At 72.9% G+C, this 55,879-nt stretch carries 58 protein-coding genes and 1 pseudogene (2 of these 59 running past the window's edge); 39 read left to right on the forward strand and 20 right to left on the reverse strand.

Annotated elements, in window-relative coordinates:
• Together IF23_RS0111735 and IF23_RS0111740 are read right to left on the reverse strand one after the other, a co-directional pair.
• Positions 1-509, reverse strand: the 5' end (the start) of a protein-coding gene (locus tag IF23_RS0111735; protein WP_051739509.1) for a tetratricopeptide repeat protein. 1,777 nt of this gene lie to the left of the window's left edge; only the first 509 of its 2,286 coding nucleotides appear in the window; the start codon lies at positions 507-509; the stop codon falls past the left edge of the window.
• Positions 506-928, reverse strand: a complete 423-nt coding sequence (locus tag IF23_RS0111740) for a hypothetical protein (RefSeq protein ID WP_030282647.1) — start codon at positions 926-928, stop codon at positions 506-508. The genes IF23_RS0111735 and IF23_RS0111740 overlap by 4 nt, the downstream gene beginning before the upstream one ends.
• Before the next feature lie 461 nt (positions 929-1,389).
• On the opposite strand from IF23_RS0111740, the gene IF23_RS0111745 reads away from it, so the two are divergent.
• The 7 genes from IF23_RS0111745 to IF23_RS0111775 all read left to right on the forward strand — a co-directional run bounded on the left by IF23_RS0111745 (position 1,390) and on the right by IF23_RS0111775 (position 12,559).
• Positions 1,390-2,229 (forward strand): FAD binding domain-containing protein, encoded by an 840-nt coding sequence (locus IF23_RS0111745; RefSeq protein WP_030282649.1) that lies wholly within the window; start codon positions 1,390-1,392, stop codon positions 2,227-2,229.
• Positions 2,226-4,688, forward strand: a complete 2,463-nt coding sequence (locus tag IF23_RS0111750) for a xanthine dehydrogenase family protein molybdopterin-binding subunit (RefSeq protein WP_078653923.1) — start codon at positions 2,226-2,228, stop codon at positions 4,686-4,688. Before IF23_RS0111745 ends, IF23_RS0111750 begins: the two co-directional genes overlap by 4 nt.
• A 76-nt stretch (positions 4,689-4,764) precedes the next feature.
• A complete protein-coding gene (locus IF23_RS0111755; protein WP_425423832.1) occupies positions 4,765-5,289 on the forward strand; it encodes a (2Fe-2S)-binding protein in 525 nt (174 codons plus the stop codon).
• Positions 5,289-6,044: an SRPBCC family protein gene (locus IF23_RS0111760; protein WP_030282654.1), complete on the forward strand. Its 756-nt coding sequence runs from the start codon at positions 5,289-5,291 to the stop codon at positions 6,042-6,044. The genes IF23_RS0111755 and IF23_RS0111760 overlap by 1 nt, the downstream gene beginning before the upstream one ends.
• Before the next feature lie 139 nt (positions 6,045-6,183).
• On the forward strand, positions 6,184-6,678 hold the full coding sequence (locus IF23_RS0111765; protein WP_030282656.1) for a MarR family winged helix-turn-helix transcriptional regulator: 495 nt from the start codon (positions 6,184-6,186) through the stop codon (positions 6,676-6,678).
• A 178-nt stretch (positions 6,679-6,856) separates the two neighbouring features.
• A complete protein-coding gene (locus tag IF23_RS0111770) occupies positions 6,857-8,032 on the forward strand; it encodes a L,D-transpeptidase (protein WP_245654956.1) in 1,176 nt (391 codons plus the stop codon).
• Between the two features lie 165 nt (positions 8,033-8,197).
• Positions 8,198-12,559, forward strand: coding sequence for a bifunctional nitrate reductase/sulfite reductase flavoprotein subunit alpha (locus tag IF23_RS0111775; protein WP_030282660.1), 4,362 nt, complete (start codon positions 8,198-8,200; stop codon positions 12,557-12,559).
• 27 nt (positions 12,560-12,586) lie between these two features.
• Here the strand turns inward: IF23_RS0111775 and IF23_RS0111780 are convergent, their stop codons facing one another.
• From IF23_RS0111780 to IF23_RS0111790, 3 genes are all read right to left on the reverse strand, one after another.
• On the reverse strand, positions 12,587-13,456 hold the full coding sequence (locus tag IF23_RS0111780) for a GNAT family N-acetyltransferase (RefSeq protein WP_030282661.1): 870 nt from the start codon (positions 13,454-13,456) through the stop codon (positions 12,587-12,589).
• 95 nt (positions 13,457-13,551) lie between these two features.
• Positions 13,552-15,003, reverse strand: a complete 1,452-nt coding sequence (locus IF23_RS0111785; protein WP_030282663.1) for an amino acid permease — start codon at positions 15,001-15,003, stop codon at positions 13,552-13,554.
• Between the two features lie 208 nt (positions 15,004-15,211).
• Entirely contained in the window at positions 15,212-16,168 is a 957-nt protein-coding gene (locus IF23_RS0111790) for a hypothetical protein (protein ID WP_211266150.1), read from the reverse strand.
• 630 nt (positions 16,169-16,798) lie between these two features.
• On the opposite strand from IF23_RS0111790, the gene IF23_RS0111795 reads away from it, so the two are divergent.
• The 6 genes from IF23_RS0111795 to IF23_RS0111820 all read left to right on the forward strand — a co-directional run bounded on the left by IF23_RS0111795 (position 16,799) and on the right by IF23_RS0111820 (position 21,557).
• A complete protein-coding gene (locus tag IF23_RS0111795; protein WP_030282666.1) occupies positions 16,799-16,978 on the forward strand; it encodes a hypothetical protein in 180 nt (59 codons plus the stop codon).
• Positions 16,979-17,070: 92 nt separating this feature from the next.
• The gene (locus IF23_RS0111800; RefSeq protein WP_030282668.1) at positions 17,071-18,309 is read left to right on the forward strand and encodes a phenylacetate--CoA ligase family protein; all 1,239 of its coding nucleotides are present in this window, start codon (positions 17,071-17,073) and stop codon (positions 18,307-18,309) included.
• 23 nt (positions 18,310-18,332) lie between these two features.
• Positions 18,333-18,851, forward strand: coding sequence for a glycine-rich domain-containing protein (locus IF23_RS0111805; protein ID WP_030282669.1), 519 nt, complete (start codon positions 18,333-18,335; stop codon positions 18,849-18,851).
• Positions 18,852-19,030: 179 nt separating this feature from the next.
• Entirely contained in the window at positions 19,031-19,384 is a 354-nt protein-coding gene (locus IF23_RS0111810; RefSeq protein ID WP_157848004.1) for a hypothetical protein, read from the forward strand.
• An 86-nt stretch (positions 19,385-19,470) separates the two neighbouring features.
• Positions 19,471-20,073 (forward strand): carbonic anhydrase, encoded by a 603-nt coding sequence (locus IF23_RS0111815; protein WP_030282672.1) that lies wholly within the window; start codon positions 19,471-19,473, stop codon positions 20,071-20,073.
• A gap of 17 nt (positions 20,074-20,090) precedes the next feature.
• Positions 20,091-21,557, forward strand: coding sequence for a SulP family inorganic anion transporter (locus IF23_RS0111820; RefSeq protein ID WP_169749995.1), 1,467 nt, complete (start codon positions 20,091-20,093; stop codon positions 21,555-21,557).
• 65 nt (positions 21,558-21,622) lie between these two features.
• On the opposite strand, the gene IF23_RS0111825 is transcribed toward IF23_RS0111820, so the two are convergent.
• Positions 21,623-23,086 carry an APC family permease gene (locus IF23_RS0111825; RefSeq protein ID WP_030282675.1) on the reverse strand — a complete coding sequence of 488 codons (1,464 nt, stop codon included), beginning with the start codon at positions 23,084-23,086 and terminating at the stop codon, positions 21,623-21,625.
• A gap of 216 nt (positions 23,087-23,302) precedes the next feature.
• On the opposite strand from IF23_RS0111825, the gene IF23_RS0111830 reads away from it, so the two are divergent.
• A complete protein-coding gene (locus IF23_RS0111830; RefSeq protein WP_425423833.1) occupies positions 23,303-23,908 on the forward strand; it encodes a CatB-related O-acetyltransferase in 606 nt (201 codons plus the stop codon).
• Between the two features lie 18 nt (positions 23,909-23,926).
• On the opposite strand, the gene IF23_RS34390 is transcribed toward IF23_RS0111830, so the two are convergent.
• A complete protein-coding gene (locus IF23_RS34390) occupies positions 23,927-24,715 on the reverse strand; it encodes a hypothetical protein (protein WP_030282678.1) in 789 nt (262 codons plus the stop codon).
• Between the two features lie 201 nt (positions 24,716-24,916).
• On the opposite strand from IF23_RS34390, the gene IF23_RS0111840 reads away from it, so the two are divergent.
• Complete coding sequence (locus tag IF23_RS0111840; protein WP_030282680.1) at positions 24,917-25,363, forward strand: nitroreductase family deazaflavin-dependent oxidoreductase; 447 nt, start codon at positions 24,917-24,919, stop codon at positions 25,361-25,363.
• A 10-nt stretch (positions 25,364-25,373) separates the two neighbouring features.
• Here IF23_RS0111840 and IF23_RS0111845 read toward each other — a convergent pair whose 3' ends face one another.
• The 4 genes from IF23_RS0111845 to IF23_RS0111860 all read right to left on the reverse strand — a co-directional run bounded on the left by IF23_RS0111845 (position 25,374) and on the right by IF23_RS0111860 (position 29,630).
• Positions 25,374-27,329 carry an ABC transporter permease gene (locus IF23_RS0111845; RefSeq protein WP_030282682.1) on the reverse strand — a complete coding sequence of 652 codons (1,956 nt, stop codon included), beginning with the start codon at positions 27,327-27,329 and terminating at the stop codon, positions 25,374-25,376.
• 130 nt (positions 27,330-27,459) lie between these two features.
• Positions 27,460-28,242 (reverse strand): molybdate ABC transporter substrate-binding protein, encoded by a 783-nt coding sequence (gene modA, locus IF23_RS0111850; protein ID WP_030282684.1) that lies wholly within the window; start codon positions 28,240-28,242, stop codon positions 27,460-27,462.
• Between the two features lie 83 nt (positions 28,243-28,325).
• A complete protein-coding gene (locus IF23_RS0111855) occupies positions 28,326-28,718 on the reverse strand; it encodes a TOBE domain-containing protein (protein WP_030282686.1) in 393 nt (130 codons plus the stop codon).
• Between the two features lie 135 nt (positions 28,719-28,853).
• Positions 28,854-29,630 (reverse strand): helix-turn-helix domain-containing protein, encoded by a 777-nt coding sequence (locus IF23_RS0111860; RefSeq protein WP_030282688.1) that lies wholly within the window; start codon positions 29,628-29,630, stop codon positions 28,854-28,856.
• 117 nt (positions 29,631-29,747) lie between these two features.
• Between IF23_RS0111860 and IF23_RS0111865 the strand changes: the two genes are divergently transcribed.
• The 6 genes from IF23_RS0111865 (at position 29,748) to IF23_RS0111890 (ending at position 34,245) form a co-directional block, all read left to right on the forward strand.
• A complete protein-coding gene (locus IF23_RS0111865) occupies positions 29,748-30,098 on the forward strand; it encodes a nuclear transport factor 2 family protein (protein WP_030282690.1) in 351 nt (116 codons plus the stop codon).
• A 326-nt stretch (positions 30,099-30,424) separates the two neighbouring features.
• Positions 30,425-30,610, forward strand: a complete 186-nt coding sequence (locus tag IF23_RS0111870; RefSeq protein WP_030282691.1) for a hypothetical protein — start codon at positions 30,425-30,427, stop codon at positions 30,608-30,610.
• Between the two features lie 143 nt (positions 30,611-30,753).
• Positions 30,754-31,323 carry a hypothetical protein gene (locus IF23_RS0111875; protein WP_245654958.1) on the forward strand — a complete coding sequence of 190 codons (570 nt, stop codon included), beginning with the start codon at positions 30,754-30,756 and terminating at the stop codon, positions 31,321-31,323.
• Positions 31,320-32,303, forward strand: coding sequence for a DUF6895 family protein (locus IF23_RS0111880; RefSeq protein ID WP_211266151.1), 984 nt, complete (start codon positions 31,320-31,322; stop codon positions 32,301-32,303). The genes IF23_RS0111875 and IF23_RS0111880 overlap by 4 nt, the downstream gene beginning before the upstream one ends.
• On the forward strand, positions 32,300-33,223 hold the full coding sequence (locus IF23_RS0111885) for a DUF6895 family protein (protein ID WP_030282698.1): 924 nt from the start codon (positions 32,300-32,302) through the stop codon (positions 33,221-33,223). Before IF23_RS0111880 ends, IF23_RS0111885 begins: the two co-directional genes overlap by 4 nt.
• Before the next feature lie 2 nt (positions 33,224-33,225).
• Positions 33,226-34,245: a serine hydrolase domain-containing protein gene (locus IF23_RS0111890; protein ID WP_245654959.1), complete on the forward strand. Its 1,020-nt coding sequence runs from the start codon at positions 33,226-33,228 to the stop codon at positions 34,243-34,245.
• 7 nt (positions 34,246-34,252) lie between these two features.
• Here the strand turns inward: IF23_RS0111890 and IF23_RS0111895 are convergent, their stop codons facing one another.
• A complete protein-coding gene (locus IF23_RS0111895) occupies positions 34,253-35,305 on the reverse strand; it encodes an enoyl-CoA hydratase/isomerase family protein (protein ID WP_030282702.1) in 1,053 nt (350 codons plus the stop codon).
• A gap of 696 nt (positions 35,306-36,001) precedes the next feature.
• Here IF23_RS0111895 and IF23_RS0111900 point away from each other — a divergent pair.
• Together IF23_RS0111900 and IF23_RS0111905 are read left to right on the forward strand one after the other, a co-directional pair.
• A complete protein-coding gene (locus IF23_RS0111900) occupies positions 36,002-36,487 on the forward strand; it encodes a cation:proton antiporter regulatory subunit (RefSeq protein WP_030282704.1) in 486 nt (161 codons plus the stop codon).
• A 6-nt stretch (positions 36,488-36,493) separates the two neighbouring features.
• Complete coding sequence (locus IF23_RS0111905; protein WP_030282706.1) at positions 36,494-37,756, forward strand: cation:proton antiporter; 1,263 nt, start codon at positions 36,494-36,496, stop codon at positions 37,754-37,756.
• 85 nt (positions 37,757-37,841) lie between these two features.
• Here IF23_RS0111905 and IF23_RS0111910 read toward each other — a convergent pair whose 3' ends face one another.
• The 4 genes from IF23_RS0111910 to IF23_RS0111925 form a co-directional block, all read right to left on the reverse strand.
• A complete protein-coding gene (locus tag IF23_RS0111910; protein WP_030282708.1) occupies positions 37,842-38,288 on the reverse strand; it encodes an SPW repeat protein in 447 nt (148 codons plus the stop codon).
• A gap of 141 nt (positions 38,289-38,429) precedes the next feature.
• Complete coding sequence (locus IF23_RS0111915; RefSeq protein ID WP_051739510.1) at positions 38,430-38,993, reverse strand: GTP cyclohydrolase II; 564 nt, start codon at positions 38,991-38,993, stop codon at positions 38,430-38,432.
• A 260-nt stretch (positions 38,994-39,253) separates the two neighbouring features.
• Positions 39,254-39,685, reverse strand: a complete 432-nt coding sequence (locus IF23_RS0111920; protein ID WP_245654960.1) for a DUF6126 family protein — start codon at positions 39,683-39,685, stop codon at positions 39,254-39,256.
• Between the two features lie 175 nt (positions 39,686-39,860).
• Positions 39,861-40,229: an ArsR/SmtB family transcription factor gene (locus tag IF23_RS0111925; protein WP_030282713.1), complete on the reverse strand. Its 369-nt coding sequence runs from the start codon at positions 40,227-40,229 to the stop codon at positions 39,861-39,863.
• Between the two features lie 623 nt (positions 40,230-40,852).
• On the opposite strand from IF23_RS0111925, the gene IF23_RS0111930 reads away from it, so the two are divergent.
• The gene (locus IF23_RS0111930; RefSeq protein ID WP_030282715.1) at positions 40,853-41,146 is read left to right on the forward strand and encodes a hypothetical protein; all 294 of its coding nucleotides are present in this window, start codon (positions 40,853-40,855) and stop codon (positions 41,144-41,146) included.
• A 72-nt stretch (positions 41,147-41,218) separates the two neighbouring features.
• On the opposite strand, the pseudogene IF23_RS34895 reads toward IF23_RS0111930, so the two are convergent.
• From IF23_RS34895 to IF23_RS34005, 3 genes and pseudogenes are all read right to left on the reverse strand, one after another.
• Positions 41,219-41,329, reverse strand: a pseudogene (locus IF23_RS34895) (glutathione peroxidase); the annotation flags it as partial.
• Positions 41,330-41,350: 21 nt separating this feature from the next.
• Positions 41,351-42,808, reverse strand: a complete 1,458-nt coding sequence (locus IF23_RS31120; RefSeq protein ID WP_281179963.1) for a recombinase family protein — start codon at positions 42,806-42,808, stop codon at positions 41,351-41,353.
• A gap of 203 nt (positions 42,809-43,011) precedes the next feature.
• Positions 43,012-43,296 carry a hypothetical protein gene (locus tag IF23_RS34005; protein ID WP_030282718.1) on the reverse strand — a complete coding sequence of 95 codons (285 nt, stop codon included), beginning with the start codon at positions 43,294-43,296 and terminating at the stop codon, positions 43,012-43,014.
• Positions 43,297-43,613: 317 nt separating this feature from the next.
• Between IF23_RS34005 and IF23_RS0111945 the strand changes: the two genes are divergently transcribed.
• Both IF23_RS0111945 and IF23_RS33510 read left to right on the forward strand, forming a co-directional pair.
• Positions 43,614-43,907: a hypothetical protein gene (locus tag IF23_RS0111945; RefSeq protein ID WP_030282719.1), complete on the forward strand. Its 294-nt coding sequence runs from the start codon at positions 43,614-43,616 to the stop codon at positions 43,905-43,907.
• 247 nt (positions 43,908-44,154) lie between these two features.
• Entirely contained in the window at positions 44,155-44,856 is a 702-nt protein-coding gene (locus tag IF23_RS33510; RefSeq protein WP_051739513.1) for a hypothetical protein, read from the forward strand.
• 247 nt (positions 44,857-45,103) lie between these two features.
• Here the strand turns inward: IF23_RS33510 and IF23_RS32555 are convergent, their stop codons facing one another.
• Complete coding sequence (locus tag IF23_RS32555; RefSeq protein WP_078653924.1) at positions 45,104-45,583, reverse strand: RICIN domain-containing protein; 480 nt, start codon at positions 45,581-45,583, stop codon at positions 45,104-45,106.
• Between the two features lie 375 nt (positions 45,584-45,958).
• Between IF23_RS32555 and clsA the strand changes: the two genes are divergently transcribed.
• From clsA to IF23_RS0112020, 13 genes are all read left to right on the forward strand, one after another.
• Positions 45,959-46,555: a cardiolipin synthase ClsA gene (clsA, locus tag IF23_RS0111955; protein WP_030282720.1), complete on the forward strand. Its 597-nt coding sequence runs from the start codon at positions 45,959-45,961 to the stop codon at positions 46,553-46,555.
• A 210-nt stretch (positions 46,556-46,765) separates the two neighbouring features.
• Positions 46,766-46,948 carry a hypothetical protein gene (locus IF23_RS0111960; RefSeq protein WP_051739514.1) on the forward strand — a complete coding sequence of 61 codons (183 nt, stop codon included), beginning with the start codon at positions 46,766-46,768 and terminating at the stop codon, positions 46,946-46,948.
• 70 nt (positions 46,949-47,018) lie between these two features.
• Positions 47,019-47,549 carry a helix-turn-helix domain-containing protein gene (locus tag IF23_RS32005; protein ID WP_051739515.1) on the forward strand — a complete coding sequence of 177 codons (531 nt, stop codon included), beginning with the start codon at positions 47,019-47,021 and terminating at the stop codon, positions 47,547-47,549.
• A gap of 6 nt (positions 47,550-47,555) precedes the next feature.
• Entirely contained in the window at positions 47,556-48,806 is a 1,251-nt protein-coding gene (locus IF23_RS0111970) for a PBSX family phage terminase large subunit (RefSeq protein ID WP_037677992.1), read from the forward strand.
• The gene (locus IF23_RS0111975; protein WP_030282727.1) at positions 48,803-49,039 is read left to right on the forward strand and encodes a hypothetical protein; all 237 of its coding nucleotides are present in this window, start codon (positions 48,803-48,805) and stop codon (positions 49,037-49,039) included. The genes IF23_RS0111970 and IF23_RS0111975 overlap by 4 nt, the downstream gene beginning before the upstream one ends.
• On the forward strand, positions 49,026-50,498 hold the full coding sequence (locus IF23_RS0111980) for a phage portal protein (protein WP_030282728.1): 1,473 nt from the start codon (positions 49,026-49,028) through the stop codon (positions 50,496-50,498). The genes IF23_RS0111975 and IF23_RS0111980 overlap by 14 nt, the downstream gene beginning before the upstream one ends.
• Positions 50,499-51,036: 538 nt before the next feature.
• Positions 51,037-52,977 carry a phage minor capsid protein gene (locus tag IF23_RS0111990; RefSeq protein ID WP_030282730.1) on the forward strand — a complete coding sequence of 647 codons (1,941 nt, stop codon included), beginning with the start codon at positions 51,037-51,039 and terminating at the stop codon, positions 52,975-52,977.
• A gap of 14 nt (positions 52,978-52,991) precedes the next feature.
• Positions 52,992-53,165 (forward strand): Rmf/CrpP fold protein, encoded by a 174-nt coding sequence (locus IF23_RS34395; RefSeq protein WP_169749996.1) that lies wholly within the window; start codon positions 52,992-52,994, stop codon positions 53,163-53,165.
• Positions 53,166-53,281: 116 nt separating this feature from the next.
• Entirely contained in the window at positions 53,282-53,989 is a 708-nt protein-coding gene (locus tag IF23_RS34010; RefSeq protein WP_157848006.1) for a hypothetical protein, read from the forward strand.
• Between the two features lie 66 nt (positions 53,990-54,055).
• Positions 54,056-54,928, forward strand: coding sequence for a N4-gp56 family major capsid protein (locus tag IF23_RS0112005; protein WP_030282733.1), 873 nt, complete (start codon positions 54,056-54,058; stop codon positions 54,926-54,928).
• A gap of 111 nt (positions 54,929-55,039) precedes the next feature.
• Positions 55,040-55,438 carry a hypothetical protein gene (locus tag IF23_RS0112010; protein ID WP_030282736.1) on the forward strand — a complete coding sequence of 133 codons (399 nt, stop codon included), beginning with the start codon at positions 55,040-55,042 and terminating at the stop codon, positions 55,436-55,438.
• On the forward strand, positions 55,435-55,752 hold the full coding sequence (locus IF23_RS0112015; RefSeq protein ID WP_030282738.1) for a hypothetical protein: 318 nt from the start codon (positions 55,435-55,437) through the stop codon (positions 55,750-55,752). Before IF23_RS0112010 ends, IF23_RS0112015 begins: the two co-directional genes overlap by 4 nt.
• Positions 55,749-55,879, forward strand: the start of a protein-coding gene (locus IF23_RS0112020; protein WP_030282740.1) for a hypothetical protein. It continues 226 nt past the right edge of the window; only the first 131 of its 357 coding nucleotides appear in the window; its start codon is at positions 55,749-55,751; its stop codon lies beyond the right edge, outside the window. Before IF23_RS0112015 ends, IF23_RS0112020 begins: the two co-directional genes overlap by 4 nt.

Here is a 55,879-nt window from a genome sequence, read left to right on the forward strand (position 1 = left end):
AGGTCCGGGTCGTCCGCGTTGTCCATCACCAACAGCCAGGGCTCCGGCGAGGCATCCAGCTGCCGCCACACCAGGTCGGCTGCGGCCCTGTGGCCTTCCTGCGCAGCCCGTACCTCCTCAGAGGACGCGCCCCTGTCGGCCGCCACTGCCAGCATCCCCGCACGAAGTTGTGACGACGTGGACGCATCAACCCAGAGTCCCACGGTTTCCGGCGTGACCTGTTCGAACAACCAGCGGGCCACAGCTGTCTTCCCACAGCCGCCGAAGCCGTGCAGTACGTGCACCCCGCCACCGGATCCCACCGCGGCCAGCAGTTCGGCGCGCAAATCCTCGCGGTCACGCAGCGCTGTTCGCAAGGGGGCGGAGAGTGCAACGCGTACCGACGTCGGGCTGGCGCCAACGGCCAGCCCCGTCCCGTGGTGGTGGTGCTCGGTGATCCGGATATCCCGTTCCGACTGGAAGATACGACCCTGCTCGTACGCGGCGGTGTACAGCCTGTCCTCGCTCATACCCTGCCTTCCCCGCCGACCCGCATGTCCCGGCCCGCCTGGTACACCCGGGCGTTGCCGGAGGCGGTGGCGTGCTGGGTGACGCCCGCGGCGGGTGCGTCGGGCGGGGTGAGGTCGGCGACGAGGGCGCGGAGTTCACCGGCGAGTTCGGGGTGGGCGGTGAGCAGGCGGCGCAGGCGCGCCTCCCACTCGGTGCCGCTGTCCGCGGCGACGGCGTCCCGCCCCGGGCCCTCCGGGGCGGTGAGCAACTCCTCGCGGGTGTCGTCGAGGTCACCGGCGATGCCCGGTGCCCGCTCGGGGCGGGCGCGCTGCCACAGGGCCAGGACGCGGTCGCGTACGCCGTGCCAGGCGTCGGTGGCCAGCGCCCCGACCAGCGCGGTCCCCGCACTGCTCGCCAGTGCGGTGATCTCTGGATCCACAACTCCCCCTCATGCCGGAACCTTTCGGACTCCCAGCGTAGGCGCCTGCGGCGGGCCCGCCGTTGTCTTTCGGCTTTCCCGCCGTTCGCCTGCGGCGGGCCTGCCGCCTTGTCTTCGGCTTTCCCGCCGTCAGGGTTGTTCGCGGTTCGCCTGCGGCGGGCCAGTCGCTATGTCTTTCGGCTTTCCCGCCGTTGGGGTTGTTCGCCGTTGCGCCTGCGGCGGGCGTGGATTGTCGGGAGCGGGGGCCCTCCTGCGGACTCCGTCCTCCGGAGGACCCCCTCCCGTGAGTGGGTGGAAAAAGGCCGGTGGGGGCGCGCCACCGTCTTTTCCCCACCCACAAACGGAAGGGGCCGGACCGCAGGACGGAGTCCGGAGGTCCGGCACCGCAGCCGAACAGCCCCACAGACAGCAGGCCGGCGCGGCCCCGCGCCAGCCACCCGTACCGTCCGGGCAGGAGAGTCATGAAACCCGCCGCGTTCCGCTACCACCGGGCCCGTGACGCCGACGGCGCGGTCCGGCTGCTCGCCGAGTTGGGGGAGGAGGCGAAGGCACTCGCCGGGGGCCAGAGTCTGGTGGCGATGATGGCCTACCGGCTCGCCCGGCCCCGGCACCTCGTCGACATCGGAGGGCTGCGGGAGCTGGATCGTCTTCGGACGGACGCGGACGGGGCGCTGCGGGTGGGCGCGCTGACCACCCATCACACCGTGGAGCGGGCACCGGACTCCCTCCTCGGCCCCGGTTTCGCGGTGGTGCGGGAGACGATGCGGTGGATCGGGCATCTGCCGATCCGCACCCGGGGCACCGCCGGTGGCAGCCTGGCGCACGCCGACGCGACCGCCGAATGGTGTCTGCTCGCGGTGGCCCTCGACGCCGAACTGCACGTCCTCGGGCCGCACGGGACGCGCCGGATCGCCGCCGCGGACTTCTTCCTCGGGCCGTACACCACCGCGCTGGAGCCGGACGAACTCCTCGTCGAGATCGTCTTCCCGCACCCGGCGCCGTACGCGGCGGTCACCGAATTCGCCGAGCGGCGCGGGGACTTCGCGCTCGCCTCGGCCGCCGTCGTACTGGACCGGGACGGCGGGACGGTACGCGGCGGGCGGGTGGCGCTCGGCGGTGTCGGGCCGGTGCCGCTGCGGGCCGCCGCCGCGGAGCGGGTGCTCGCGGACGGCGGCACCTTCGCGGAGTGCGCGCGGGCGGCGGCCGACGCGCTCCCGGAGGAGGGGCGCGGCGCGGCGTACCGGCGGCAGTTGATCCGCACCCTGGTGCGGCGGGCGTGTGAGGAGGCGGACGCACGATGACGGCGAGGACCCCCGAGGAGCGGCACGACGGGCACCGCGGACGCGACGGGCACGGGGTGCCGGACGGCGGCCACCGGCCGGGCGGCGCCGGGCACCCCGACTCCCCGCCCGCCGACGGGCCGGGGCCGCTGGTCGGCCGGTCGGTGCCGCGCAAGGAGGACCCGCGGCTGCTGAGCGGGCGCGGCCGGTTCGTCGACGATCTCTCCGAACCCGGCATGCTGCACGCCCAGTTCGTCCGCTCCACGGTCGCGCACGGGGAGGTCACCGTCCTCGATCTGGACGCGGTGCGGCGGGTGCCGGGCGTGGTCGCCGCGTTCGACGCCGCGGACCTGGGGCTGGGCGACATCACCGCCCGGCTGCACCGGCCGCCCGAGGAGTTCGCCGAGACCGCGATGCCGGTGCTGGCGCGGCGCCGGGTGCGGTACGTCGGGGAGCCGCTGGCGATCGTCGTCGCCCGGGACCCGTACGCCGCCGAGGACGGGCTGGAGGCCGCCCGGGTCGTGTACGAGGAGCGGGAGCCGGTGGTGGACGAGGCGGCGGCGCTGGCCGACGGGGCGCCGCTGGTGCACGCGGCGGCGGCCCGTAACACCCTGGTGGACGTCGCGCCGTTCGCCACCGAGGGCATCGACGACGTCTTCGCCGCCGCGCACCGCGTGGTGCGGGTCGAGGCGCGCACCGGACGGCAGAACGCGCTGCCGCTGGAGACCCGCGGCGCGCTGGCCCGCTGGGACGACCGGGCCGAGCAGCTGGTGCTGCGGACCTGCACCCAGGTGCCGCACCAGGTGCGGACCGTCGCGGCGGGCTGTCTGGGGCTGGACGAGCGGGCGGTGCGGGTGGTGGTGCCGGACATGGGCGGCGGCTTCGGGCTGAAGTGTGTGGTGGGCCGGGAGGAGATCGCGACCGCCGCGGCGGCGCTGCGGCTGCGCCGCCCGGTGAAGTGGATCGAGGACCGCAAGGACGCGCTGACCGCCTCCTTCCTCGCCCGCGAGCAGCACTACGACGTACGCGCCGCGTTCGCCGCCGACGGCCGGATCCTGGGCCTGGACGCCGACATCGTCTGCGACATGGGCGCCTACTCCTGCTATCCGTTCACCGCCGGGATCGAGCCGCTGATGGCGGCGGCGGAGCTGCCGGGCGTCTACCGGGTGCCCGCCTACCGGGTACGCGGCCGGGCGGTGACCACCAACAAGGCGCCGAGCGCGCCGTACCGGGGGGTGAGCCGCCCGCAGTACGTGATGGTGATGGAGCGGCTCTTCGAACGGGCCGCCCGGGAGCTGGACATGGACGCGGTGGAGCTGCGCCGCCGCAATCTCATCACCGACTTCCCCTACACCGGCGTCAACAACATCACGTACGACCCCGGTTCCTACCGTGAGTCGCTGGATCTGTGCGAGCGGACGCTGCGCGAGGAGGGCTGGTACGCGCGGCGGGACGCGGCGGCGGCCGAGGGGCGGCGGCTGGGCATCGGGTACGCCTGCTTCAACGAGCGCACCGGCTACGGTTCCGCCGCGTTCGCGCAGCGCCGGATGGACATGGTGCCGGGGTACGACCTCGCCGAGGTGCGGATGGACCCGGGCGGCGCGGTGTCCGTCACCTCCGGCACGATGAGCCACGGCCAGAGCCATGAGACGACGCTCGCGCAGATCGCCGCGGACACCCTCGGGGTGGCGCTGGCGAAGGTGAAGCTCCATCAGGGCGACACGGACCGGGTGCCGTACGGCTGGGGGACGTTCGCCAGCCGGTCGGTGACGATCGGCGGCAGCGCGGTGCGGCTGGCCGCGGAGCGGCTCGGTGAGAAGCTGCGGCGGCTGGCGGCGGCGCGGTGGGACATCCCCTGGGAGGAGACGGAGCTGCACCGCGGTACGGTGCGGCGCCGCGACGATCCGGGAACCGCCGTCGCCTACCCGGAGCTGGCCGCGCTCGCGCACTTCCGGGCGCATCTGCTGCCCAAGGGGCTGGAGCCGGGGCTGACCGCGACGGCGTCCTTCGACGTGTTCCACGACGGGACGTTCTCCAACGCCACCCACGGCGTCGTCGCCGAACTCGACGCGGAGACCGGCGGTATCACGCTGCTGCGGTACGTCTGCGTCGAGGACTGCGGGGTGGCGATCAACCCGCAGGTCGTCGAGGGGCAGTGCCGCGGCGGTATCGCCCAGGGCATCGCGGGCGCGCTCTTCGAGCAGATCACCTACGACGAGCGGGGCGAGCCGTCGGCGACCGGCTTCCTCGACTACAAGGTCCCCACCGCCCAGGAGATCCCCGACATCACCCTCTTCCACCTGGAGACGCCGTGCGCCTCCAACGCGACCGGCGCCAAGGGGGTCGGGGAGGGCGGCACGATCGGCGCGCCCGCCGCCGTCCTCAACGCCGTCAACGACGCGCTGCGCGCCACCGGCACCGAACTGGACACCCTGCCCATCACCCCCGAGGCGGTGCACCGCGCCCTGCACGGCGCCTGACCCGCGCCGCCCGCCCCGACCCACCGCCGACCCGACCCGGGAGCCCGCCGTGAGCGACCATCCGCCCGATCTGCCGCTGACCGAACCGGCGGACGCCGGGACCGATCCCGCGCTGGAGCGCCAGCTGCTGGTGCTGGACGTCAACGGCGCCGCGCACGAGGTGCTGTGCGAGCCGCGCCGCACCCTGGTGGACGTGCTCCGCCACGATCTGGGGCTGACCGGCACCCACGTCGGCTGTGAGCACGGCGTCTGCGGCGCCTGCACGGTGCTGCTCGACGGCCGCCCGGTACGGGCCTGTCTGCTCTTCGCCGTGCAGGCGGAGGGTGCGGCGGTCCGGACCGTCGAATCGCTCTCCGACGGGCGGGAACTGAGCGATCTGCAACAGGCGTTCGCGGACCACCACGCGCTCCAGTGCGGCTTCTGCACCCCCGGTTTCCTGATGCTGGCGGAGGGCTTCCTCGCCGAGCGGCCGGATGCGGGCCGGACGGAGATCCGCGAGCTGGTGGCGGCGAACCTCTGCCGCTGCACCGGCTACCAACCGATCGTCGACGCGATCCACGGCTGCGCCACGGCCCGGCGCGCCGTCCGGAGGGAGAACTGATGCGGATCGGCAACAGCGTGCCCGTGGCGGCGCCGCCGGAAGCGGTGTTCGCGCTGCTCAACGACGTACGGCGGGTGGCGTCGTGCATGCCGGGCGCGAGCCTGGACGGCCAGGACGGCGATGCCTGGCGGGGCCGGGTGACGGTCCGCGTCGGGCCGGTCGCCGCGGCGTACGGGGGCACCGTGCGGTTCCTGGAGTCGGACGCGGGGCAGGGGCGGCTGCGGCTCCAGGCGCGGGGCGCCGACGCGCACGGCCGGGGCAACGCCGAGGCGGAGGTGGTGCTGACGGTGACCGGCGATCCGGCGGGCTCCCGGCTGGACGTCGCCACCGACCTCGTGATCAGCGGCAAGCTCGCCCAGTTCGGGAAGGGTGCGCTGGACGCCGTCTCACAGCGGCTGCTCCAACGCTTCGCGACCAACCTGGGCGAACTGCTGGCGGCGGAGCGGACGGGGGACGCGGGAGCCACGGAGCCCGCCGGGGCCGATGCGGGCGCCACCGCGACGGGCGGGCCCGCGGCTGCGGCCACGGCCACGGACGGCTCCCCGACCGCCGTGCCGGGTGCCCCTGCGGCCGCGCAGTCCCCCGCCCACCCGGCCGCCGCCGCGCCCGTACCGGGCGTCCCCTCCCCGCTGCCGTCCGGGGCCGCCCGGTACGGCCCGCTGGTCGCCGCCTTCGCCTTCGGGGTCTTCGAGGGCTGGCTGCTGACCCGGTTCGGCCAGCTGCGCCGGGAGGTGGCCGCCACGCGGCGCGGCTGAGCGCGGGGCGGGCTCTCCCCGGAGGGCGCGCCCTGTTCTCCGGGGGACGCGGGGGCGCGCGCCCGGCCCCGCGCGCCCTCCGCCCACCCCGCGCCTCGCACCCCCACGCCGTCCGCGATCACCGTGATTGAGTGGCCCCATGGCTGACGAGACCCCTGCGGGCACCGCACCCGCGCCCGGGCCCGCGATCCCTCCGGCGCTCACCGACGCCCCCGGCTACCAGGTACGCCGACTCCACCAGGCGTACCTCGCGCTGTGGGCGCGCGAGGTCGATCCCACCCTCACCGGGCCGCAGTTCGCGGTGTTGACGGCGGTGCGGGCGGCGCCCGGGCGGGACCAGCGGTCGATGGCGACGGCGGTGGCCCTGGACACCTCGACCATGGCGGACGTCGCCCGCCGTCTGGAGAGCCGGGGCCTGCTCGTCCGCCACACCGCCGCGGCCGACGGCCGCCGCAAGCTGCTCTACCTCACCGAGGAGGGCGAACGGGCGCTGCGCGCGACCCGCGGCCACCTCGATCTGCTCGACGACCGGCTGCTCGCCCCGTACGACACCGAGCGGCGCGCGGAGCTGATACGTCTGCTGACGTCCCTGGCCGATCACTGGGAGGGCCTGATCCAGGATCCGTCCGTGTAATCGGCCTTCAGGACACGGGTGAATTCTCCATCGATACCGAATCGTGTCATTGAGGTGCGATCCGGCGGACAACCACGGAAGCCGACAAACCGTCTCCAGTACTGGCGGAACGTCCGCACGGTGCGCCGTGCCCACGTTCCGCACCTGCCTGTTTGCGCTCTGTGTTCTGGAGGAACCCGTGCTCGCCGCACCACGCCGTCATGCCGTCCGCTGGATACCCGCTCTGCTCGCGGCGGCCCTGGTGACCTCGTGCGGGACGGGCGCGACCGCCTCCCAGGCACAGGAGCAGCCGGCGGCGAAGGTCACCGTCACCCCGGCCACCGGCGGCAAGTCCGCACCGCTCGGCGACCCGATAGCGATACGCACCGAGGGCGGCAAGATCACCTCCGTCGAGGCGAAGGACGACAAGGGCGCCGCGGTGCCCGGCAAACTGGCCTCCGGCGGCACGTCCTGGACCTCCGACGGCAAGGTCCGCCCCGGCACCACGTACACCCTCACCACGCACACCACGTCGGACGGCGGGCGGAAGGCCACCAAGCGGACCGTCTTCACCACCGCCGCGGCCGACCGCGTCAACAAGCTCACCAACACCCCGGTCAACGGCCAGACCGTGGGCACCGGGATGCCGGTCTCGATCCTCTTCGACAACCCGATCGACAAGAGCCGCCGCGCCGGGATCGAGAAGGCTCTCAAGGTCACCACCAGCACCAAGGTCGAGGGCGCCTGGGGCTGGGTCACCGACTGGTCCGGCAAGGACCGCATCGACTGGCGCCCCAAGACGTACTGGCCCGCCGGTACGAAGGTCACCGTCAAGGGCGCGCTGACCGGCGTCCCGTCCGGCAAGGGCGGCTGGTTCGTCCGTGACTACGACTTCGGCTTCACCATCGGCGCCGACCACCGGGCCGTCATCGACGTCCCGTCGCACACCCTGACCATGTACGAGAACGGCAAGGCCGTCGGCACGGTGAAGGGCTCGGCCGGTTCGCCCGAGGCGCCCACCCGCGGCGGCGTGCACACCGTCCGCAGCAAGAACGCCGACGAGACGATGGACTCCTCCACCATCGGCTACGGCGACCAGTGGATGCTGGACGCGAAGTGGGTCACCCACCTCACCGCCTCCGGCACCTTCCTGCACTCCGCGCCGTGGAACAACTCCATCGGCGTGGTCAACAACTCCCACGGCTGCTTCGGCATGACCACCGCGGACGCCAAGCGGGTCTACGACTTCCTGTCGGTCGGCTCCACCGTCGAGGTCCGGGGCACCAGCAACACCGAGCGCACCGGCGTCGGCAACGGTCTGGAGGTCTGGCAGGAGAGCTGGCCGCAGTGGCAGCAGCGCTCCGCCCTCGGCTGAGCCCCGCCCCTCCCCCGCACCCCGGCCCGGCGCCGTCCCTCACGGACGGCGCCGGGCCGCTGTGTACGAGGTGTAACGCCACAAGATCGACCCGTGTGACACAGGAGAAACCTGCGCTCCCTACCGTCGTCGACGTACCGCGTCCGAGCACGGGAGGAGCCGCACATGACCGCACCCGAACCGCAACCGCGACGCCTCCCGCCGGTGCGGACCGTCTGTTCGTACTGCGGGGTGGGGTGCGGCGTCGTCCTCGACGTGGCGGCCGGTCCCGACGGGCGGCGGACGGTCCGCCGGACCTCCGGCGACAAGGCACATCCGGCCAACTCCGGGCGGCTGTGCGCCAAAGGCGCCACCGGCGCCGAGCTGATGGCGGCGCCGGGGCGGCTCACCGGGGCGCTGCGCCGCCCGCGCCGGGGTGAGGCGCCCGAGCCGGTCGCCATGGAGACGGCGGTCGCCGAGACGGCCCGGCGGCTGCGCGCCGTCGCCGAGGCGCACGGCCCGGACGCGGTGGCGCTGTACGTCTCCGGGCAGCTGACGCTGGAGGCGCAGTATCTGGCGAACAAGCTGGCCAAGGGCTTTCTGCGCACCTCGTGGATCGAGTCCAACTCCCGGCTGTGCATGGCGAGCGCGGGCAGCGGCTACAAGCTGTCGCTGGGCGCCGACGGGCCGCCCGGTTCGTACGACGACTTCGCGCACGCGGACGTGTTCCTGGTGATCGGCGCCAACATGGCCGACTGCCATCCGGTGCTCTTCCTGCGGATGATGGAGCGGGTGCGGGCCGGGGCGAAGCTGATCGTCGTCGATCCGCGGCGCACCGCCACCGCCGCCAAGGCCGACCTCTTCCTCCAGATCCGGCCCGGCACCGACCTCGCGCTGCTCAACGGGTTGCTGCACCTGCTGGCCGCGGGCGGGTACACCGACCCCGGTTTCATCACCGAGCACACCGAGGGCTGGGCGGCGATGGAAGGCGTCCTCGCGGACCATCCGCCGGACACCGTCGCCGAGCTGACCGGTCTGGCGGAGGCGGATCTGCGGCGGGCGGCGGAGTGGATCGGCACCGCCGGGGCGTGGCTGAGCTGCTGGACGATGGGGCTCAACCAGTCGACGCACGGCACCTGGAACACCAATGCGCTGATCAATCTGCATCTGGCGACCGGCGCGATCTGCCGCCCCGGCTGCGGCCCGTTCTCGCTGACCGGGCAGGCCAACGCGATGGGCGGCCGGGAGATGGGCTACATGGGCCCGGGGCTGCCCGGTCAGCGGTCGGCGGAGGTGGCGGAGGACCGGGCGTTCACCGAGGAGTTGTGGGGGCTGGCGCCCGGGACGATCCGGTCCGGCAGCGGCGGCCCGGGGACCGTCGAGATGTTCCGGCGGATGGCGCGCGGCGAGATCCGGGCGGCGTGGATCCTGTGCACCAACCCGGTCGCCTCGGTCGCCCACCGCCGCACCGTGATCGAGGGCCTGGAGGCAGCGGAGTTCGTCGTCACCCAGGACGTGTTCGCGACGACCGAGACCCAGGCGTACGCGGATGTGCAGCTGCCCGCGGCGATGTGGGCGGAGACCGAGGGGGTGATGGTCAACTCCGAACGGAACCTCACCCTGATGCAACAGGCCGTCACCCCGCCCGGCGACGCCTGGCCGGACTGGCGGATCATCGCCGCGGTCGCCCGCGCGATGGGGTACGAGGAGGCGTTCACGTACGACAGCGCGGAGGAGGTCTTCGCCGAGCTGTCGCGCGCGTACAACCCGCGGACCGGCTACGACCTGCGCGGGGTGAGCCACCGGCGGCTGCGCCGGGGCCCGGTGCAGTGGCCCAGCGCCGCGCCGGACGGCCCGGACCGCAACCCGGTGCGCTACCTCAACGACGGTACGGCGACGCCGCCCCGGGTGCGGGCGGACGGCAGCCGTCCCCGGCTGTGGTTCCCGACGCCCACCGGGCGGGCCGTCTTCCACGCCCGGCCGTTCCTCCCGGCCGCCGAACTCCCCGACGACAGCTATCCGTTCCTCCTCAACACCGGGCGGCTGCCGCACCAGTGGCACACGCTGACCAAGACCGCGAAGATCGCCCGGCTCGACGCGCTGGACCCGGGCCCGTTCGTGGAGATCCATCCGCGGGACGCGGCGTCCCTGGGCGTGGCGGACGGTGACGCGGTGGAGGTCGCCTCCCGGCGTGGCCGGGCGGTGCTGCCCGCGAAGGTCGACGACCGCGTCCGGCCGGGCGACTGCTTCGCACCGTTCCACTGGAACGACCTGTTCGGCGAGTATCTGAGCGTCAACGCGGTGACCCACGACGCGGTCGACCCGGTGTCGTTCCAGCCCGGGACGAAGGCGTGCGCGGTGGCACTGACGAAGGTGGCGACGGCGGCGGAGGCGGGCCGCGGCGCCGGGCCCGGTGCGGCGCACGGGGCCCGGACCGTCGCGACGGCGCCCGCGCCCCGTGCGGAGGCGGCGGTCGGCGCGGCCCGTGGCGGGACGGCCGACGGGCGGGCGGTGGCGCCCGGTCCGGTGGGCGCCGTGGCCGCCGCCCCCGCGCCGCTCGCCGCGGCGGCGGCCGAGGTCTTCCACACCGGCGGCATCGCGCCACCGGCCCTCGCCGAACCGGAGCGGCGCTATCTCGCCGGGTTCCTCGCCGGGATGGGCGCGGGCGCGCCGGGCGCCCCGGTGCTGCCGGACCGCACCCCGCTCACCCCGGACCACGCCCTGTGGGTCAACGGCTGGCTGGCCGGGGCGTTCTCCCGCACGGAACCGCCCGAGCCGGAGCCCGCGCCCGGGCCCGAGCCGGAGCCGGAGCCGGAGGCCGCGTCCGCCGCCCGGGAGGTGCTGGTGCTGTGGGCCTCGCAGACCGGGAACGCCGAGGAGGCGGCGGCCGAGGCGGCCCGCGGGCTGACCGCGCGCGGGCGCCCGGCGCGGCTGCTGCGGATGGACGACGGCACGCCCGCGGCCCTGCCGTCCGATGCCGTACTGCTCCTGGTGACCAGCACCTTCGGCGACGGCGACGCCCCCGACAACGGCGCCCGCTTCTGGGCCGCGCTCAACGCCCCGGACGCGCCCCGCCTGGACGGCACGCCCTACTCCGTCCTCGCCCTCGGCGACTCCTCCTACGACGACTTCTGCGGCCACGGCCGCCGCCTCGACGACCGCCTGACCGCCCTGGGCGCCCACCGTCTGGTCCCCCGCGCCCAGTGCGACGCGGACGACACGGACCCGGCCCGGGGATGGCTGACGGCGGTGGCGGAGGCGTTGGACACCGAGGAGCGGGCGGACGGGGCCACGGGAACGGAACCTGACGGCGCCGGATCCACGGAGACCGCCCCCGGGGCGGAACCGGCCGTCTCCGCGTCGGAACCAGCCCTCTCCGGACCCGGGCCCCGCTCCGGCACCGCGCCCGCGGCCCCGCGGACCGCGACCCGGCACGCCCCCGCCACCGCCCGGCTCACCGGCAACCGTCTGCTGAGCGGCCCCGGTTCCGGCAAGGAGGTCCGGGCCTTCACCCTCGACACCCGCGAGGCCGAGGTGCCCGTCCCCTACGAGGCGGGGGACGCGCTGGGCGTGCTGCCGCGCCAGCGCCCCGAGGTGGTGGCGGAGTGGCTGGCGGCGACCGGCACCGACCCGGCGGCCCCGGTCGAGGTCACCGGCGTCGGCACCGTCCCCCTCGCCACCGCGCTGACGGACCACCTGGACCCCACCCGGATCACCACCGACCTGCTGCGGCTGGTCGCCGACCGCACCGGGGACCCGCTCCTGACCCGTCTGCTGCGCCCCGAGGCCAAGGCGGAGCGCGCCACATGGGCGTGGGGACGCCAGGCGCTGGACGTGCTCGCCGCGTATCCGGTACGGGCGTCCGCCGCCGAATGGGCCGCCGTCCTGCCCCGCCTGCGGCCCCGGCTGTACTCGATCGCCTCCAGCCCGCTGACGGACCCGCGGCTGATCCGGCTGACGGTCTCCGTCGTCCGTTTCGGCGGCCACCGCGACCGGCCGCGCCACGGGGTCGCCTCGGCGCACCTCGCCGACGCCGGACCCGGCGCGCCGGTGCGGGTGTTCGTCCAGCGCTCCCCGCACTTCCGGCCCCCCGCCGACCCGGCGACACCGCTGGTGATGGTGGGGCCGGGCACCGGCGTCGCGCCGTTCCTCGGCTTCCTCCAGGACCGGCGGGCCCGCGGGCACACCGGCCCCAACTGGCTGTTCTTCGGCGAACGGCACCGCGCGAGCGGCTTCCACCACCGCGCCGAACTGGAAGCCCTCCGCGACGCGGGGACGCTCACCCGGCTGGACACCGCGTTCTCCCGCGACCAGCCGGAGAAGGTCTACGTCCAGGACCGGATCCGGGAGCACGGCGCGCTGCTCTGGTCCTGGCTCCGCGACGGCGCGCACTTCTGCGTCTGCGGGGACGCCTCCCGGATGGCCGGGGACGTCGACCGGGCGCTGCGGGACGTCGCCGTCGCCCACGGCGGTCTCGACGAGGACGGCGCGGCCGCGTACGTCAACCGCCTGGCCGCCGAGCGGCGCTACCTCCGCGACGTCTACTGACGCCCGGCGCCGCCCGGCGACCGGCGGTCAGCCCAGTTCCAGGCTGGTCGTCCCGTGGACCCGCTCCTGCCGGACGGCCGGGGCGGGTCCGGTGTACATCCGGGTGGCGCGGGAGACGGGCGCCAGCCCCCGGGCGAGCGCCAACTCCTGGGTGGCGGGCGCCGTTTCGGGGACGTCGACGACGACCTCGGCCCCGGGCCCGGCGGCTGCGGCGAGCGCGTCGAAGAGGGCCGCGGCGTCCTCGGGGGTGTCGGCGAAGAGCGGGCCGATGCGGTGTCCGCTGCGGGCCGGGCGGATCACGCCGTAGCCGGTGAGGACGCCGTCGCGGAGCAGGACGCGGACGGTGTGGCCGGGCGCGGTCAGCCAGCGGGCGAGGAAGTCACGCCGGTCGGCGGGGAAGCAGGTCCGGTCGTAGGCGAGGACCGCGTCCCGGTGGGCGGCGGTGTACTCCTCGGCGGGCGAGGGCCCGTCGGCCGGTGCGGGGCATCCGGCGTAGCGGACGGATTCGTAGGCGGCGGTGAACCCGGCGCGCTCGTAGGTGGCCTTCTGCGCGGGGACGGCGTCGAGGCCGATGGTGCGGGTCCCGGCGTGCGGGACGGCGGCGCGCCAGGTGGCCAGGCCCAGGCCCTGGCCGCGGTGTGCGGGGTGGACGAGGTAGTAGCCGAGGAAGGCGTAGTCGTCGGAGTAGGTGACGACGGAGACGGCGGAGACGGTGCGGTCGCCGAGGCGGCCGGTGAAGAATCCGGCCGGGTCGGTGGGGTGGAAGCACCCGGTGTCGGCGAGCCCGGGGTTCCACTCCTCGTCGGCCGCCCACTCCTCGACGAGCCGCCACTCCTCCGACGAGGCGGCGGTGACGGCGAGTTGGTGTGCGGGGGCGGAGGTGCCGGAGGTGGGCATCGGGGGCGTCCCTTCGGTCGGAGCCGGTGTGCGGCGGGGGTACGCGACGGCCGTTCGGCACCTCGCGTACCCCCGGGGCGGGTTCGGACGGGGTGTCAGATGAGGTCCATGGCGGCGACCTCGTCGGGGCGACCGTAGCTGACCGGTCCCTGGAAGCGGCGGCGGGCGGTGGCGAACCACCAGACCGTGGCGATGACGAGGACCACCGCGAGGGCGATCGGCGCGTAGTTGAACGATGCCGGGGTGATCGGGTACGCCTGCGGGAGCATGAAGAGCACATTGCTGATCACGATCCAGGCCACCGCGATGAAGGCGACGGGCTTGCCGAACCGGCCGAGGTTCCACGGGCCGGGCTGGAAGTCGTCGAGCCGCAGCCGGAGGAATATCGGCACCCCGTAGGCGAGGAAGAGGCCGACGACATTGACGCTGACGACGGCGGTGAACGCGGTGTGCGACCACCATCCCGGCAGTACCAGCACGAGCGGGCAGGCGGCGGCGAGCCATACCGCCTTGACGGGCGTACGGGTGCGCGCGGAGACCGAATGCCACCAGCGGGAGCCGGGCATCGCGCCGTCCCGGGAGAAGGCGAAGATCTGCCGGGTATTGCTGGTCATGTTGGCGAGCCCGCAGAAGAGCATCGCGCCGATGACGATCAGCAGGAGCAGCTTGGCGGTGGCCGGTCCGAGCGCGTCGATGAGAATCTGCACGGGCGGCGCGTCGGCGCTCGCCGCATGGCCGTAATCCTTGATCGCGTACACCAGTGCGAGCATGAGGATGAGACCCGTGAGCGCGGAGTAGCCGATGGCGCGCATGATCCCGCGCGGCGCGTTGACGGTGGCCTTCACGGTCTCTTCCGACATGTGAAAGCTGCCGTCGAAGCCGGTGAACGTCCAGCTGGTGACCAGCAGTCCGAGCATTCCGCCGTAAATCGCGTGGGTGAAACCGGTGTTGTTGGCGAAATGGGTGACGAACGACGCCGGTTGGTGACTGTCGGGGATGATCATCAGGGCGGCGACGATCACCACCATGCCGATGAGCAGCCACCACACGGAAATACGGTTGAACACCGCGACCAGCCGCACGGTGTACGTGTTGGCCAGCGCCTGGAGCAGCAGGATCACGGCGGTGATGGCGACGGTCTGCTGCGGGGTGGCGACGTAGGACGGCCACTGCATGGAGAGGAACGCCTGGATGAAGGTGGCGGCGGCGAAGTTGGTGGCCGCGGTGCCGCCGACCTGTCCGACGAAGTTGAGCCAGCCGGTGTACCAGGACCAGGCGCCGCGGTGGCGTTTGGCGAGTTTTCCGGCGGAGAAGTAGAGGGCGCCGCTCGTCGGGTAGGCGGAGGCGATTTCCCCCATCGCGGCGCCGACGAACAGCACCATGATCGAGACGCCGATCCAGCCGAACACCAGAACCCGCGGACCGCCCGCGTTCATTCCGAAACCGAAGGAGGAGAAGATCCCGGAAATAATATTGATGATGGTGAAGGAGATCGCGAAGTTGTCGAACGCGCGGAATCTTCTGGTGAGTTTCCGCGGATATCCCATCGCATGCAGCGTGGCATCGTCATCAAACGTCGCGGAATCCACCGAGTGCGGTGTATTCACGCGGGGCGGCGCAATGCGTTCGGACACTACCGTATCCTTTCTGACAGAGCTGATAGGGGGACTTCGGTGGGGGCGAACAGTCGCTCTTTCGGCGCTATCGGTACACGTCGGATCTCACGCAGGTGTCCGCAGAAGAAGGGAAATGCGCTCAGGCGGCTCCGGGGACCGGGAGACCGCAGGAACGCCGAGCCTTCGTCAATTGTTCTTCGGGCGGCCCGAAAGCGCTCCACGGCATTCGGGCCGCATAGGGCCCCATCGCCGTGAAGACCTCGCGCGCCTCGAATTCACGCTTCGCCATGAACAGCGCATGCGCGAGATAGGAGAGGTCGACCACCGGCACGAAGCGGTAGTCGGCCACATGGGGGAACCAGTGGCGGTGGATGCTCAGCGCGGTGCTGGTCCACTGCGGCTGCTCCCAGGTGCGGTCGGCCAGCAGCGCCGTCGGGTTGTACTCGTCGACCAGCGCGACCAGCGGCAGCAGCCGCAGCGGCGAGGACGCCGCGGCGCGCTGTCCGAGGAAGGCGGCGACATCCCAGCTGGCGCTCGCCGAACCGCCGTTGCGGGTGAAGAAGAAGGCGAGGAACCGGTGGTGGGCCTCGCGGTGCCAGGGGTCGATGCGCAGGATGTGGGCGAAGAGGTACCACGGCCCGGTGGGCGCGGTGAGCAGCCCCTGCGGCGCCGGGTCGCGGGGGCGCTGGAAACGCGACAGCGCCAGCTGGCAGACCCACGGCGTGGGGTCGTCGGGCAGCAGTTGGGCGGCGCGCTCCGCCGCCGTCCGCGCGATACGCACCAGGGCTTCGTGCCGCCGGTCGTCGGTATCCGCCATCCGCAATGCCCGGATCATCGCGACCCGCGCCCACATGAGTGCGGCTTCCGGTCCGGGTTCTTCCGCTATCCAGCGTTCCGACAGATCCGAGTCGGCGGCTTCCGATGCCAGCACCAGCGACCTGTGTGCCCGGACCTCGAAATCCCCCCGAGCCTCTTTGAGTACCTCATGTGCGCTGAAGTACCGGCCGGCTCTGACATCCATACACGCCTGCGCCAACTGCCGGTCATCGGCTGCCGGACTCCACACGTACTGCCCTTCGAATGAGCCAGCCGCCATGAGCCCCTCCTGGTCCTGAAGGCGTCATCGTCCCCCCGCTCACATTCCTTACGCGCCGAATTAAGCCGGATCGTTTCCCCCGATCCGGCCGTGGCGGGGCACACCCTACTCATCTACAAGTGAGAGCGAAAATAGTCGCCGGGTATATCGACTTCCGTACCTTTTGCCCCACCCATTCGAGGGGTTATCACGTCACCCTTCGAACCATCGGACCCCCCTTCTTCACCATTCAAGGAAGAAGCGCGTCCACCGATTGGCATATGCACTTCTTTTCGCACTCTTCACATCTGATGAGGTGTCATACCAGGTCGTCACCCTAGTGCAGCGGCGGACGGCGCCGCATGTCGGGCCGCCCGCCGGGCCCGCAGGTCGGGCGGCGCCAACACCCCACGCCCGCCGCCCTGTTGATCTCCGCGCGCCCGCCCCGCCCACGAGGTGGAGTCCGGCACCACCCCTCTCGTCACGGCAAGTGACGGAATTGCGCCAAAGATGGCGCGCGGAGCGACATTCACCCACCCGTCAGATTGCCGTTCGTTGACACTCACTTGGCGATCCTTTTACTTTCGGAGGGTGCGACGGCGCCCCACGCCGTCCGCCCCCACCCCACCCACGAACGCCCTGGAGGCCGACATGGAGCAGCTCATCAAGAAGATGGCGCAGGACGACATCTGGCAGGGCTGGCTGGCCGCCAACTCCGCGGGTGCCGCGGGCCGGAGCGGCTGCGTCAGCGCCACGCCGAAGTCCGGCTGCATCAGCGCCGCCCCCAAGACCGGATGCGTCAGCGCCACCAAGACCGGCTGCATCTCCTGACCATCCCCCACCGCCCCGGGAGGCGACGGCCCGCGCCCGTCGCCTCCCGCCGGGCGCCCGTTTCCGAGCACGAGTGAAGGTACGCAATGGAGTTGGACGGCCAGCCGACGGCCGAGGTCCGCGCGCAGATCAAGGACATCCCGATCTACCGCGACTCGCTGGCGCGGGGGCACTTCCCGCTGCTCGACAAGCCCGAGATCGCCCGCGGCTTCCCCGACAACTGGATGACGCCCGCGCTGGCCACCGCCCTGGAGAACGGCGACGCCGAGTTCGTCCTGTCCACCGGCACGAACCACGCCCGGATGCAGATCATCCGGCCGCCCTACTTCCTGCTCCGCTCCTACTACCAGCTGTGGAGCGAGCACCCGGACATCGCGCACACCTGGCAGGAGGGCTGCCGCCGGGTGTCGCTGACCACCGTCCTCGCCACCGAGCACGTCGCACGGGTCAACGCCGCCAAGCGCGGCACCGCGCCCGACCCCTCCCCCGGCCCCACCGACCGGCGCCTGGACTCCCGTACCTCGTACGTCAATCTCCGGCTCGACCCGGCGCGCTGGGAGCGCGACGAGGTCCTGCGGATGCTCGGGGAGATCGACGCGGCCCGGCAGACGCATCCGCGCGGCTGGTACCACCTCGACTGCTCCGGCTACCACCTGGCGCATCTGCTGCTGAAGATCGGCAGATGGGGCCTGTGGGACGCATTCCCGCCCCCGGCCAGCATCATCCATGCGTACGAGTACACGCCGGTGAACGTCCGCCGTTTCCTGGCGCAGCACTTCGCCTGTCCGGTCATCGACCTCTTCGGCAGCACCGAGCTGGGCTACCTCTACTCCGGCGACCGCCGGGGACGCTACCGCCCGCACCTGGACGGGATGAGCGTCGAGCTGCTGCCCGTCGCCCCGGGCAGCGAGATCTTCCAGCTCATCGTCACCAGCGTCCGCAACCCGTACATGCCGCTGGTGCGTTACCGCTCCGGCGACTGCGTCCGTACCGAGGGCGGTGTCCCGGACCCGGAGCGGATCGTGCGGTTCTGCGGGCGGGAGAAGGAGCTGCTGCCGACCCCGCACGGGCCGGTGGCGCAGGGCGATCTCGACGACCGGATCGGCGCCGCCAGCCCGCGGATCTTCCTGCACCAGCTGCGGACCGGCGGCGACGGTCCGGCCCGGCTCGCGTACACCACGTTCGACGGGGCGCCGCTGACCGGGGCGGAGCACACCGCGCTGGCGGCCGGTGTGCGCGAGCTGACCGGCCGCGACTGCCGCCCCGAACACCACGACCATCTGCCGATCGGCGCCTCCGGCAAGTACGCCTGGCTCGCCACCGGCGCCTGAACCGACCGCCCCACGGGAGAACCATGACCGGCACCGCTCCGCCGCCCGCCGTCCTGACCGCCGACGACCTCACCGCGCTGCTCGGCGCGGAGCTGCACACCGAGGTGGTCGACCACTTCACCCACTCCACCGGCGCCCCGCGCGCGTCCGTCGAGCGGCAGGTGACCGAGTGTCTGCGCTACCTCTATCTCGTCTCGCGCCACCACGACCGGCTCGGCGGACTCTTCCTCCCCGTGGAGCAGGAGATCGACGAGATCTGGCACCACCTGATCCTCCAGACCCGCGAGTACCGCGCCCTGTGCGAGGAGCGGCTGCCCGGCCGGTTCTTCATCGAGCACCGCTCGCTCGCCTACGACGACTACCGGCAGGAGCCCGGGCGCGAGCAGGTGCTGGAGGAGGCGTTGCGCTGGATCCCGCTGTACTGCGCGGCGTTCGGCGCGTTCGACGAGGGGGCGCTGCCGCACTGGACGATCGTGCGCTTCCTCCACCGGCGGCTGGGGATGTCGCTGCCCGAGATCTCCGCGCTGGAACCGGCCGCCTGACCGGCCGGGGCACGGGCGCCCCGGCGACGCCGCCTCGGTGGCGCGCACCCTTCCGCCCGTCCATCCGTTGATCCGTACACCCGACCACGTCCGGCCGCCGCGGGCCGACCGACGACCGAGAGGCGATGATGCGCCGGGACAAGAACACGCCGGGCCGACACCGGCCGGCCGTACGACCGATGACCACGCTCGCCGTGCTCCTCCTCTTCCTGCTGGGCGCCGCCACACCGACCGCCACCGCCGCGGTCACCGCGACGGCGACCGGTACCAGCGCGGCGGCGCCGCCCGCCCTGGGCTCCCCGAGCTACACCAACGGCGAACTCGCCGAACGCGAGACGGAACGCGGCCACGGAGTGCGACGCGGCCCCCGCCACGCCGTTCCGCTGCCGCCCCCGAACGCCCCGGTGGCGCCCGACCGCGCCCCGGCCGTCCGGGTCCCCCCGACGCACGCTCCCGGCGTGGCGCCGCGGACCGACGACGGCAGAGCGCGGCCGTCCTCGCTCTCCGTCCTGCACTGCGTCTTCCGCTGCTGAGCACCACGGACCGACCGCACCACGCGTTGCCGCCGCCCGCGGGCGGCGTTCCACGGCCCACCCTCATCAGCAGGAGCCCTGTCCTCATGGACACCTTCATCCAGCACGCCCGGGGCCACAGTGCCCGTATCGCCGATCTCCAGGAGGAGCGGGAGAGCTACGGACGGCTCGCCGCCGGTCAGTCGCCGCTCGCCCTCTTCATCACCTGCTCCGACTCCCGGGTCATCCCGTCGCTGATCACCGGCGCGCGCCCCGGGGAACTCTTCGAACTGCGCACGGCGGGCAACGCCGTGCCCCTCTACACCCCCGGCCGGGCGGCGAGTTCCGAGGCCGCCACGATCGAGTACGCGATGCGGGTCCTGGAGGTCGCCGACATCGTCGTCTGCGGCCACTCGCACTGCGGCGCGGTCGGCGCGCGGTGCCGCGGGGAGGACCTGACCGCGGCGCCGGACGTCCGCGACTGGCTCCGCCAGGAACTCTCCGACTCGCTGCCGCACGACGCGGAACCGGCCGCGGCCACCGCCGTCCGCCGCCACGTCTGCGAACAGGTCGAACGCCTCCGCGCCTACCCCAGCGTGCGCGAACGGCTGGCGACCGGCTCCGTCGGACTGCACGGCTGGTTCTACGAGGTCCACACCGGCCGGGTCACCGTGCACGACCCGGCGACCGACGCGTTCCTCCCGCTGTGAAGGCGGCTCCTCCCACCATGAATCGACTGATAGTGAACCGACTCCCGTCCCTGCGGGCGGACTTCGCCGCCTCCCTCGTCGTCTTCCTCGTCGCCGTACCGCTCTGTGTGGGCGTCGCGGTGGCCTCCGGCGTCCCCGCCGAACTGGGCCTGGTCACCGGCATCGTCGGCGGTCTGCTCACGGGCCTGCTCCCCGGCAGCAGCCTCCAGGTCTCCGGCCCCGCGGCCGGTCTGACCGTCCTCGTCTACGAAGCGGTGCAGGCGTACGGGCTGGGGGCGCTGGGCGCCCTGGTGCTGGCGGCGGGCGCCCTGCAACTGCTCATGGGGGCGCTGCGGCTGGGGCGGTGGTTCCGGGCGATCTCGGTCGCCGTGGTCCAGGGCATGCTGGCCGGGATCGGGCTGGTGCTGATCGCCGGTCAGCTCTACACCCTCACCGACGCGGAGGCGCCCGGTGACGGGCTCGCCAACCTCGCGGGGCTGCCCCGGCTGGTCTGGGAGACGGCCCAGGGCGGCGGCGCCGCCACCGCCTTCGCGGTCGGCGCGGGCACCGTCGCGGTGCTGGTGCTGTGGCCGCGGTGGAAGCGGGCGGCGCGGCTGCTCCCGGCGCCGCTGGCCGCCGTACTGCTCGCCACCGCCACGGTGTTCGTCCTGGACCTGCCGGTGGCGCGGGTCGAGGTCAGCGGGTTGCTGGCGGCGGTGCAGCCGCCCGGGCTCGCCGACATCGGGCGGCTGACCGAGCCGCTGGTGCTGGGCACGGTCCTGTCGTTCGCGCTGATCGCCTCGGCGGAGTCGCTGTTCAGCGCGGCGGCGGTGGACCGGCTGCACGACGGCCCGAAGACCGACTACGACAAGGAGCTGATGGCGCAGGGCGCGGGCAACGCGGTGTGCGGGGTGCTGGGCGCGCTGCCGATGACCGCGGTGATCGTCCGCAGCGCCGCCAATGTGCAGGCGGGCGCGCGGACGAAGGCGTCGCGGGTGCTGCACGGGGTGTGGATCCTGCTGTTCGCGGCGGCGTTCCCGGCGGCGCTGGGCGTCGTACCGGTCGCGGCGCTGGCGGGGGTGCTGGTGCACGCCGGGTGGAAGCTGCTGCCGCTGCGGGAGCTGCCGCAGCTGTGGCGCGAACACCGCGGTGAGGCGGTGGTGTTGCTGGTGACGGCGGTCGCGATCGTCACGGTCAACATGTTCGAGGGCGTGCTGATCGGGCTGCTGCTGGCCGTCGCCAAGACCGCGTGGGACACCTCGCAGGTGCAGCTGGAGATCACGGTGCCGGACGGGGACGCGCCGATCCGGGTGCGGGCCGTGGGCAATGCGACGTTCCTGCGGCTGCCGAAGCTGCTGGACCAGCTCGCCGAGCTGCCCCCGGGCCGCGAGGTCGAGCTGGATCTGAGCGCCCTGCGCCATCTCGACCACGCCTGTGCGACCGCGCTGCACAGCTGGTCGGAGCAGCGCCGCCGGGTCCGCCCGGAGCCGGTCCTGGCGTCCTGACGGCGCGGTGACCGCCGGTGCCCCGGCCCCTCCCCGCGGAGGGTCCGGGGCACCGGCGTGTCCGATCAGTCGCGGTCACCGTCGACGGTGGTGAGCCGGGCGTACGCGGCCCGGTCACGGCGGCGGATGCGCAGTGCCCGGGCGATCCCGAGGGCGCCGACGACGGGCAGCGGGGCGAGCAGGGCGGCGTTGACGCCGGGCGGGGCGCCGGTGAGCAGGGTGAAGTTGCGGCAGACCAGGACGGTGAGCGCGGTCAGTCCGGCGCACGCCGTCAGCGGCGCGGCCACCACCCGCCACCGGGGCAGCCGGCGCCGGTCGGTCCGGAAGAAGCCGAACACCGCCGCCGCGGCGAGCGCCTGGAGCACCATCACGCCGACGATGCCGGTGCCGCTGGTCCACAGGAACGTCACCGTGTACGGATCGGCGCCCGCCGCGGCGGTGACCACGACGGTGACCAGCGCGCAGGCGGACTGGGCGAGGACGGCGACGCCCGGCGCGCGGGTGCGGGCGGAGACGGTGCCCAGGCGGCGGGGCAGCAGCCCCTCGCGGCCGAGGGCGTAGCCGTAGCGGGTGGCGGCGTTGTGGAAGGCGAGGGTGGCGGCGAAGGCGCTGGTGACCAGGAGGAGGCGCATGGTGTCGGCGGCCCAGGCGCCGACGAAGCGGGTGGCAGCGGTGAAGAACAGGTCGGTGCCGCCGGGCCCGCGCGCGAGGTCCTGGACCCGGTCGGCCCCGTAGGCGCTGATGATCAGCCAGGTGGTGAGGGTGTAGAAGAGCGCGAGGAAGGCGACGGCGAGGCAGGTGGCGCGGGGGACGGCGCGGGCCGCGTCGCGGGTCTCCTCGGCGTAGAGGGCGGTCGCCTCGAAGCCGACGAACGCGCCGATCGCGAGGACGAACATGCCGCCGACGCCGGGGGCGGCGAGGCGGTCGGGGGTGAGGACGGTGAGGTCCGGTCCGGCCGGTCCGCCGCCGTGCGCCAGGATCCCGGTCTCCAGGACGAGGAGGACCAGCACCTCCAGGACGAGGGCGGCGCCGAGCACCTTCGCGCTGAGGGTGACCCGGAGGTAGCCGAGGACGCCGATGGCGACGAGCCCGCCGAGCGCCCAGAGCCACCAGGCGACGCGGACCCCGGTGAGGTCCGCGAACGCCCCCGCCGTGAAGTGCCCGAACGCGGCGAGCAGCCCCACCTCCAGGGCGTTGTAGGCGAGCAGTGCGACATAGGCGGCACCGGCGCCGATCGGGCGGCCCAGCCCGCGGCCGATGTAGGCGGAGAAGGCCCCGGCGTTGCGGACGTGGCGGCTCATCGCGGTGAATCCGGCGGCGAAGACGATGAGGAGCAGTCCGGCGACGAGGTAGCCGAGGGGGACGGCCGGACCGGCCATGCCGATGGCGACGGGGGCGGCGCCCGCCATGACGGTGAGCGGCGCGGCCGCGGCGACGACGAAGAAGACGAGGTCGCCCGTGCCGATGGCGCCGCGTTCGAGGGTGGGGGCGGCCGCCGGGTCGGGGGCGGCGGTGTGCTGCGCGAGCATGTGCGGTCCTCAGGGCGTCGTCGGACGGCGTGCGGGGTGACCGTACGGGTGCGGCGGCGCCGCGCGGTAGAGCGTAGGGCACGGCAACGGCCGTACGCCCGCGGGAAATCGGAGGTGCCGGGCGGCCCGGTGGGTGATCATGGAGCGCCGTCCGCCGCCTGCCGCCGAGGAGCCGCCGCCGTGCCCGTACCGCCCGATCCGACGACCCGCCACCCGATGCCCGGACAGCCGCGGGTGGTGCTGCTGAAACCGCTGGTGACGTCCCCGCTGATCGAGGTCGGGGAGTTCACGTACTACGACGACCCCGAGGACGCGACGGCGTTCGAGACGCGCAATGTGCTGTACCACTACGGGCCGGAGAAGCTGGTCATCGGGAAGTTCTGCGCGCTCGGCACCGGTGTGCGGTTCCTGATGAACGGCGCCAACCACCGGATGGACGGCCCCTCGACGTTCCCGTTCCCGACGATGGGCGGCGCCTGGGCCGACCACTTCGATCTGCTGACCGGGCTGCCAAACCGGGGCGACACCGTCGTCGGGCACGACGTCTGGTGCGGCCACGGTGCGACGGTGCTGCCCGGCGTCCGGATCGGCCACGGTGCGATCATCGGCGCCGGTGCGGTCGTCACCTCCGACGTCCCCGACTACGGCATCGTCGGCGGCAACCCGGCGCGCCTCCTCCGCACCCGCTACAGCGACGCGGACATCGCCCGGCTGCTGGCCGTCGCCTGGTGGGACTGGCCCACCGAGCACCTCACCGCGCATGTCCGGACGCTGATGTCGGGCAGCATCGAGGAGGTGGAGGCGGCGGCGCCGCGGGGGTGACGGTGCCCCGCGGGGGGGCTAACTCTTCTCCCAGATCACCGTGTCGAAGACGACGCCGCCGTCGCCCACGTCGTTCCAGAACTTGGTGACCTTGAGTCGGCCGATGCGGTGGTCGTTGGTCTGCAGGCAGAGGACCTTGCCGGTCTTGAGGGGGAGTTCGGTGGTGCCCGAACCGCCCACGATCCCGGCGCACTGCGCTGCCGTGGGGAGCCCGGTGCCGCTCCATTCGGCGATGATCGCGTCGTTGTCGGCCTTCAGGACGCCGTTCATGTCGTGCCAGAACCAGAGGTCCGCCGCCGGGTCGTTCTGGTCGACCCGGGTCGGCTGCTTCGTGTCCAGGTCCTTCTTGCCCATGTCGGAACCGTCGAGTCGCAGCTCCCCCTGCCACCGCACGGTGCCCGGCGCGGGCGGGGTGGGGCTCTCGCTCGGCGGCGGCGTGGTCGGCGCGGCGGTGGGAGCGGCGGTGGTGGTCGGGCCCGGGGTCGGGCCGTCGTCGGTGCGGTGCCCACCGCCGGAGGGGATGAGGTTCGTCAGCACCACCGTGAGGACCACCGCGCCGACGACCGCACCGGCCACGGCCAGGACGGTGCGCGGGCCGCGGCCGCCGCCCGGCGGCGCCGGTGGCGAGGTGGGCCGGGGCGGGGCACCGTAGTAGTGGTGGTGATGACTGTTGTTGTGGATCGTCTGGTCGCGGCCCGCCTGGTTGTTGATCCCCTGATCGCGTGCCGAGGCGCCCTGGTGGACGCCGGGTTTGCCGGGCTCCCCCGCTCCGGCCGACCGCCCGTTCCCCGTCTGCTCGTTGACCACTGCCGCTCGCTCCCCCGTACCCCGTCGGCTCCGTCACGCCGAGGCTACCGTCCGGGATCGGGGCGGCGGGGCCCGGTCCTGGTCCGGCGGCGCGACACGACCGCCCGGTTGGGGAGTGAATCGCGGGGCTCCGGTGTTGAGTGGGACGGGCCGCCGTGCGGCGGCGGACGTTGGCTGTGACGACGAGGACGAGGAGCCCCGATGCCTCTTGAGGGCGAGTACGAGCCGAGCCCGACGCCCTGGGTGCGCGAGCAGGTGGAGTTGATCGAGAGTTCCGGTGGGCAGCAGGGCACGATGCTGCGCGGGATGCCGGTGGTGGTGCTGACCACCCGGGGTGCGAAGAGCGGCAAGCTGCGCAAGTCCCCGGTGATGCGGGTGGAGCACAACGGCCGGTACGCGGCGGTGGCGTCGCTCGGCGGGGCGCCCCGGCACCCGGTCTGGTACCACAATCTGGTGGCCGACCCGCGGCTGGAGCTGCAGGACGGCCCGGTGCGGCAGGACATGACGGCGCGTGAGGTGCACGGCGCCGAGAAGGCCGAGTGGTGGGCGCGGGCCGTGGACGCGTTCCCGGACTACGCCGAGTACCAGAAGAAGACCGACCGGACGATCCCGGTCTTCGTACTGGAGGCGGCCGAGCGCCCGCACTGACCGGACGGCGTCACAGGGCGACGAGGGAGATCTCCGTCGCCTTGACGCTGGTCCACACCGCGACGCCGTCGGCCAACTCCAGGTCGGCGGCGGCCTGCGGGGTGACCTCCGCGACGAGGTCGGGGGTGCGGGGCGAGGCGATCTGGATGCGCAGCCGGGATCCGGCGGCGGTGATCTCGCGTACGGTGCCGGGCCAGACGTTGCGGGGGCTGCCGCCGGGCCGTTCGCGGTGGACGGAGACCGCCTCGGGCGCGAGGATCGCGAGCGCCGCGGCGCCCTCGGGCAGCGGATCGGCGGCGATGACATGGCCGCCGCCGTCCAGGGCGAGGCCGTCGGCGGTGGCGGTGCCCGGCCAGGCGTTGCGGCCCAGCATCCGGGCGACCCACGGGGAGCGCGGGCTGCGGGTGACCTCGGCGGGCGGTGCGTCCTGGAGGGCCCGTCCGGCGTCCAGGACCAGCACCCGGTCGGCGAGCGACACCGCCTCCACCGGGTCATGGGTGACGATCAGACAGACGCCGCCGAAGCCCGCGAGATGGCGGCGCAGGGTGTGGCGGACGTGGGCGCGGGTGGTCTGGTCGAGGGCGGCGAGCGGTTCGTCGAGGAGCAGCAGCCGGGGGCGGGCCGCCAGCGCCCGGGCCAGGGCGACGCGTTGGGCCTGGCCGCCGGAGAGCTGGCCGGGGCGGCGGTGGGCGAGCGCGCCGACGCCGAGCCGGTCCAGCCACTCCTGGGCCGCGCGGCGGGCCGCCCCGCGCGGCACACCGTGGGCGCGCAGTCCGTACGCGGTGTTGCTCAGGGCGCTCAGATGCGGGAAGAGCGCGCCGTCCTGGGGGACCCAGGCGACGCCGCGGCGGTGCGGGGGCAGCGCGGAGGCGTCGAGGTCGCCGAGGCGCAGGGCGGCGTGGGCGCGCGGGGTGAGGCCGAGCAGCGCCCGTAGCAGGGTGGTCTTCCCGGCGCCGTTGGGGCCGACGACGGCGAGGGTGGTGCCGGGGGCGGCGTCCAGGGTGAGGGTGGTGAAGCCGGTGACGTCGGCGTGGAGGGCGTGGCGGTCCTCGGGGGCGGCGGCGCCGTGGTCGGGGTCCGGGGGCGGACCGCCGTCGGTGGCGGTGGCGCCCGGCCGGTCGTCGGCGGCGGCGCGGCGGGGAGTGCGGCGGGCCGGGGTTCCGGCCCAGCGGCCGCGCAGGGCCACCAGGACGGCCATGGCGATGGCGAGGAGCAGCAGGGAGACCGAGGTGGCGGCCTCCGGGGAGTCCTGGAGCAGCAGATAGACCTGGAGCGGCAGCGTCTGGGTGGTGCCGGGCAGGTTGCCGGCGAAGGTGATGGTGGCGCCGAATTCGCCGAGCGCCCGGGCCCAGGTCAGGGCGGCGCCCGCGGCGAGGCCCGGCGCGATCATCGGGAGGGTGACGGTGAGGAAGACGCGTACCGGTGAGGCGCCGAGGGAGGCAGCGGTCTCCTCGTAGGCGGGGCGGAGTCCGGCGAGGGCGCCTTCGAGGCTGATGACCAGGAACGGCATGGCGACGAAGGTGGCGGCGACGACGGCGCCGGAGGTGTGGAACGGCAGGGTGAGCCCGAAGGTGCTCTCCAGCCAGGGGCCGAGGACGCCGCGGCGGCCGAAGCCGAGGAGCAGCGCGACGCCGCCGACGGTCGGCGGCAGCACCATCGGCAGCAGTACGAGCGACCGCACCAGCGCCTTCCCGGGGAAGGAGACGCGTGCCAGCAGCCAGGCGAGCGGCACCCCGAGCAGCAGGGAGAGGCCCAGCGCCCAGAAGGAGACCAGGAGCGAGAGCCGCAGCGCCTCGGTGACGCCGGGGCTGGTGAGGTGGGTGCCCAGTTCGCCCCAGGAGGTGCGGGCGAGGATGCCGATCAACGGCATCGCCAGGAACGCCACGGCTAGCAGCGCGGGCACCGCGAGGGCCACGGGCGTACGGGTTCCGGGCCGCCGGGACCGCGGGGGGCGGCGGGGGGTCATCGCGGCTCCTGTGCTGGGGCGGGTGCGGGGTGCGGTGACGGGGGTGCCCGGTCGGCCCCGCCCGTCACCGTGCCACGGAACCGCCGCGCCGCGGGCCGGGACCTGCCGTGGTCCCGGCCCGTGGCGGCGGTCAGGGCTGCTGGAATCCGGCCTTGCGGAGGATCTGCTGGGCCTCGGGGGTGGCGAGCCACTTCACGAACGCGGCGGCGTCGGCGGTGTGCTGCGAGGACTTGAGGGTGGCGGCGGGGTAGTCGGCGACGGCGTTCTGCGCGTCGGGCAGGGCGATGGCCTCGACCTTGCCGGGGGCGGTGGCCGCGTCCGTCTTGTAGACGATCCCGGCGTCCGCCTCGCCGAGTTCGACCTTGCTGAGCACCGCGCGGACGTTGGGCTCCTGGGAGACCGGCTGCACCGCGAGGTGCTGCTTGTCGAGGACCTGCTTGCTGTACCGCCCGACGGGTACCTCGGCGGCGGCGAGCACCACCTTCACCCCGGAGCCGGTGAGGTCCTTCAGGTCGTGGATCTTCTTCGGGTTGCCCTTGCCGACGGCGATGACCAGGCGGTTCTTGGCGATGACGGTCGGCTTGCCGGTGTCGGCGCGGAGCCCGTCCATCGTCTTGGTGTCGGCGGTGACCAGGGCGTCGGCGGGCGCGCCCTGGCGGACCTGGGCGGCCAGCTCCTGCGAACCGGCGAAGGAGAAGTGCACCGTGGTGCCGGGGTGCGCGTGCTCGTAGGCGGCGCCCGCGCTCTTGAAGACATCGGTGAGGGAGGCGGCGGCGAGGACCGTCAGTTCGGTCTTGGCGGCGCCGTCCTTCGTGTCCTTCGCCTTGTCGTTGCCGCAGGCGGCGAGCGGGACGAGCAGGGCGGCGGTCACGAGTGCGGTGGCGGCGCGGCGGCGGGTCACGGCGGACGGCATGGCGGGCTCCTCGGGATGCGGGGCGGTACGGGACGCCCCGGGCGGGACGGCGGCGCGGCGGCGCCGCCGGGTGCGGGCGGGGCTCAGGCGCGGTCGATGTGCACGCTGGTGGCCTTGACCCGGGCGGTGGCCTCCGAGCCGACCTCCAGGCCGAGTTCCTCGACGGCTTCGCGGGTGAGCAGGGAGACGAGGCGGTGCGGTCCGGCCTGGATCTCCACCTGGGCCGCCACATCGCCGAGGGTGACGGCGGTGACGATGCCGGGGAAGGCGTTGCGGGCCGAGGTGTAGGACCCCTCCTCGCCGGTGTCGCCGCGGCCGTTCTCGACGGCGAAGGCGGCGAGGTCACGGCCGTCGATCATCCGGCGGCCGCTCTCGTCGCGGTGGGTGGCGATCCGCCCGGCGTCGGCCCAGCGGCGTGCGGTGTCCGGGCTGACGCCCAGCAGCCGCGCCGCGCGGCCGATGGTGTAGGACTGCATATGCGGAAAGATATGCGGGATTCTCCCGCATCTGCAATCCCTTCGGGTGATCGACCAGGGCAGATGCGAGGTGTTGGGAGGTTCCTCCGGCGGTTTGCCGCCGCGCCCGGTCCGGGGCCCGTACGCCCCTTCTTGCTACCGCGGGGTGAACCGGCGCCGGGTCTCCTCGTCGGCGGGCAGGAAGGTTTCCAGGTGGAGCCCTTCCAGGGCGGCGTCGGTGGCGGTGCTGAGGGTGGCGGAGGTGCTGAAGAAGCGGAGCGGGTGGCCGTCGACGTCGATTTCGAGGGCGATGACCGGGCCCGTGGGGGCGGTGGTGTCGGGGGTGCCGCGGTATCCGGCGATCTCGGTGGCCAGTTCGCGGTGGCGCGGGTCGTGGGTGCGCTCGGCGCGGTGGCTCACCTGCTGGAGCAGATGGCCGCCCCACTCCGCGAGGTTGCCGATCCGGCGGGCCAGCCCGTCGGGGTGGAGGCAGACCCGTGCGACGTTGACCGGCGGCTCCAGCAGCTCCGGCGCGCATCCGACGAGTAGCTGATCGACGGCGGCGTTGGCGTCGACGATGTCCCAGTGGTCGTCCAACAGGAGCGCGGGGTAGGGCAGATGGGCGTCGAGGAGGCGGCGCAGACCGTCCATCACGACCGTGATCGAGGAGTCGTCCCAGGCGCGGTCCGGGTAGCGCGGGGCGTACCCGGCGGCCAGCAGGAGACGGTTGCGCTCCCGTAGCGGTACATCGAGGTTGTCGGAGAGGTGCATCAGCATCTCCGGGGTCGGGTGGGCCTTGCCGGTCTCGACCCGGCTGAGGTGCCGGGTGGAGACCCGCGAACGGTTGGACAGCTCCTGTTGACTGAAGCGGCGGCGCTCGCGCCAGGTACGCAACAGTGCACCGACCGGGGGAACTTCGACTGCGACGCTCATACCAGGAGCGTAGGCGTTCGGGTCCGCGCGGCCATGACCTCGGAGGTCATGGTCCGGGCGACCGGGCCGGGCCAGGATTTCGGTCATCAGCCCAACGGAACGAACGGGAGAAACACCATGCAGACTGTCGTGCAGCAGTACCTGGCCACCTGGAACGCCACCGGCGACGAGCGGGCGGAGCTGCTCGCCGCGCACTGGTCGCCCGAGGCGACCTACACCGACCCGCTGGCGGAGGTCGCCGGGCACGACGGGATCACGGCGGTCGTCGAGGGCGTCCACACGCAGTTCCCGGGGTTCGTGTTCACGCAGGTCGGCGAGGTCGACGGGCACCACCGCCAGGTCCGCTTCCGCTGGGGTCTGGGCCCGGAGGGCGCCGAGCCGCTGGTGATCGGCTTCGATGTCCTCGTACTGGACGCGGCGGGCCGGATCCGGGACGTCCACGGCTTCCTGGACAAGGTGCCGGCATAAGGGGAGCGCGACGGGACGGCCGCGGCCGCCCGTACGCCAATCTCCTTCTCCGCCAGCGCTCCTGACGGGTACTCATCCGGTCGGGCGGTGTGTTCACCTCACCGGAGCAGCGGGCGCCGTCCGGGCGGCGGTGGCAGGCCCCGCGTCCCAGCGGTGGCCTGCTGCTGCGTGGCGGGGGTCCGGGCCCCGGTCCGGGCGGGCCTGACGTGCCGTCGCTCTTCCTTCCCCTTCCGGAACCCGCTCGGGGAAATTGCCCGTTTCTTCGGATTGCGGGCGATTAAGGGCGATGTAAGAGTTAAGGCACTGCCGTAGAAGGAGATGATCCCATGAGCATGGATCGCACAGCTTCGGTCGAGTCGGTGACCCTCGCCGTCGAGGTCGAGGACCTGCTGGACTCCACCGAACCGGACGGCGTCTTCCGGGACACCCGCGAGTGCGCCGGGGCCGCGATACTCCTCGGGGCCCTGCTGGCCTCGCCCCCCACGCCCCGCCCCAAGCCGGATGCGCGCTGAAAGGTAGTGCGTTGGTAGATCAAGCCGAGGGATCCGGATCCCTGAGCACTGTGATCGCCGATGCCGCATCAGGGGTCGCCCTCGCCCTGCGGGGTGAGGGCGACCCTTATGCGCTCTCCCGTGTACTGCGGCAGAGTGACGCATTGGCACCGGCGGCCGTCCGCGTCCTGGGCGCCGACGCCCTCGCGCCGTACGCCGCGGACCACCACACCCCGGCCGCGGGAGACGAGGACCGCGGCGTCGTCCAGGCGGCGCTGGCCGCCTTCCCGCCGGGCGCCGACGCCTCCGCCGTCTCGGTCTGGAGCTACCGGGGCCTGGTCGAGGCGTCCCACGCGTTCCTGCCCGGCGGCCCCGACCGCTGGCCGCAGCCGCCGGACGCCGCATCGGGCTGGGTCGAGGCCGACCCCTGGCCCCGGCTCGCGCACCGCGCCTCCCAACTCGCCGCGCTGGCGCTGCCGGGCCTCTCCCCCGCCCTCGCCGACGCGCTGACCACCCGTACCGACGACCTCGCCCGCGGCTTCGTGCGCGCGGTCCGCCGCCGGGACTGGCTCCAGGCGGCGGGGCTCGGCCGCTGGCTGGCGCGGCTGCCCGGGGTGCCGCCGACGCTCGGGCTGGACGCCGGGCTCGCCTTCATCGGGCACATGGGCGGCGGTGACGCCCGGGTGGCGCTGCACCTCGTCGCCGCCCGGTGCTTCTACGGGCGGGGGGAGTGAGCGGCCCGCCGTCGGCGGCGGCCGACACCGCCCTGCTGGACTCCGTCGCCACAGGCGCCCTGAGCTGGCTCGGCGCGTACCGCGACCGCTTCCGGCTGCCCGCCGACGTCACCACCGACGCCGACCCCAACCTCACCCTCAAACCCCTGGGCGAACTGGCCGAACTCGCCCGGCTGATCCAGGAGCTGCACCCGCGCGCGGACGTGCGGGAGGCGGCCGCGGAGCTGTTCGCGTTCGCCTGGGAGCAGTTCGGGCGGGGCGCGCTCCACGCCGAGCTGATGCGGAACGAGCCGCAGGCGGTGTACCCGGTGGAGCTGTACGGCGTCTTCGCCCGCGCCGGGCTGCGCCATCCGGCGGCCGACGCCCTGCTCACCACCGTCACCGGGCTGCGCCGCTGGCGGGTGGCGGGCGGCGATCACACCCGTACGCTCAGCGTGCTCAACGCCGAGCGGCGGATCGGGGTGCCGCTCCACGCCGACCCCGGCGCGGTGTTCGCCCTGACCGGGCTGGGGCTGCGCGCCGAGCCCTGGCTGCTGGACCTGCGGGCCGCATACGGCCTCACCCACGACGTCTTCCACCTCACCGACTGGGGGCGCGCCCGCCACCGGATGGCCGCGCCGTTCGCCGCGTATCTGCGGCTCTGGCTGCCCTGCTGGCTGGAGGGTGAGCTGGAGCGGGAGCTGTGGGACCTGGTCGGTGAACTCCTCGCGGTCGCCGCCTGTCTGCCCCGGCCCTGGTACCCGGCGGACGTCTGGCGGCGGCTGGCCGCGGCGCAGCGGCCGGACGGCGGGGTGCCGGAGCGGAGCGACCCGGCGGACGGCCCGTACCGCGACGATCCGTTCCTCACCTGCTACCACTCGACCCTGGTGACCGCGTTCGCCGCCACGCTCGCCCGCGTCGGCACCGACACCACCCCCGACGACTCCACCGGCCCGGCGCGCGCCACCGCCCCCGGCCGGGAAAGCGAGGCAGCACCGTGACCGTTACGGCCGCGCCCCCGGCGCTGCTGCACCGCGTCGGCGACCGGGCCCTGGCCTGGCTCGACGCCCACCGTGAGCACTTTCGGCTGACGCCCGAGGACCGCGCCACCAACCGCGCGCTCCTGGAGCGGCTCAAGCCGGTCGGCGAGCTGGTGATCAACATGCGGGTCCTGCTCCGGGAGGGCGTCGCCGGATCGCAGCAGCGCAACCGCGCCGGGCAGCTCCTCGACTTCGCCTGGCGGGAGCTGCTCGACGGCGGCAACGTCCTGGCCGCGCTCCAGCACGACGAGCCGTTCTCCCCCGTCCCGCTGGAGATCTACGGCAGCTTCCACGAGCTGGGCCACCGGCACCCCGGGCTGGAGCGGGCGATCGCGACGGCACGCCAGACGCAGAGCTGGTCGGCGCTGGAGATGGTGCCCAACCGGCGCCTCGGCGTCCTCAACGCGGAACGCAAACTCGGGCTGACGCCCAGCGGCGACTTCGGCCGGGCATTCTCCCGCACCTGGCTGGCGCAGCGCCCCGAACCGTGGACGGTGCAGCTCCACATCGCGTACGACGTGACGCACACCGTCTTCCACCTGACCAACTGGGGTGCCGCCCCCGAGCGGATCCCGCCGCAGGTCGCCGACTACCTCGCCCGCTACCTCCCGGCGTGGCTGGAGGACTGGGCGGACCTGGGCCACTGGGATCTGCTGGGCGAACTCCTCTTCGTCGACGCCTGTCTGCCGCGGCCGTCGCTGGACGCGGAGGTGTGGGAGCGGTTCGCGGCGGCGCAGGATCCGGGCGGGGCGATGCCGCTCCAGCGGGAGATGCCGGACGGCGACGCCGCCACGGTCTTCGACATCGTGCACCATCCGACGCTGGTCGCCGCGTTCGCCTCCGCGATGGCCACCTCGCGGGCGCTCGCGGACGCCCTGTGACGGTGGCGCTCACGGACCGGGTGGCGGACGCCGTCGCCGCCGTCGAGGCGCCGGACGTGGTGGTCGCCGTCACCCGCCGCGGCGCCCGCACCGTGCTGAGCGGCGGCACCGCCCCGCCGCCCCCCGGCGGCCGTCGGGCGCTGCGCTACGAAATCGGCTCGCTCAGCAAGACGTTCACCGTGCTGCTGCTGGCCACGCTGGTCCAGGACGGGACGGTCGGCACCGACGACCGGCTCACCGACCGGCTCCCCCGCCACACCCCGCCGCACCACACCGCGCACGGCATCACCCTGCGCCATCTGGCCACCCACACCTCCGGGCTGCCGCGGGTGCCGCGCGAACTGCTGCCCGCCGGACTGTTCCAGCCGTACGCCAACGGCTACCACGGCTACGGCACCGACCGGCTGCTGCACAGCTTCGCCCGCACCCGGCCACGGCCGCCCGGGACCCGCTGGCACTACTCCAACTTCGGCCTGGCGCTGCTGGGCTGTGCCCTGACCCGCGCCACCGGCACCGCCTTCCCGGCGCTGCTCACCCGCCGGGTGCTGGACCCGCTCGGGCTGACCGGGACGGCGCTGGAGCCCGGGACCACCGGCACCGACGCGCTGGGGCACCGGGCGGACGGCCGGACGCCGGTACCGCCCGGTTCGATGGGCGCGTTCGCCCCGGCGGCGGCGGTCCGCGCCACCCCGGACGATCTGCTCACCTATCTGGAGGCCCAGCTGACCCCCGGGTCGACGCCGCTGGCCGGGGCGGTGCGCGCGGTGCAGGTGCCGCAGCTGCGCCGGGGCGCGGGGCGCCCGCACACCCATACGCTGACGTGGTTCCAGCATCCGGCGCCGGGCGGCCCGCTCCTCTTCCATCTGGGGGCGACGTTCGGGCAGCAGGCGTTCGTCGGCTTCCACCCGGCGAGCGGCACGGGCGTCGCCGCCGTCGCCACCCGGCGCGGCCGCGCCTGCCGTCTGACGGAGACCGCGTACGAGTTGCTGTACGCACTGGGCGGCGACGCGGCCGGGCGCTGAGCGGGCGTCAGCCGTCCGCGAGGCCGAGTTCGTCCGGGCCCAGCGAGCGGAAGTGCCGGGCGACCTCGCCGTCGGTGACGTCCTTCAGCCGCGCCGGTGACCAGCGGGGCGCGCGGTCCTTGTCGACGATGCGGGCGCGGATGCCCTCCACCAGGTCGGGCGAGGCGAGCGCCGCGGAGGCGATGCGGTAGTCCTGGTCGAGGACGCGCTCCAGCGTGCCGAGGCGGCGCACCCGGCGCAGCGCGGCGAGGGTGACCTTCAGGGAGGTCGGCGAGAGCTCCAGCAGGGTCTGCGCGGCGCTCTTGGCCGCCGGTTCCCCGCTGTGCTCCAGCCGGTCGACGATCTCCTCGACGGTGTCGGCGGCGTAGCAGGCGTCGATCCAGCCGCGGTGGTCGGCGAGTTCGGCGGCGGGCGCGGGCTCGGCGAACCGGGCCACGGCCGCGTCCACCTCGTCGGTGGCGAGGGCGGCGGCCAGCTCCGGGAGGCGGGCGGCGGGCACATGGTGGTCGGCCAGCCCGCAGAGCAGGGCGTCACCGGCGGTCATCGGGGTGCCGGTGAGGGCGAGGTGGGTGCCGAGTTCGCCGGGGGCGGCGGCCAGCAGATGGAGTCCGCCGACGTCGGGGACGAAGCCGATGGCGGTCTCCGGCATGGCGACACGGGAGCGTTCGGTGACGATCCGGACGGTGCCGTGTGCGGAGACGCCGACGCCGCCGCCCATGACGATGCCGTCCATGAAGGCGACGAACGGCTTGGGGTAGCGGGCGATCTGCGCGTTGAGGCGGTACTCGTCGCGCCAGAAGGCGCGGGTGGCGGCGCCGTCGCCGTCGCGGGCGTCGTCGTGGATGGCGCGGATGTCGCCGCCCGCGCAGAGTCCGCGCTCGCCCGCCCCGGAGAGCACCACGGTGGCGACGTCCGGGTCGTCCCGCCAGGTGTCGAGCGCGGTGGAGAGTCGGCGCACCATGCCGTGGGTGAGGGAGTTGAGCGCCCGGGGCCGGTTGAGGACGAGGTGTCCGGCGCGGCCCTCGGTGCGGTGCAGTACGGAGTCGTCGGCGGCGGTCATCGGGCGTCTCCGGTGCGCTGCGGGGTGGTGAACGGCATCTCTCGTCGGTCCTTCCAGCGGTACGGCGCCCGCGGGCCGCGGACGGTCGGTGACGGCCCCACTCCATCAGACGGCGCAGGTCCGCGGGCGGCTGCCGGACGGATTGGGTGGCCGGGAGGCGCCGCCCGCGGGAGCGTCGGACCGGGTCGTCACGGGGACCCGGCACCCCTTTCCCGTCCAAATCCGGCCATTTACGGCTGGGTTAAACTGCCGGGGCCGACAACGCACTGTTGTGCGGCCGTCACCCGTTCCGTGGTAGGCGGCCGTACGTCCGGGACGACGGGAGGGACGGACATGCCGACCACCGCCACTCCCCCCGTTGTTCCCCCCGCATCCGCCGCCTCCGGCGCCCGTCCGCACGGCGCCGGTTCCGACGCCGTCCGGCCGCGCCGGGTCCGGCGGACCTCCGCCCATGCGCACGGTTTCGTCCCGCACCGCAGGCCACGGCTGGCTCCCTGCGCGCGCAGCGGCATTCCCGATATGTCCTGCGCCGGCTGACGCCACCTCACCTCCTTCGGGGCCCGCTCCGCCCGGCCCCGGTCACCGGCGCCGGATGCTGCACAATGCCTGACCAGTGACGGCCGGTCCCACCGGTCCGTCCGGCCAGGGGCCTCGCACGCCCGCAACGCTGTACGCACCCCCGCAGGGAGCACCTCCATGGAGCCATCGGCCCACGTCGGCAAGACCGCCCTACCCGGGGTCGGCACCCGCTACGACCTCGACACGGACGGCGGACGGCATGTCTCGGTCGTCGCCCATCAGGACGGCCGTCGCATCCTCGCCTTCCACGACCCGCAGGACGAGGACAGCTGCCAGGACTCCGTGGCGCTCGCGCCGCAGGAGGCGAGCGCGCTGTCCAAGCTCCTCTTCCCCGACCCCGTCGCCCATCTCCACCAGCACCCGGAGATCGATCTGGTCACCGAGCACATCCCGGTCACCAAACGATCCCCGTACGCCGGGCGGACCCTGGGGGCCACCGCGGCCCGCACCCGCACCGGCGCGTCCATCGTCGCCGTTCTGCGCCGTACCGACGCCGTGCCCTCGCCCACCCCGGACTTCCGTTTCGCGATCGGCGACACCCTCGTCGTGGTCGGCACCCGGGAAGGCGTGGACGCCGTCGCCGCATTGATCACCGGAGGGTAACCGCCCGTGCACGACACCACCGCGCTGCTCATCGAACTCGGGGCCATCATCCTCGGCCTGGGCATACTCGGCCGGCTCGCGGGGCGGGTGGGATTCTCACCGATTCCGCTCTACCTGCTCGCCGGACTCGCCTTCGGCCACGGGGGGCTGCTGCCGCTCAACGCCAGTGAGGAATTCGTCTCCACCGGCGCCGAGATCGGCGTCATCCTGCTGCTGCTCCTGCTGGGACTGGAGTACAGCGCCTCGGAGCTGGTCACCAATCTCAAGACGCAATATCCCTCCGGGATCGTGGACTTCGCGCTGAACGCCGTGCCGGGCGCGGTGGCCGCGCTGGTGCTCGGGTGGGGGCCGGTGGCCGCGGTGGCGCTGGCCGGGGTCACCTGGATCTCGTCGTCGGGCGTGATCGCCAAGGTGCTCGGCGATCTCGGGCGGCTGGGTAACCGCGAGACGCCGGTGATCCTCGGCGTCCTGGTCATCGAGGACCTGGCGATGGCGGTCTACCTGCCGCTGCTGACCGCGCTGCTGGCCGGGCTGAGCCTGGCGGGCGGCAGCCTGACCCTGCTGATCTCGCTCGGTACGGTCGGCGCGGTCCTGTACGTGGCGCTGCGGCACGGCAGACTGATCAGCCGGGCGGTCTCCTCGGACAACCCGGAGATGCTACTGCTGGTGGTGCTGGGGCTGACGGTGCTGGTCGCCGGGGTCGCGCAGCAACTGCAGGTGTCGGCGGCGGTCGGTGCGTTCCTCGTCGGTATCGCGCTCTCCGGTGAGGTGGCCGAGGGCGCGCACCATCTGCTGGCGCCGATGCGGGACCTGTTCGCCGCGGTGTTCTTCGTCTTCTTCGGCCTCAACACGGACCCGGCGGCGATCCCGCCGGTGCTCGTCCCCGCGCTGATCCTGGCCGTGATCACCGCCTGCACCAAGATCGCGACCGGCTGGTTCGCGGCCCGCCGCGCCGGGGTGCGTACGGCGGGACGCTGGCGGACCGGCGGCACACTGGTGGCGCGCGGCGAGTTCTCGATCGTCATCGCCGGTCTCGCGGTCGGCGTGGAGCCCCGCATCGGCCCGCTGGCCACCGCGTACGTCCTGATCCTGGTGATCCTCGGGCCGCTGGCCGCCCGTTTCACCGAGCCGGTGGCGCGCCGCGCGACCCGGCTGCTGGGCCGTGCCCCGGCCACGGCGGGCGCGGTGCCCGCACCGGCGGCGGCGCCCGAGGCGCCCGCCGAGGAGTCCCCGGCCACTCCGGGTGACACGGCCCGTACCCGCGGCTGACGGGACCCGCACACGACGCCGGCCGGCGCCCGCGAGGGGTGCCGGCCGTCGGGCCTTTCGCACGGTTTCCGGCCGTGCGCGCAGGTCAGACGCGGTGGCGGCGACGACTCCGGCCGGACACCGCGACGCAGATCAACCCCAGCAGACACGTCAGACCGCCGATGACCGCGTTGGTCCAGATCACGCCGCGGTCCGGGCCGCTGCCGACGATCCAGGGCGCGATGATCATCCAGGCGCCCATCACGCACATCGCCCAGCTCAGGCCGTACATCCGCGCCGGGCGGGCGGTGAAGCCGAGGCCCAGCGCGGCGATGGCGATGCCCATGATCACGTTGTGGGTCATCAGCGCCGGCTGCGAGGCCGTGAAGTGCACGATCCACGGCGAGACCGCGCAGAACAGGCCGACGAGGAACACCGGTCCGTCCACGAGGGCCACGTCGCGCCCGCCGAGCACCCGGTCGTACCGGGCCTGCATCTCCGATACATCGGGGTGACCCGCGAGGTCTCCCCTGTGGTGTGAGACGTCGGCCATCCGACTCGCCTCCTTCGTCCGCAAGCCTGGCCGTTCCGTGCGGCAGTGGAACCACACACCCCTATTCTGCGCTTATGTCGCCTTTATGTGTAGTGGTGGCGGGTGGCCGGTTCCGCGCCGGTACCCGGCGGGCGGCCCGGCTCACGGGCGGCCGAGCAGTCCGTCCAGATGCGGCAGGTCGTGGGCGAGCCGCTCCCGCTTGGCGCGGAAGCAGCGAATGTTCTCCGGGCACGGCTCCGTCAGCAGCGGCACCTGCGCCGCGACACCGATGCCGTGAGCCACCAACGCCTCCCGCTTGAGCGGATTGTTCGACAGCAGACGTACGGAGTTGACGCCGAGGTCGTGCAGGACGTCGGCGGCCACGCGGTAGTCGCGGGCGTCGACCGGCAGCCCGAGCGCGAGGTTGGCCTCGACGGTGTCCAGCCCCTCCCCCTGGAGCCTCATCGCCCGCAGTTTCGCCAACAGCCCGATTCCGCGGCCCTCGTGCCCTTGGAGATGGACCAGAATTCCGCGGCCTTCCGCGACGATCTCCCGCAGCGCCGCGGCCAATTGCTCCCCGCATTCGCAGTGCCGGGAGGCGAAGACATCTCCGGTCAGACACTCGGAATGCAATCGGGTCAGCGTCCGCTCTCCGGCGACCTCTCCGTGCACCAGCGCCAGCTGTTCCTTCCGGTGGCTGCGGCGGGCCCGGGGACGCCCGACCACGGCGGGCTGACCCCACGGTCGGGCTGAGCCCCGACGGGCCCGATTCCCTTACGGGGGCAGCGCGTTCACCACCCCCACTCCGCCGACGAATTCCCCATTCCTTCCGGGTTCCGTACGGAACCCGGAAGGAACTGTCGATACGTGCCCGCGGAACCGTCCGTTCCCGACTCGGGGCAGCCGGACGGCTCGCGGCGGCGGAGCTGCGGCCCGCGCCGCGTGATCCGTACGCGCTCCCCGTCCGGCCGGGCCCCGGCCGGGCGTCAGGTGCCCGCGTGGCGACCCAGGTAGATCACCAACACCAGGAATCCGGCGACGAGATGGCCGACGGCTATGTAGAGCAGCACCTGGCGGGTGGTCGCGTGTTCCTTGCGCCGGGAGATCAGCGCGAGGACACGCGGCGGCGGCGACGGCCGGACCAGCGGGCGGCCGATCGGGCGACCGGTGCGCCGCCGCGTCGGCACGGCGCGCCGCCGCACTCCGCACCGGGGCGCGGTCCGGCCGCCGGGCGGCCGCCACGGGCAGGGGCGCGGCCCCCGTGAGGCGACCGCGCCGTCCTCGTAGGCGTGGTGGTGCGGGCCGATGCAGGGGCGCCTGGAGTCCGGGGTTCCGGTGACCGGCAGGCAGGTGCGCGAGTGGACCGCGCGCCACGGCGGCGGACCCTTCCGCCGGGCGGCGCCGGGCACGGCGCTCATTCGACGAGGCCGCCGGGCGGCCTGCCCCGGTCGCGGTGGACGGCCGTCGCCCGGGCTGACCGCCGCGCGGCGCACCCGGCCACGCCCGTCGGCGGTGCGCCGACGGTGTGCGCCCGGCGCCGCGTCCCGCTCATCCCTGCTCCGTCCACGTCCGCTCCGCCCACTCCCGTTCCGCTCATGACGCCTCCTGGACGCGGGGCTGCCCGGCCGGTGTCCGCCGCGGGTCGGCGGAGAGGTCGCCGTGGCCGGTCAGGGCCACGGGGAGGGTCCGGCGGGCGGCGCCCAGCAGACCGGCCATGTCGCCGCCGGCCAGTTCGTAGACGACCGTGGTGCCCGTGCGGGTGGCGGTGACGATGCCGGAGCGGCGCAGGACCGCGAGTTGCTGGGAGAGTGCCGCCGGTCCGACGCCGATCGCGCCGCGCAGCTGCCGCACCGGCAACGGGCCCTCCTGCAACAGCTCCAGCACACGGATGCGTACGGGGTGGCCGAGCACCCGGAAGAATGCGGCCTTCGCCTCGTACAGCGGCAGCCGGGGGTCGTTCATGAGGGGGCTCCCGCCGCGGCGGGGCGTCGGTGGTGCGGTCGGTGCGGCGTCCGCGCCGCGCGGCGCCGGGCATCCCGGGACCGCTCCCCTGCCGCTCCGGCCCATCCGCCCACGCCTGCCTCCGCTCACGGTCCGCCGACAACCACACCAACTGTTGAATTGCAGACTTCTGCAACTGTAGACGACATCCGGCCGCTCATGGGAAGGCAGGGTCCGATCGCGACACCTTTCCGGCGGGGGACATCCGACACATCGGGCATGTTCACGACACCCCTCGGCATCCCGGGACGGGACACACGCCCGTACGCCGGAGGAATCGCCGCCCCCGTGCCGCCGGTCGCCCGGGGGCGGACCGGCCGAAGATCGCCTTGACAGCATGTGCGCCCCTCTCCCCGCGGTCCCGCTTCCCGCCGCCCGCCCGGCGGCGCGCTCCGCCCGCCGGACCGGGACCGCCCCGCCCTTGCGGACCGGAGCGGCAGTGGGCCGCCTGCCCGGCGGCGTGGCCTGTCAACCGCGGCGCGCGCGGGAACGTATCTTCTGCCCGTCACCGGCGCAGGCGCATCTGCGGCGGTCCGGGTGGTGTGCCCGCAACCCGCGGGTGGGTCGGCTGGTTGAGTCCGGTCATGGACGCCAAGCAGAACGCCGGGCCCCCGTTCCGGCGCCGCGCTCTCCCCCCGTCACCGCCCACGGCCCCGGCGCCGCAGGCCGGGCGCCGGGAGGAGGCCACGCCGATCTTCGACCAACTGCTGCGGGAGTGGCGGTCCGGTGCGCCGACCCCGGTCGCCTGGCCCCCGACCGACCCCCCGCCGCAGCCCGCGGACCGGCGCCCGCCCGCGGACGAGGAACGCGTCATCCCCCGCTCCCGCCGCCACGACGCACCCCCGAAGGGCCCCGGCACCAGGCGCGCCGAGGAGTGAACGTCCGGCCGCCGACCGGGCGGGCGGGCGTTCGGCGGTGCGCGCCCGCCGGGGCGGACGCGCACCGGGCCGTCATGCGGGCAGTTGGGCCTCGACGGCGGCGACGAGCTCGGGGGCGTCCGGCTCGGTCTGCGGGGCGAAGCGCGCCGCGACCGTGCCGTCGGGGGCGATCAGGAACTTCTCGGGTTTTCTCTCTGAAGAACGTCACGCCATCGTGGCGTAAAGGCGCTGGTCGGGCTCGCGCGCCTCTTCCCATACAGGGATGATCTCTATCCTTATCGGGCCCGGCCGCTCCGGCTGGTGCAGCACGATTCGCCCGATCAGCTTCCGAAGGATCAGGTTCCGCTCAGCGACGGTCAGCGTGTCCCACTCATCCAAGACACCCACCACGAGCGGCAGATAGTCCTCTGCCTCCGGCATTTCCTCGACCTCGACAAGAGCCGAGATCCGTTCTGCGAGCGCGTCGCGTTCAGCGACCAGCTCGTCCCGCGCGGCCTCGAAGACGCCGTCCGGGTACTTGTCCGGGTCCTTCGCCGCATCGATGGCAAGCCGCGTCAGCGACGCCTCGACCTTGGCATGTTCGTTCTGCACCCTGGCCCGCTCGCGAGCAGCGCGCGCCCGGTCGTCGTTCCGACCGCTGCTCTCCAGCGGCGTCGACGGAGCCTCGTCGATCCCGCTGGCCCACTCGCCGAGCTTCTTGAGGGCCTCGGCGACGACCTCGGCACCGCGGGCCCAGACGCCCACGCACCCGGCATCCCCGTATTGAACTCGCCGTGAGCATCGGAATCCCGGATTGCCACGGCTGCTCGCCAGCGTTGCGGCTCCCGTGCACTGGCCGCAGCGCGTCAACCCGGTTACCTCCGAGCTGGGGAGGCGGCTGCGCGGGTGAGTGCCCGCGACCTGCTTGCGCCGCTTCTCGTACTCCTTCCATGTCTCGTCGCTGATGATCGCTTCCTGTGCGCCTGGCACAAGGTCGTAGTGGTTGCACTGGCCTTGATGCCTCCCGCGTGGGCAGTCCTCGCGTCGGACGCGCAACAGGCCAGCCGCAAAGCCGCTGCCCATGTAGTACCGGAGACCTTCCAGCCCCCAGATGCCGCCGCGCGTGGTGGTGCAGCCGAGGCCGTTCAACCACAGGGCCAGTACCTTGAATCCCTCCCCGTTCAAGTAGCGAGCGTAGAGTCTGGCTACGATGTCGCGCAGTTCCGGGTCGACTTCGTAGCGCTCTTGCTGGAGCACTCCGGTTGCCGGGTCGTACCGCTTGTGCCAGATGTAGCCGAACCGCGGTTTGCCCATCGCGGGGAGCTTGATGGCATGGCGGTATTCGTGTGCCTCCTTCCACTGCTCGCCGATTCGATCGGCCTCGAACGCGGCGACCTCGAAGAGCACGCCTCGGGTGAACCAGCCCGTGGCAGTGCGCGGGTCGGCGTCCTCGGTGGCCGAGTAGAGCTGGCCGCCGACCTTCTCGACGCGGGTGAGGTTGATCGCGGCGCCGTGTCGGCTGCGTCCGAATCTACTGAATTTCCATACCGCAATCTCTTGGGCCAAACCGGCCTCAATGGCCGCGATGGCCTTCATGATCTTGCGGTGCAAGTTGGTACCCGTGACATCGAGGCCGACGACCCACTGAACGATGTTTCGACCCGTTCGCTTCGCTTCGCCCAGTCCTCAATGGACGCTTCTGAAGCTCGGGGCTGATCTTCTCTTCTTTCCAGGTCGAGACCCGGATGTAACCGATAGCGGGGGTGAGTTGCTCCCGTCTGAAAGGGAGAGGTATCTGCCCTGTTGTCACAGTGCCTTCTGTTCCGCTTCTGGATTGGCCGCGGTCACAGTGTGATCACGTTGCCCGCGACCGGCTCGGCGTGACCCTAGCGGCGGCCGGGGTTCGGCGGGGCGGGGGCGTCGAGCAGGCCGCGCGCGACGTGGTCGAGCGCTAGCTCATATCCGGCGCGGTGGGAGGTGGCGAGTTGGTCGTCGAAGATGTGGTGGGCGCGGTCAACAGAAGCCGCGACGATTCCGGGGACGGCCACCAAGCCCATGATGATGCCGACGTTCATAACGGCGTTGCGGCTGTCGCCGATCAAGCCGATGAGTGCCACAGCAATGCCGGAAATGAGCAGCGCGATAGCGCACGCGGGCAGGTGGCGTCGCATTTGGGGATGACCTCCGTACAAGGGCACCCAGCGCCAGTACGACGACAAGGAGGGCAACCGCCGGTCCTCGTACGACATCCAGGCCGACGAAGTCGCCCCGTCCCTGCTGCGCGCCACCGCCGTCGTCACCAAGACCACCGGCACCCCCGCAGGCGACACCCCCAGGTCGAGCAACTGGAGCCAGCAACCGGCCTTCCGACGCCTGGAATAACCATCGGGACCAGGCCCCTTTCTAGCCTCGCGACGACCCGCGCGCGACCGGTCGCTGCCCGCCCCGCGCACGACCGCCCTCGACCTCACCGCAAGGAGCCCCACCCATGAACCGCCGCACCGCCCGGACACAGGAACGCACCGCCCGCCGCGACTCCCTACTCGTCCTGCTCTCCCGGGCGCAGCGCGAGCGGGCCTTGTCCCCGGCCGAGGGGGCGCTGCTGCGCGCGCACGTGGAAGCCGAGATGGTCGAGGGCGACCGGTTCCGCCGGGAGGCGGGCGGGCAGCAGGCTGCCGTTCGCCGGTTGCATCAGCGCCTCGACGCCGCCGAGCAGGCCATTGTCGAGGCCGAGCGGCGCGCCGAGCAGGCTGAACAGGCCCTCGCTGAGGCGCAGCGGTGACCACGACGGCCGTCCGGTGCGCGCACGGCTACGGCCTGCTGCGTGACTCGTGCCCTGGATGCGACGCCGAGCAGGAACGCCCCCATCCGGCCGACCCGGTGCGCGTCATCCCGTCATGGGCCACCCGCCCGCACCGGCGGTGCCGCCGCTGCGCCCCGCGCCCATCCCACCCGATCCACCGCCAGCCCACCCCGTGACCGCGCCGGGCGCAGCACCGCGCCCCGGCCGCCCGTCGAGGAGACCCGCCGTGCCGCACCCGCGCGCCCACCAGGCCGCCGCCCACCTCGCCACCATCCGCCAGCACTGGGGCGAACTGCTGCTCGCCATCGAGACCATGCCGGCCGATGTGTGGCCGCCACGGCAGCTCGCGCACACGCTGCGCCCCGCCGACGAGGACACGCTCGACGTCGCCGACCGAGCGCCGCTGGTCCTGCGCCAGCACCCGGCCCCGGTCAACCTTGACGCCCTCGACACCGGCCTCGCCGTCGAGCGGGCACTGTTCGACCTCGCCGACACCCTCGCCGCCGCCGTCCAGCGGACCGCGCTCGACCCGCGACGCTGGACGTTCCGGAGCCCCACCGACCCGGGCAGCCGCGCGTACGGCCTGCACTGGGCCGCCCTGTACGTCGAGGGGCGCGTAGTCGACGAGGACGCCGAGCCGCGCGCCGAGGCGCCATCCGCACCCCTCCCCGAACAACTACTGCACGAGGCACACCGCGTCACTGATCAGGCCGCCAGCCGCCTGCTGCACACGCTCAACCTCGACCAGCGCACCACGCCCGTGCCCGACCCGCCGTGCCCGAGGTGCGGTGGGGCTCTTAGCCTGCACGCTGGTCCAGGCCAGAAGCCGAGCGTCACGTGCGGCACGGGCCACCGCTGCCCCGCCCCGTGCCGCTCGACCTCACCCGTCGACGGATGTGGCAGTGGCATGACCTGCTCGCCCTGGTAACCGCGCTGGCCGAAGCAGACCAGGAGAAGGCGCTCCCTACGGCCACGTGACCGAGGCAAGCCGTACGTATCACCCGCCATCGTGGGGCCCAACACCCCTTCGACGCCCACCGCCTACGGCCGACCCGGAACGGCACAACTGCAACCACACGAGCGCGCCCAGTCATTTACCCCGGACGCAGATTGGCCGCCAGCTAACGCTGGCGGCCAATCAAAAAGCGTGGAGCTTTAGAGCTACTCCCTAGGAGTTAGTTCCACCGCTGATACTTACCACCGTTGTCAGCCTTCGTGTAGACAGAGCCGGACGCGTTACTGTCCAAGACGAGTCCGGTAGCCTTATTCTTCAAACGCCACCCGGTGGCAGTCTTCGTCTCGTGCCACTTCTGGTTATTTCCGCCATTGCAGGAAATCGCGTAGACGGAACCGTTGGCCTTACTGTCCAAGCAGTGGGAACCCGTGCCATAGCCGTTCCATGCGAGCGTGAATGTGCCGTCGGAGTTCTTGGTCTCATCCCATCCGCCAGCATTACGGCTATCCGTGAGAACCTTACTCCCAGTGCCAGTTATACCGGTGTCCACGCCGAGCCAACGGCCGGTCGCCGCGTTTTTCCATGTGGTGCTATGCGACGCAGCTACGGCGCTACCCGAAACCGCCACCAAGGCCGCAGAGGCCAGCACGGTAGTAGAAACGATCACCGTCAAGCGCTTCATTTTCACAAAATCCCCCATATGCAAGAATGCTATTACCGCACGTCTAAATAAATTAGCCTACCCCCATTTTCGCCATGACAGCGAGAGCGGGGGACAGCGCATTGATGACCGAACAATGCCCAAACAAGCTAACAACGTCGATCATGATCCACAAGGGTATAAATAAGACTCCACATTGACACCTAATGCCCGAAATAGGGCACTTTAACCCATACGTGTTCGGACATATTTTCGCCGACCCGTCAACCTCCTCGCGGTTTCAACGATCCGCCGCGCATCGACTCGCCGACCCTTGTCGACCGCAGCCAGGGTCGGCTCTGATAAGATCAAAAATTGCCCAACTTTAGACTCGGAAAGCCTGGGGTGTTGGAGTGTCCAGCTGGAGGCAGGGAAGTGAAAAACGAGCACTTTGACAAGGTGTTGACAATCCCCAACGCGTTGAGCGCACTGCGCGTTGCCGGAGTTCCAGTATTTCTGTGGCTCGTCCTTCAGCCTTACTTTGACTCTCCAAGCCTTGACGGTTGGGCGATCGCTTTGCTGGCTATTAGCGGGGTGACCGATTACCTGGACGGGAAGTTGGCCCGTCGTTGGAATCAGGTAACTCGCCTCGGTCAGATTCTAGATCCAGCCGCCGATCGGCTTTATACCATCTCTACGCTACTTGCGCTACTCTTGAGGGATGTTATCCCTTTGTGGTTCCTGCTGCTACTTGTCGCGCGCGACATATTCATGTTCATCAATATCGCCACCTTGCGAAGAATCGGATACAGCCCTCTTCAGGTCAGCTTCATCGGGAAAGCGGCTACATTCAACCTGATGTATGCATTTCCACTACTCCTCCTTGCTGACGGAGGCAATTCCCTGGCCGACTATGCGCGCGCAATCGGGTGGGCGCTCGCGTTTTGGGGGGCCGCACTGTACTGGTGGTCGGCGGCGCTTTACACGGCACAGGTGCGCAGCCTGAGGCTGAGTTCCCGCGAGGAGGCGTAGGGCGCTCGTTTCTGCCAGTTAGTGCGCAGCGAAGGGCCCTACAGCCTCGCTTGGGCGCAGATCCTGCCACCACGCACGCGGCGGCAGGGGTCCTTTCCGGCATTCCGACTACCGATCGCCGCCGAGCACGGCGCCGGACCTGACATCGCATGTATCCCCGTCCCCGTGAACGACGTTCGAGGAGGGCTGCCAGACTGGGATTATCGCGAATTGGTCGCAGACAAGGAAAAGGCCGTCGACAACAGCCGCAACCAGTGCAGCGCCATCAACGGCAAGGCCGACAAGGTGGATTGGTCGGCGCAGCAGCGGTTCGGCACCAGCTCGCACGAGGTGAGCACCGCCGAGGCGAAGCAGATCAACACCGCGCTGGCGACGTTCTGCAAGACCGCCTGAGCCACTTCCTCGACGGCCCGGCCCCTGCCCCGCAGGTGCCGGGCCGCTCGCATGTCCGGGAGGTGAGCACATGGCCGCGCCCATCTCCGAGGAGGACCGGGAGCAGGTGCGCCGCCTGCACGCCGACGGGCAGTCCCGGAATCAGATCGCGCGCGCCATCGGGCGCAGCAGCTCGACCGTGTCGAAGATCGCGCGGGATGAGGGGCTGCGGTTCGAGGGCGGCGCCCGGGTCGCCCCGGCCACCGCCGCGCGACAGCTCGACCTCGCCGAGCAGCGCCGACAGCTCGTCGGCCGCCTCTACGCCCGCGCCTCCGCCAACCTCGACCGCGTCGAGGCCCCCGAATACGTGCGCGCCGAACTTCTTCCGTCCGGCCGCACCGTCCGCGTCATCTCCGCCGAACCGCCCGCCCAGGATGAGCGCCATCACTCCCAGGCCATCGGCTCGTACCTGTCGAGCGCTGCGCGGCTCGCGGAGATCGACGCAGGCACCGGCGCGGGCGAGGTCCGTTCGATGCTCACCGACCTTGCCCGCGGCCTGCGCGCCGCGTTCGTCGACGACCACCAGGCCGACGCGGACGAGGGGGCCGACACCGGGGGGTGAGCGGTGGTGCTCGACTCCCTGCCCCTGTCGCGGAAACAGCTTCGTTCCATCGCGCAGGCCACCGCCCGTATCTGCCTCTGGCACGGCGCGGTTCGCTCCGGGAAGACCGTCGCGAGCCTGCTCGCCTTCGTCCTGGCCGTCGCCGAGGCCCCGCCGTCCGGCCTGATCGTGATCTGTGGCCGCTCGCTCCAGACGATCGAACGCAACTGCCTCGAACCCCTCGCCGACGAGGCACTGTTCGGGCCGGTCGCCCGGCAGGTGCGGCACACCCGCGGCGCGACCACGGCCGTCATCCTCGGCCGCACCGTCCACCTGATCGGCGCCGCTGACGCGCGCGCCGAGGGACGCCTGCGCGGCCTGACCGCGTGCCTGGCGTACGTGGACGAGGCGACGCTGCTCCCCGAAGGGTTCTGGACACAGCTTCTCGCCCGCCTCTCCGTGCCCGGCGCCCGGTTGCTGGCCACCACCAACCCGGACGGGCCGCGGCACTGGCTGAAGACGGGATATCTCGACCGCGAGCACGAACTCGACCTGCGCTCGTGGCACTTCCGCCTCGAAGACAACCCGTCGCTTTCCCCGGCCTATGTCGCCTCGCTCGCCGCCGAGTACGTCGGCTTGTGGAAGCGCCGCATGATCGACGGGGCGTGGTGCGTGGCCGAAGGCGCCGTGTACGACATGTGGGACGAGCAGCAGCACGTCGTCGACAAGCTGCCCCCGATCGCCCGGCACTGGCTCGGGATCGACTACGGCACCACCAATGCCACGTCCGCGGTGCTGCTCGGCCTCGGCGACGACAACCGGCTGTACGCGGTCGCCGAGTGGCGCCATGACTCCCGTGCCACGCGGCGCCAGATGACCGACGCGCAGTACAGCACCGCCATACGCCGCTGGCTTGCCGAACTCGACGTCGAACCCGCGTGGACGTTCGTCGACCCGTCCGCCGCAAGCTTCTCCACCCAGTTGTGGACGGACGGGCACCCCGGCATCGCACGGGCCCGAAACGAAGTCCTCGACGGCATCCGGTCCGTATCGACCGCGCTCGACTCCGGCCTGCTCCGCGTCCACTCCTCATGCCAGGGGCTGCTCTCCGAGTTGCCCGGCTACGCATGGGACCCCGCCGCATCCGACCGCGGCGAAGACCGCCCCATCAAGCGCGATGACCACTCCGCCGACGCGCTGCGCTACGCCGTCCACTCCACCGCGCACGAGTGGCGCCACCTCACCCCCGCCCCAACCCCCGAGGAGGCCACTCCATGAGCCCGACCACGATCCCCGCCGTGATCACCAACGCGCAGAAGCAGGCCGCCATTCGCGCCTTCGGCATCCCCGCGTCGCTGGTGTGCGAGATAACCCTGCACGCCACCGAAGGCGTGCGGGCCGAACTGTTCCTGCGTGACCGCGAGGGCCGCATCGTTTCGCACGGCGGTGACCCGCTGACCACCACGCTGCGAATCCCGTACGGGGAGGTGAGCGCGGATGCCGCTGCCTGACAACGGCGCCGCCTGGCCGCCTCCGTCGCTCGGCCGCCTGTACCGAGAGCTTCGCGCCGACGACGCGTGGTACTCCGGCGACCGGCGCCGCCTCGCGGACATCTACCAGTACACCGAGCAGCGGCACGACGGCCGCCGTCGACTGTGGGCACGCCACCGGCACCCCCAGCCCGGCCGCCACGACACCCGGCTGCACATCCCGTTGCCCGCCGACATCGCCACCACATCAGCCGACCTGCTGTTCAGCGAACCGCCGACGTTCACCGTCGGCGATCCGGCAACACAGGCCCGGCTCAACGAGATCACCGAGGCGGACGGCATCGCGAACACGCTGCTGGAGGCCGCCGAAGTCGGCGCCGCGTTGGGCGGGGTGTTCCTACGCGTCACCTGGGACACCGCCCTCGCCCCGCGCCCGCTGCTGACGGCCGTACACGCCGACGCCGCGGACCCCGAATTCCGGTGGGGGCAGCTGTCCGCCGTGACGTTCTGGCGTGAGCTGGCGTCCGGCTCCGACACGGTCTGGCGGCACCTGGAGCGGCACGAAGTCGGCCGCGTTCTGCACGGCCTCTACGAGGGCACCGTCGACAGCCTCGGCACCCGCGTGCCGCTCACCGAGCACCCGGACACGGCGCCGCTCGCCGACGCCCTGGGCGTCGAGGGCGACAGCATCGAGACCGGCCTCGACCAGCTCACCGCCGCCTACGTCCCCAACATCCGTCCGAACCGCCGGTATCGCGGGTCACCGCTCGGCCGGTCCGACTACCAGTCGGCGCACGACCTGTTCGACGCGCTCGACGAGACGTGGTCGAGCTGGCTGCGTGACATCCGCCTCGCCCGCGCCCGGCTGATCGTGCCCGACGGCTACCTGCGCGACCACGGCCCCGGCCGCGGCGCCTCGTTCGACGACGACCGCGAGATCTGGCAGGCCCTCAACATCCCGCCGAACGACGGGGTTGGCGGCATCACCCTGTCGCAGTTCGCGATCCGGGTCGCCGAGCACCAGCAGACCGCCGACGCCATCATGCGGCAGGCCGTGCAGCTCGCGGGGTACTCCGCGCAGTCCTTCGGCCTCGGCGACTCGACCGCCACCACGGCGACCGAGGTCACCGCCCGCGAGCGCCGGAGCATGATCACCCGCGACAAGAAGTCGCGGTACTGGTCCCCGGCGCTGGCCGACATGCTCTTCGTGATGCTCCGCTTGGACCAGAGCCTCTACACCCCCGGTCTGACACCGGAGCGGCCGACGATCGCGTTCGGCGACTCCGTCAGCGAAGACCCGCAGACCGTCGCCCAGACGCTCAACCTGCTCCAGCAGGCCCAGGCCGTCAGCACCGACACCAAGGTGCGCGCCCTGCACCCGGATTGGGACGACGACGCCGTACGGGCCGAGGTCGACCGCATCCTCGCCGAGACCGGCGCCGCCGTTCCAGATCCCATGCAGGCCGGGCTGATGCCGTAACCCCGCTACATCCCGCCGAGGCCATTGCTTCGGACGAGTAGCACGTCACGCCCCAGGCCAGCGATGGCCAGCGCCACGAGCGCCCACATTGCGGTGGGGTCGTGAACGTGACCCGTGGCAATGGCGGTTGCGATCCCGCCGCCCTGTAGCGCGCCCATCCGGATCACGGGCCGTGGCACCCGCAGGACTATGTCCTCAGCCCGACGCGCACGCCCGTCGAATCTCTCAGTTCTCTTCAACTCGACTCGTCCCCAGATGAGTTGGCGTCATTGCTGTAGAGGCGTGCGCACGCTCCACCTCCATACTGCCAGGGGAGAATCTTCACTTTCGAGGCAAATAGGGCGGACTTGTTCTGTATTATGGAACATGTCGCATCTTTAACATTTGAATCCAAGGCAATCGAGAAGGGTGGGCGGATGTTTCAAAGGTCCACACCTCGCGGACGCCACTCTTTACACGATGGACCGTGTGACGCATATCACGGCTGAAATGTGGTCCTCCCTTCTGTTCTGTTGGGAGGTGCCATGTACACCCAGGGATGGTCGAGGACTTGTCGGCCGGGATCAGCGACCTCTACGCAGACGCCGAGGCTCGCCTGCTGAGCATCGTTGCGCGACAGCTCGCCGCGGACCTGGACGCACCCGGGTGGGTCTCAGCCAAGCTCCATGACGTCCAGGCCCTACGCCGAGCCGCACAGGGCGTTGTCGACGCGCTCGCCGAAGCGACGAGCCTCGACGTGTTCGACGCGGTCGCCGAGGCGTACAACGACGGCTCCCGCGCGGGTCTGGTCGAGCTGGGCGCGCTGCACGACGACGATGCGCGGCGGATCGCGGAGACGACCCCGAACGCCCGCGCCGTCGACCGGCTCGCCGAGGAGGCGCGGACGCGGATCGAGGCGACGCACCGCGGGATTCTCCGCGGTGTCGAGGACGGGTACCGGCAGGTCGTCGGCGAGGTTGCCGCCACGCCGTTGCTCGGCGTCGACACCCGCCGTCAGACGACGCAGGCCGCCATGCAGCGGTTCGCCGACCGTGGGCTGCGCACCTTCGTGGACCGCTCCGGCCGCTCGTGGTCGATGACCTCGTACGCCGAGATGGCGGTACGGACGGCTGTCGGGCGGGCCGCGGTCGAGGCGCACGGCGACCGGCTGCGCGCCGCCGGGGTGTCCCTGGTGATCGTGTCCAACGCCCCGCACGAGTGCCCGCTGTGCCGCCCGTACGAGGGCAAGGTGCTCGCGCTCGACGGGCCGGACGGCGCCCACACCGTCGAGGTCGAGCACGCCACCGAGGACGGCCGCACCGTGCGCGTGCACGTGGCCGCCTCCCTCGACGAGGCGCGCCGCGCCGGGTTCCAGCATCCGAACTGCCGACACAGCCTCGCCGCCTACCTGCCGGGCGTGACGCGGGCGCCGGTCGAGCACTCCACGGACCCCGACGGCTACGAGGCCACGCAGAAACAGCGGGCCCTCGAACGCGGCATTCGGAAGTGGAAGAACCGGAAGGCGGCGGCCGTCACGCCCGAGGCGCGGCGCGCGGCCGAGGCGAAGGTACGCGCCTGGCAGAAGCGCCAGCGCGAACACCTGGCAGATCACCGGGAGTTGATCCGCAAGCGGTACCGGGAGCAGTCCGGCGCCGGGAACCTTCCCTCGGCCGCACCGGTCCCGACGGCATCGGCCGTGGATGCGGCGCGTGTCCGGTCCGGCGACCGGCACACGCTGTCGGAGATGGGCGACGACCAGCTTGCCGCCGCGCACGGCTCCGGGCACCTCGACGGCCGCGACCGCGGCCGGATCGAGGCCGAGGCCGACCGCCGCGACGAGCGCGACCTGCTCGCGCGCGTCTTCCCCGACGGGCACCTCGCCGCGGATCTCTCCGGCCTCGGTGACGATGACCTCGGCTGGACCGTGCGGTACGGGGACCCGCGCGGCGCCGAGCGGATCGCCGACGAGTTCGACCGCCGGTACCCGCCCGCCCCGCCGCCCGCGGCGCACGGCGCGCACACCGTCGCCGGGCAGCTCGCCGACCGGCAAGCGGTCGACGACACCCTCGCGCCCGTCACCGACCCGGACGGCTGGGCGCACCTCGCCCTCGACGAGGACCCGTACGCGGGCATGTCCGCCGCCGAACGGTGGCTCGCCGACCGCGCACACGCCGCTGAGGCGCAGCGCACGGCGTACACCCGCGAGCAGGTGCGGGAGATGTACCGCGAGCACATCGCGGCGCAGTGGCTGGAGGCCGAAGATGCGCTGCGCGGGCACCTGCTCAACCGGCGGGCCGAGGCCAACGGCGTTGATCCGCGGAGCCTGTTCACCGGCCCCGCGCACGTCGCCTACGCCCGCGCGTCCGAAGATCTGATTCGGTGGTGGGAGGCCCACCCCCGTACTACGCTCGCCGAGTACACGGAGCAGATCACGGGCGTGCGGGACGCTGCGGCGCAGACCGCGCGGCGCGCCCGCGGCGACCGGCAGAACCGGCTGTGAAGGGGGCGGCGGCGATGGGCACCAGGGGTGACCTTGTCCGCGCTCTGGCCGCGGGTGCCGATGCCGGCCGATCCGGCGACCCGGTGACCGCCTGCCCGTACCCGTCCGGAGATCTGCGCCGCTCGGCGTGGGTCCGCGGCTACGCCAAGACGGCGCGGTTCGCCGACGAGCAGCATGACCAGAAGTAGGCCGCCGAGTAGGCGCCGACCGCTCCACTTCCCCTCCAGGGCCCGCCACGGCGGGCCTTTTTCGTATGCCCACACGCCCGCCAGGAGCGGGCCCGATGCACCAGGAGTGCACCCCCGTGAGCGACACCACCAGCATCACCAGCACGAACACCGACGGGCAGAGCGCCCCGGCGGACGAGGGTGGGCAGGGCCCGGCCGACACCGGCCAGCAGGCACCCACCACGCCCGCCGCGCCCCCGGCGCCGCCCTCCGGTACCGGGCAGGACGAGGCCCCGTCGGCGACGATCGCCCGTCTTGAACAGCAGCTCGCCGCCGCCCGCCGGGATGCGGGTAAGTCCCGCGTGACCGCGAAGCAGACCGCCGCCGATGAGGCGCGCGCCGAGCTGGCGCAGCAGATCGGGCGCGCGCTCGGCCTGGTCCAGGACGACGCGCCGCCGGACCCGGCCGCGCTCACGCAGCAGCTCGCCACCGAGCAGCAGCACGCCCGGCAGACCGCCGTCGAGCTGGCGGTGTTCCGCACCGCGCGGGATGCCGGCGGCGACCCCGACGCCCTGCTCGACTCCCGGGCGTTCGCCGCCGCGCTCGCCGACGTCGACCCGACGGACACCGCGGCCGTGCGCGCCGCCGTCGAAGCCGCGGTCGCTGCCAATCCGAAGCTCGCCGCGCAGCGGGCCCCGGGGCCGTCGCGGGCGGGCGCGGAGTTCTCCGGCCCGCCGTCCGAAGGCGTCACCGCGCAGCAGTTCGCCGCCATGGACTACGCCCGGCGCGCGGAGCTGTACCAGTCCGACCCCGACACCTACCGGCGCCTGTCCGCTGGTTCCTGACCCCGGCGCCCGCCGCCGGGCATCCCCAACCGCCCGGCCGTGTGCCGGAGAGAAGGAGCACCCGCCATGGCCGAGACCAAGGCCGCCAATTTCATCGTTCCCGAAGTGTGGGCCGACATGGCACAGGGCGTCTTCCGCGGCGCCGTGCGCGTCGCCGGATCGTCCGCCGTGAAGTCCGACGACACCCTCGCCGGGCAGCCGGGCGACACGATCAACTTTCCCAAGTGGGGCACCCTCGGTGACCTCGACGAGCTGACCGAGGCGGTGCCCATGGGCACGGCCGTGATGGGGCAGAGCAGCAGCTCGGCCACGATCCGCGAGGCAGGTAAGGCCGTCGAGATCACCGACAAGGCCATGCTCACCGCGCTCGGCGACCCCCGCGGCGAGGCGCAGCGGCAGTTCGGCATCCTCGCGGCCCGCAAGGTCGACGCGGACCTCATCACGCAGGCGCAGGCCGACGAGACCAGCCAGGGCGGCGGGAAGCCGTACGCCTTCGCCACCGAGGCCGGGGCCGGGTTCACGTGGCGCGACGCCATCGTTCCCGCGCTGGCGACGTTCGGCGACGAGTTCGACCCGTCGGAGTTCTCCGGGCTGTTCATCAACTCCGCGCAGATGGCGCAGATTTTCACCGATGACCAGTTCATCAACGCCGCCACCCTCGGCGCCTCGACGCCGGTCACCACGGGACAGGTCGGCGCGGTCGCCGGTATGCCCGTGATCGTCACGGACCGGGTAGCCGCAGGAACCTTCCTGCTGCTGAAGCAGAGCGCCCTCGGCCTGCTCTACAAGCACCGCCCCGTGGTCGAGACCGACCGCGACATCCTGAAGCGGACGACGGTGATCACCACGAACGTGCACTACGCCGTCAAGCGCCTGGATGACCGCGGCGTGTGCGTCGGCAGCCTCACCCCGGCGTCGGACGGGGGCGGTGCGGAGTGATGTTGCGCCGCTACCACCCCGCGCCCGCCGCGCACCGCACCGAACCTGACGCCCCGCCGGTCAAGCCCGCGGGGCGTTCGCGTTCCCGCGCAGCAAAGGGGACGTGAGCCGGTGGCCGCCCGTACCTACGCCACCCCCGAACAGCTCGCGGCGTGGACCGGGCAGGCGGCGCCGGACGACGCCGAGCGGCTGCTCGCCCGCGCCACGGAAGACGTCGACTCGGCGCTGTTGACAGCGGTCTACCGGGTCGACGACGACGGCGACCCGCTCGACGACACGGTGCGCGCGGCCCTTGCCGATGCGACCTGTGCCCAGGTCGAGTACCAGCTCGCCACCGGCGACGACGGCACCGGCGCGGCCGGGCACTGGGACTCCGTCAGCATCGGCCCCGTCTCCCTGTCGGGCCGCTCCGGCACCGCGTCGGGCGCGGCCGGGGTCGAGCTGGCGCCGCGCGCCGCCCGTGCGCTGCGCCGCGCCGGACTCGAACCCGGGGTCGTGTGGCCGTGGTGAGGAAGGTTCCGGCGTTCCTGCTGCGGCACCGTGTCGTCGTCGAGCCCTACCTCGGCGACACCGCGTACGGGCTGCAGTACGGCCCCGGTGTCGAGGTCCGCGCGCTGGTCGACCCCGCTCGCCGCCTGGTGCGCGCCGCCGACGGACGGCAAGCCACCGCCACCGCGACCGTCATCACGGCCCCGGGTCTGGAGTGCCCGCCCGGCTCCCGCCTCACCCTGCCCGACGGCCGCACCAGCACCGCGCTCACCGTCGCCGAGCACACTGCCCCGGGGCTCCCGGTCCCGGCCTGTACGGAGGTGAGTTGCGGATGACCGTGCAGCGCGCCCGCATCCGATGGAACGGCGCCGCGGTGCGCGGCCGGGCCCGCGCGGGTGCCGTGCGCGGCCTGCTGCTGGGCGCCGAGCACCTGCTCGCCGCCTCCCGCGCCGAGGTCCCCCT

The sequence above is a fragment of the Streptomyces catenulae genome, assembly GCF_000718015.1.
Classification (GTDB): domain Bacteria; phylum Actinomycetota; class Actinomycetes; order Streptomycetales; family Streptomycetaceae; genus Streptomyces; species Streptomyces catenulae.

Excerpts from the sequence above, each read along its gene's own strand:
- IF23_RS0111745 (WP_030282649.1), top strand. The coding sequence starts at position 1,390 with ATGAAACCCGCCGCGTTCCGCTACCACCGGGCCCGTGACGCCGACGGC.
- IF23_RS0111750 (WP_078653923.1), top strand. The coding sequence starts at position 2,226 with ATGACGGCGAGGACCCCCGAGGAGCGGCACGACGGGCACCGCGGACGC.
- IF23_RS0111760 (WP_030282654.1), top strand. The coding sequence starts at position 5,289 with ATGCGGATCGGCAACAGCGTGCCCGTGGCGGCGCCGCCGGAAGCGGTG.
- IF23_RS0111765 (WP_030282656.1), top strand. The coding sequence starts at position 6,184 with ATGGCTGACGAGACCCCTGCGGGCACCGCACCCGCGCCCGGGCCCGCG.
- IF23_RS0111775 (WP_030282660.1), top strand. The coding sequence starts at position 8,198 with ATGACCGCACCCGAACCGCAACCGCGACGCCTCCCGCCGGTGCGGACC.
- IF23_RS0111780 (WP_030282661.1), bottom strand. The coding sequence starts at position 13,456 with ATGCCCACCTCCGGCACCTCCGCCCCCGCACACCAACTCGCCGTCACC.
- IF23_RS0111785 (WP_030282663.1), bottom strand. The coding sequence starts at position 15,003 with ATGGGATATCCGCGGAAACTCACCAGAAGATTCCGCGCGTTCGACAAC.
- IF23_RS0111790 (WP_211266150.1), bottom strand. The coding sequence starts at position 16,168 with ATGGCGGCTGGCTCATTCGAAGGGCAGTACGTGTGGAGTCCGGCAGCC.
- IF23_RS0111795 (WP_030282666.1), top strand. The coding sequence starts at position 16,799 with ATGGAGCAGCTCATCAAGAAGATGGCGCAGGACGACATCTGGCAGGGC.
- IF23_RS0111805 (WP_030282669.1), top strand. The coding sequence starts at position 18,333 with ATGACCGGCACCGCTCCGCCGCCCGCCGTCCTGACCGCCGACGACCTC.
- IF23_RS0111810 (WP_157848004.1), top strand. The coding sequence starts at position 19,031 with ATGACCACGCTCGCCGTGCTCCTCCTCTTCCTGCTGGGCGCCGCCACA.
- IF23_RS0111815 (WP_030282672.1), top strand. The coding sequence starts at position 19,471 with ATGGACACCTTCATCCAGCACGCCCGGGGCCACAGTGCCCGTATCGCC.
- IF23_RS0111820 (WP_169749995.1), top strand. The coding sequence starts at position 20,091 with ATGAATCGACTGATAGTGAACCGACTCCCGTCCCTGCGGGCGGACTTC.
- IF23_RS0111825 (WP_030282675.1), bottom strand. The coding sequence starts at position 23,086 with ATGCTCGCGCAGCACACCGCCGCCCCCGACCCGGCGGCCGCCCCCACC.
- IF23_RS0111830 (WP_425423833.1), top strand. The coding sequence starts at position 23,303 with ATGCCCGGACAGCCGCGGGTGGTGCTGCTGAAACCGCTGGTGACGTCC.
- IF23_RS0111840 (WP_030282680.1), top strand. The coding sequence starts at position 24,917 with ATGCCTCTTGAGGGCGAGTACGAGCCGAGCCCGACGCCCTGGGTGCGC.
- IF23_RS0111845 (WP_030282682.1), bottom strand. The coding sequence starts at position 27,329 with ATGACCCCCCGCCGCCCCCCGCGGTCCCGGCGGCCCGGAACCCGTACG.
- modA (WP_030282684.1), bottom strand. The coding sequence starts at position 28,242 with ATGCCGTCCGCCGTGACCCGCCGCCGCGCCGCCACCGCACTCGTGACC.
- IF23_RS0111855 (WP_030282686.1), bottom strand. The coding sequence starts at position 28,718 with ATGCAGTCCTACACCATCGGCCGCGCGGCGCGGCTGCTGGGCGTCAGC.
- IF23_RS0111860 (WP_030282688.1), bottom strand. The coding sequence starts at position 29,630 with ATGAGCGTCGCAGTCGAAGTTCCCCCGGTCGGTGCACTGTTGCGTACC.
- IF23_RS0111865 (WP_030282690.1), top strand. The coding sequence starts at position 29,748 with ATGCAGACTGTCGTGCAGCAGTACCTGGCCACCTGGAACGCCACCGGC.
- IF23_RS0111870 (WP_030282691.1), top strand. The coding sequence starts at position 30,425 with ATGAGCATGGATCGCACAGCTTCGGTCGAGTCGGTGACCCTCGCCGTC.
- IF23_RS0111895 (WP_030282702.1), bottom strand. The coding sequence starts at position 35,305 with ATGACCGCCGCCGACGACTCCGTACTGCACCGCACCGAGGGCCGCGCC.
- IF23_RS0111900 (WP_030282704.1), top strand. The coding sequence starts at position 36,002 with ATGGAGCCATCGGCCCACGTCGGCAAGACCGCCCTACCCGGGGTCGGC.
- IF23_RS0111910 (WP_030282708.1), bottom strand. The coding sequence starts at position 38,288 with ATGGCCGACGTCTCACACCACAGGGGAGACCTCGCGGGTCACCCCGAT.
- IF23_RS0111920 (WP_245654960.1), bottom strand. The coding sequence starts at position 39,685 with ATGAGCGCCGTGCCCGGCGCCGCCCGGCGGAAGGGTCCGCCGCCGTGG.
- IF23_RS0111925 (WP_030282713.1), bottom strand. The coding sequence starts at position 40,229 with ATGAACGACCCCCGGCTGCCGCTGTACGAGGCGAAGGCCGCATTCTTC.
- IF23_RS0111930 (WP_030282715.1), top strand. The coding sequence starts at position 40,853 with ATGGACGCCAAGCAGAACGCCGGGCCCCCGTTCCGGCGCCGCGCTCTC.
- IF23_RS34005 (WP_030282718.1), bottom strand. The coding sequence starts at position 43,296 with ATGCGACGCCACCTGCCCGCGTGCGCTATCGCGCTGCTCATTTCCGGC.
- IF23_RS0111945 (WP_030282719.1), top strand. The coding sequence starts at position 43,614 with ATGAACCGCCGCACCGCCCGGACACAGGAACGCACCGCCCGCCGCGAC.
- IF23_RS32555 (WP_078653924.1), bottom strand. The coding sequence starts at position 45,583 with ATGGGGGATTTTGTGAAAATGAAGCGCTTGACGGTGATCGTTTCTACT.
- IF23_RS32005 (WP_051739515.1), top strand. The coding sequence starts at position 47,019 with ATGGCCGCGCCCATCTCCGAGGAGGACCGGGAGCAGGTGCGCCGCCTG.
- IF23_RS0111975 (WP_030282727.1), top strand. The coding sequence starts at position 48,803 with ATGAGCCCGACCACGATCCCCGCCGTGATCACCAACGCGCAGAAGCAG.
- IF23_RS0111980 (WP_030282728.1), top strand. The coding sequence starts at position 49,026 with ATGCCGCTGCCTGACAACGGCGCCGCCTGGCCGCCTCCGTCGCTCGGC.
- IF23_RS0111990 (WP_030282730.1), top strand. The coding sequence starts at position 51,037 with ATGGTCGAGGACTTGTCGGCCGGGATCAGCGACCTCTACGCAGACGCC.
- IF23_RS34395 (WP_169749996.1), top strand. The coding sequence starts at position 52,992 with ATGGGCACCAGGGGTGACCTTGTCCGCGCTCTGGCCGCGGGTGCCGAT.
- IF23_RS0112005 (WP_030282733.1), top strand. The coding sequence starts at position 54,056 with ATGGCCGAGACCAAGGCCGCCAATTTCATCGTTCCCGAAGTGTGGGCC.